Source organism: Thalassospira lucentensis, from assembly GCF_032921865.1.
Taxonomy (GTDB): Bacteria; Pseudomonadota; Alphaproteobacteria; order Rhodospirillales; family Thalassospiraceae; genus Thalassospira; species Thalassospira lucentensis_A.
Window position 1 is genome coordinate 122844 of the sequence record NZ_CP136684.1, and the last position, 57671, is coordinate 180514.

The following is a 57671-nucleotide window of genomic DNA, read 5'->3' on the forward strand; positions in this document are numbered from 1 at the left end:
GCTGCTGGCGATTGCCTATTTCTCCAAGGTATCGGATGAATTTTCCCGCCTTTGGACTGCATATTTTGCGTTGGCGGGTTTGATATCCATTATCACCCTTCGGCTATGCAGCTTTGGGATTTTACGTGCCCTTGGCAAACAGGATATATTCCGTCCGACGATTGCGATTATCGGGTCACTGCCGACCCCATATATAATCGAAACACTTGAGTCCCGGGTTCTGGCGCACCGCTATCGTATCATCCATCGCTGCCTGATCAGGAAGGATGAAACTACAGCAGCCGAGTTGCAAGGCTGCCTTGCCAAATTGCGCCGAGCCGGGCCGGACATGATCATATTGGCGCTCTCGGAAACGGATAAAGTACGTTTCGCTAACGAGCTTGACGATATTGATGCCATATCCTCCGAAATACTCGAAATCGGAGACTTTTCGAGCCGTCAGCCTGCCGATACAGAGGGAAATGCCACTTTGGATCCCGGAAGCGAATGGATCGTAATGGCTGGCCTTCCCTTCATTCGCCGCGCGATCCGTCCGTTCGGGTTACGGGGATGGTGGATCAAACGGGTCGAGGATATCGTGATCGGATCGATTGCGATCATTATCGCCGCACCAATTATGCTTGTCGTGGCGTTTCTTGTGAAAGTCACCAGCCCCGGTCCGATATTTTACATACAACTCCGCCATGGCTTTAATGGTGAACCAATCCGCGTGCTTAAATTCCGATCAATGTATGTTGACGGATGCTCTGCCAGAGACGCGAGCACAGTGCTACAGGCAACTCGCGATGACGCACGTATAACGCCGTTTGGTGCCTTCATTCGCAAGACCAGTCTTGATGAACTACCACAATTGTTTAATGTGTTACGTGGAGAAATGTCATTGGTTGGCCCTCGGCCACATGCAACGCAGCACAACAAACATTATCGCTCCCGTATAGATGGATACTTTGCTCGGCATCGAGTAAAACCGGGAATCACAGGGTGGGCTCAGGTAAACGGGTGGCGCGGAGAAACTGACACAGATGAAAAAATGCGCCAAAGAATACTCCGGGATATGTTTTACATTTCACATTGGTCGATATGGTTTGATATACGAATACTGGCTTTGACGGTCATAAGAACATCATTTGATAAAAATGCTTTTTAACGAAGAAAATTATGAACTGGATAACAAAACGGGCGATAAAAGCAGCAAGCCTTGGAGGTTCAGGACGCATATTAGGCAATGCTTTGGGCCTACTCATAACCTCGTCATTAGCACACAACGTAACAGATATTGCACTATCAACGTATTTTTTAGCCATTACCTACGCTAGTATAATTAGCATCATTATTCAACTAGGCACTCCAGAAATACTTGCTCGATTTGCTGGAGAAAAAGTAAACAGGGGAAACGAAACTAGTGCTCTTCAAATAGGGGCAACCATCGTTCTAACCAGTGCGGGTTTTATATCTATATTAGCACTTTCCACATATATACTTCTGAGTTTGCTAAATACATTATTCTCCCTCCCTTCTGTAATTTACGTCTACACTGTATTTTGGGGATTAGCACTGGCATCACTTAACAACAACTGTGAATTTTTTAGAACATTCCACTTTCACAAACGATTTGCCATTCATTTATATGTTAGTCAAAATATATTCTTTTTATCACTTATCACAATAATTAGGTTGAATGGAAACACACTCGGGCCAGAGGGAATATTAGCATGTGGAATAAGCAGCACCCTACTAGCTCTTTTATTATCAAGCATTGAAATTGCAACAATAACAAAAAGTTCAGGTTTTAAATTACGCATCCTGAGCAAAAAAGAAATAAATAAATATTTGAAATTCGGCATCCCAAACAGCCTAAACAACTTAACAAATGCAATAATTTCAAACATTGATCTTATTATTATGGGCGCCCTATCATCGCCTAGTCAAACCGCTGCGTATGGGATTGCAACACGACTTGTGAGGTTAGCCGGCATACCGATTGTCATGGCAGCAGTCTCACTGCCGTCAACGATGTCAAATCTATTATTCCGAGATAAGAAGAACTACCTTCAACTCTTAATAAAACAAACATCGTCAATTCTTCTAACTATAAGCTCAAGTTTATTTCTGGGAATAGCTGCTTTCGGAAAACCATTAATATTATTTTTATTTGGAGAGGGTTTCGACCCTGCGTACCTGTACTTCTTAATTCTATTTACCGGAAAAATATTGTCAATTTACATAGGCCCTGCGAGCTATCTTCTTACTATAGCAGGGCTTGGACAAACGATGTTAAAGCTAAATATTATTTTCTCAATCACACTCATTGCCGCTGGTGCAGCAGTAACCAGTTTCGTCGGTGGAGCAGGAATGGCAATAGCAGTTGCTGTTATTGGAACTTGGCAATACTACGCGTTTTATAGGCTAGCACAAAAGAAAATTGGAATATCTACCAATGCATCGTGCTCAATCGCACTTCGCCTTGCCAAAAGATTAATAAATATCCGTGCAGGTAAATCCTATAAGTGCTCATAATACTCATAGAATCATACTTAGATAAAATTAGGCTTCTCTACAGAAAATATAATTCCATCGTCGGCTTGATTATTACGATACATTTCCCCAAGAACAGTGGAAAACGCCTCTCTTTCGCAAAAAGTCGATGTCGAAGGAATAAAAAGGAACATAAACCTATGTTCTAATAGTAAAAGAAGCTCCTCAACCGAAACACCCGACACATATTTCAAATGATGGGGTACAAACTCAACAACCAGATAACTTGCTTGAGATATAATCCTTTGCATTCCTTTTAATGCAAAGTACTCCGACCCTTCGATATCCATAAAGATGAAATCAAAGTAAAGTGAGGGAAATACGTCATCAAGCTTCTTCAATGGGACCTTAATTACCTCACCACCATCATCATAATAAAATTTCATTTTATTTACAGGCTCTCTCTTTGATCCTCCCGAATTTTTTATATTTTTTATAAAATTAATTTCTCCATCTGACTCACCAGCAGCAAAATTGTATAAAGATACATTATTAATACAGTTAAGCCTCACGTTAGCCTGAAGAAAACAAAATGTATCAGGGTTAGCTTCTATAAGGGATGAATGCTTTGCCCAGAAGCTTACCGGCAAGGCAATAGCTCCTATATGAGTACCAACAAATAAACATTCCATATCATTAGTAATTACTTTCTTGATTAAATTCAGTTCTTCTGTGCCGTATTTTCCTCGCCATCTCAAGTGACGCCCAACCGCCATATCAAATGGACTAACAAGAAAATTCATACCGTTAGCATGTGTCATCAAAGCATTTACGTAAGGACCATTAAATTTATTAGCCATATAAAAAATAATACCGCCAATTAATTTCTTTATTTTTTTATATATTCCCATTTACCATCACACCAATATTTTATTTTCATATTAAAAGGAAAATGTACTTGAATGATGTAGGCAAGACTAAAAAAGTCCGAACTCGCTAATTCGAGCAAAAACGCGCTCTGGCGTGATTTCTGTCATAGCAAATTTTGCCGATTTACATTTTTCAAAGCCAAACTGGATCGTTTTATCCTGCTCCATGCCACCATCAAGGTGCTTTGTATGCATTCCGATGCTTCCCCATCTTTTAGATGAAGTAGGACCATATAAACCTACTACTTTTGCTCCACACATTGAAGCCAGATGAAGAGTTCCGGTATCAACAGAGACGAGGGCATGAGAAAGCAACGTGAGATTGACATACTCATTCAATGAAAGTCGACCACATAAGTTCCTGACTCCAAATTTTTCATCCTTACTAAGAAAATTAAACAGCATGTTACAAACAAGAACATCATTAGAGCCACCCAATATAACCACTTGGACATTTTTTTGTCGAAGAAGTCGAGTCAATTCGACCCAGTTCATTATCGGCCAAGCCTTTTCTCTTGCTCGACTTCCTCCAGCGCAAGGATGAAACGCAACAGTAGGCGATATTTTCGAAATATCTGCAATTCTTAAGACATCAGGCTTACGTATTCCGATTTCAAAGTACCCCAGTTCATCACCAAAGAAACCTTTGTAAATACGCTTCAAGTTTTCAGCCTCGTGTTCTTGAAGACTGTGCGGGATTACCAAATCAAATGAATAATGTTTAAACTGCTTCTGTGCGTTAAACCCAATGGTATACTTTGATAAAGATAACGCAGAAATAATAGCCGTAACCCTTGCCCAAGGGGTCAAATCAATTAATATATCAATCTGATCAGCTCGCATAGCACGTAAAGTAGATATAATATTTTTGAAGTTAACAACTCTTGTTTCAACACGATCGCAAAAGAAGGACGCGGCTTGATAGTTAGTCTCTCCGACATACAAAATAACTTTAGGTGAAATCCCGGTTTCTTTATAAATCCTCCGTGAAAAACTTTTAATCAAGCCACTCGCCATAACAAGGTCTCCTATAGCTGTAGGCTGTACGAAACCAATATTTCTTATAATTTTTGGTCTTTTATTTTTTTTATGTAAAAGACCAATTGCAGCTATAAATATACTTCCTAGATATCGATCAACAAACCGATCTAATCGATTAGACCTTTTCATGAGAGTTCAACTTTCAGGAGATTTTCAACCTTCTCAATAAGTATCGAAGGAGAAATACTTTTCATACAAATATTATCGTTGGGGCAATTATCTTCCAACATGCATTTACTGCATTCCGCTTCACCTTGTAGAATATGAGCCTTCGCCCCTTGTGGATACCATTTACCAGGCACGTCACGGGCACTGAACAGCCCAACCAGAGGCTTATGCAGATAATTCGCGATATGCATAGGGCCCGAATCAACCCCTATGAACAGTTCACAAAGTGAAATCAGGGCAGCGGATTGCTCCAATGACAACTGCCCACAAAAGTTCAAATACCCATCAGGCAAAGCCTGAACCACTTGTTCAACAAAATCAGCATCTGACATCGCCCCCACAAAACATATATGTCGCTCATGTCTCCTCGAAATTTCCAGAAGCACTTTCTGCCACGCCTGCAGAGACCAATTTTTGGTTGTCATTTTGGAGTTGACCGAAACAACAACCAATTTGTCGGAGTTGAAGTTTGAGCGCCGGATGATATTCAGAACGTATTCCAAATCCGAAACCTCAAACAACGGTGTTTGCCCCAAATCTTGCGGCATGTCAGTTAAAAAAACGGCACGATAAAGGCGGTTTCCCTCAAACTCAACCAAACCGTTTCCTATATCCTGACAGTGCAAATCTCGATCTGTAAGGGGCAATCCAATTATTTCTCTAATCCCACAGGCTCTTAGGAAAACAGCGTCCCGAACGACGTCCCTCTTTCTCTTTCTTGGCATCAAATAAAAACATTTATGAATTCTCTCTTTCCTGATTTCCTTTATCACATTAAATAAATCAGAAATATTTCTAACACCTTCTCGGTATTTAATAACCTTTTTGATCAGGTTTGCTCTAACTAAAATCTTTTCTGTTGGAATAATTTCCGGGTTGTTCCGGTATGCGGTTAATAGCACCAAGTCTTTATCTGGATATCGACGCTTTATCTCCTCAAAAACGGGCAAGGAAACAACAGTATCGCCTAAACTGCCTTGACGAAATATAACAATACTATTTTTCATTTAAAAAATTTCCAATATAACTGGAAATTAAATTTATATCGTCTGTAAAATTGTTTTCACCACCTTGAAGCAATACACTGACATTTCTAGCATTGTTATAACCAAAATCTTCACTTGCCGTGACTCTATAAAGACCAATCGTAGGCCTCCCCAAAGCAACTGCGAGATGCAACGTTCCGCTATCAGGTCCAATGAACAAAGCAGAGGTTATCAGCATCTGCTCAAGCTGAGACCAGCTCGTCAAACCACAGAAGTTGGATAAACTTGCTCCGGAAGAGACTAAATACTCTGCATAAGATCGATCAAATTCATCGCCAACTGCAATGAATTCGACTTCCTGACTTGAAAAGCGTTCAATCAAATTTAAAAATATATCTGAAGGAATTATTTTTCCACTTTTGATCTCCCCAAAATTCCGCCCTCCTCCGGGGCAAAACAGTATTTTTTTTGAGCTATCGGAGTGAGTAGATATGCTCAAGCCGCTCTTATAAATGTTTGGGATACATGAATCTCTCGCTATATCACCTTTATCTTCCCCTCCCAAAGCAGCCGCCAAAAAAAGTCCGATTTTGCGATTACATCCTTTAAATAAATCGGTTTCAGATATTTTGTTACATTGAAATATGGCGCGCCACCCCTGCATAAATGAATAGATATTTTTATTTACAAAAAAAATCGGAACAATAATACTTAACCTAGCATCTAGACATACTATTAAATCATACGATCTAAATCGTGAAATTCCATATAAAAACTTTCGAAATATGCTTGCTTTTTTTCGCCAATACTTAGGAAGTGAGTATATCTTGGAAATTCTGTTATCTCCGGAGAGAACCTCAGAACATTCTGCGTCAACAGCAAAATCAAGCTGACAGTTGAAGCCATATTTTTTTTTCAAAGCGCATAATACCGTTGTCGCCATTAATAAGTCTCCGCGAGCTCCGCGCCTGAAAATGAGTATCCTCATTCTTCAGTTTCCCGATAAACTGTCTCAATTCTCCGCGCTAAAATTGATACCTGAAATCGATTATTCCATGTTTGCTGACCGGCAGTTTTAATTTTTTTAAGAGCACTTTTGTCTATTAAAAGGTGAATCAAAATTTCATATAATCGATTAAAGTCTCGATTAATTATAAACCCATTTACCCCATCATCTATTATTTCAAAAGCTCCATCATTCGCTTCAGAAATAACTGCAACACCTGCACTCATGGCCTCAGCAACCACGCGACCAAACGTCTCTGTCCGTGAAAAAAATAAAGCAATATCTACTGAATCAAATAACTCACTCGTAGTTAACTCACCGACAACAAAGGAAAGTATGTGATCTAATCCATATTTTTTTGATTTTTCTTGTATCATAGACAAGTATTCGACGTCTTCGCTTCTCCCCCGGATGGTAAACTCTATTGCTTTTTCCCCAGCATACCTCTCTGCAAAAAATTTTACGAAATCTACTGCGTCCTCCTGCCGTTTCAATGGTTTGATTGCGGCTGGGATTGCAACTCTGACAATATCCTCATTAGAAACATTGCCATCACCAACGATAGCTGCGTTTACTGCATTAGGAATATGATATAACCTCGCAGATAAATTTAGATTTCTGGCTACGTTAAACTCTTTTTTAGAAATCAAAACAATCGAATCAACAAAACACATTATAAATTTTATTCTTCTTATGCTTGTCGGCGATCGATGATGATATACAACTTTTTGCTTTGAGCCATTAAATATCAAATAAGGAACGGCGCAAAAAAGAGATAGAATAGTATGAAAGTGCAATACATCAGATTTTATTGATTTTATAATACTGCTGAGCCTCCAAGCCGAATTAATTATATCAAGAAATTTCCCTAAAGCATTCCATTTTTTCTCGAAACTCAATGAGGAAATTTTAGAAAAAGCAGGACAAGAACGAAAAGATATACCGTTTCTCTCCAGAAGACTTTCGATTTCTCCATCTGAACAAACGACACTAACCATAAGTCCTGATTTTTGCTGCTCTAAAGCAAGCTCAATCATACTTTTCTCGCCGCCGCCCGCCATATTGCTTTTATGCGTAAGATGTAGAATGGTTAACATTTTTGTTATTATTCCGAATGTTTGCCCATTTAAGCGCTGACAGCACATATATTAGCGCGATTGAAAAGACAGCTGGGTATGAGAATATATCTCCAAACATCCCGCAAACACAAATCGCAAACCAAACCAAACCTGTGTCCCGACTTTCAATATTAGAAATCAATCGCCAAAAAATTGTCACTATCAATCCCGTGACGATAGACCATCCAATCAATCCATTTTCTACAAGAACAGACAGATATTGATTATCTGCAGACTGCATTGCGATATTGAAGAGGTCTCCTCTTCCTAAAGAGTTTATTCCTTCTCCAAACAAGATTGTGAACATATCTTGATTCAGAAAACGTTGGAGAGTAGCCTCCCAGGAGAGCCCCCTTCGAGTGAAGGTATCAAGTTGTCCCCCCTCAAAGAAATATCGCCCTAACTCAAGCCAATAACGTTCGTAAAAGTAATCAAGCAACTTTGGAAAAGTAAGTGTCACCAAAGCAGCTATGCCAAATAGAATTAAAGTTATTCGCACATAGAATGAGCGTTTCGGTGAAACAAGCATCGCTGCAAACAGAAACATAACAAGCACAAATATGCCAGTTCTTGAAGCAGACAGGCCAATACCTATCGCCCCGGCGAGGACTCCGAAAATCGACCACGCTTGATCTTCTCCCTTCCCCAACTCAACCAGCGAAATAGCTAGCAGCAAAACAGCCATGGCTCCATATGGTCCAGAGTTTTCGAAGACTCCACCAGCTCGAAACATAAGTCCAAACCCAGGATACCAATATGATTGAGTAGCAACCAATCCCTCTATCTGAAGGCCAAATCCTAGCGCTCCAATCCCAATCGCGACACCTCCGAACGCCACTACAGTCCGAAATAAGTGTTTTTCCGTTAAAAGCTCCACATCACGAGCAGTTAGAACAATATAGGCGACACTAAATACGGCTACATACCTTAAAAAGCGCCGCAAATTGTCCCCTTCGGGGTTCAAACCGTCTACGTAGGTCAAAGAGATGAAACACAGCAGCAAGAAAGCAGTAATCATCCAAATAATGCTTACGTCAGCAGGTTTTATTTTCCTCGGAATCAGGAAAATTAGAAGAATTATTGCGCAAAAATCACTCGGGAAAAATGGGATATCAAAAAAATATCGAGGAAAAATCAAAGACACGCTACATAAGAAAATCGCTATTTTTATTAACATTTATTATCCCTTCTATGCCCCATATTGGAAACGGACACAGCCCAAACCAATCCGATCAAATACAAGGAACTCACAGAAACTGAATACATCTTTAAGCTAAAATCAATTAAAGAATGCAACGACAACAAAAGCAATATTGCCACACCTAAGATACTATAGACGCTACTCTTTGATCTAATTAACGCCCCTTTTACCAAATCAAAAAACACGAAAGCCACTACTAACAATGACATCAAACCAAACACAAAACCAATTGAAACAAATAAATCTAAGAATAAATTATGTGAAGATTGCCAAGTATATCTGCTCAGCTCAGGAGAATCTTTAAATGCATGAAACACTGTTTTAAAAGTACCTGCCCCATATCCTTCAAGCCAAGCTCCCGAGATTGCTTCTACCACTCGGCCATATAAAGATTTGCGAAGGTCCCAAGCATCCTGATAACCAATAATGCGCTGCAGGAGTTTTTCGCCACTCAGTAAAAAATTAAATGCAACCACAGTCAACATAGCAAAGGACGCCCCCAATAAGACTCTCTGGGTTCTTCCGACCTTGATTAAAAAAAGACCGAAAATTATGAATATCGCCATTCCAGTGGCTGCAACTCCTCCACGTGAATGAGTCAAAATCAATGCAGAAGAATTCAACAAAACTCCGAGAAATGGAGCGAGGTTTTTATCAATTATCTGCGCGAAATTTTGTATTGCTCTCGCTCGCCCTCCTTTGTTTCTTTGAGAATACCGTTTATGTTGATCAAGCAATAACAAAAGTGATGAAACAAGTCCGATTCCAGCATAAGTTGCGTAATGATTGTGATTAATAAACGTGCTGGTCAAGTCCCCTATATATGCACTCTTGTCATACCAAAGGATTTTCTCCCACCCGCCGAAAAACACGGCGAGGCCGTAAATCGCATAAACAGTCGAAACAATAACGAAAAACTTCAACATGATTGCCGCATTCGCGCGGTCCCGCCCGTGCCGCGCGGCAAGCCAGAATACACCGGCATAGGCAAGCAGCACCATCAAGGCATCACGCGTACGTTCCGGATCAATCGAAACATATGCGGCCATATCCCGGCCAAGCTGTGCTGCCGCCTCGCCCCACATCGGATGGGCTGCGGCGGGTAAAATATCCGGGGAGGCCTGGATCACAATCCAGATGACAACGGAAATAAAAAGAACTGCCGGAATGGCAATACGTTTCATAAACCGGCTTTCGCCGCGAACCGGGTCGGCAAATGCCGCAATGGCATCCAGCAAAACAAGAATGCCGACCCACAGGGAAAGAATGGACCATGCCCACGGCCGGTTCGAACCAAACGGCAGAGGCGCAATCGCAATCAGGGCAAGCAACCCGTAAAACACAAACCGGCGTACAAAATTCACGTCCCTGTTCCTTTCCCCATCCCTATACTCTTGTCGTATATCCATGCTCTCCCCATCTGATCAAGCCGGAATAAAGCGAGCCAGCCTGCAACCGTACAAATTCCGATCAAAATTCGATCAAATCGCGGTTGTGAATGGTTGCCGCCAGTCAACAAATTCCGTATAGCTTTCGCATTCGTGCCGCATCATATACAAGCGGTTACGTTGGGGTCGAAATATGGGGGCCGTTTTGAACAGCACGACCAAGGTCAGTTCCGTGATGGATAACAGCGCGCGTGAACATAACAAATCACGCCTGAAAAGCCTGACCGATCGCATTTCTCAGCAAGGCAACAGTGACGAAATCGATCTGCAGGAACTGTTGCGCACATTGTGGCGGCGTAAATCTGTTATTTTTTCCGTCGTCGCCATCCTGACGGCACTTACAACCCTGATCGTGTTTCAGGTCGCACCGCGTTATACCGCAACCACCAACGTTATTATCGATGGACGTAAATCCAACGTTGTCGATATCGAAAGCGTAATGACGGGCATGTCCGCCGAAATGGGCGCACTGCTAAGCGAGGTAGAGGTTATCCATTCGTCCTCGTTGATCCGGCGCGTGGTCGAAAAGCTGAAACTGGAACAGGACCCGGAATTCAACGTCGAGATTGCCAAAAAATCGTGGATGGCATCGCTGCTTGATCCCGAAAGTTATGTTCCGCGCGATGTTCTGGTATCACTTGGCCTTACGGAAAACGAGATTCTGCTAAGCGAGGACGAACTCACCGAACAAACGACCAACCGTGTCGTCAAAGCCGTTCAGGAACAGCTCGAAGTCGGCATCGTCGGCCGGTCCCAAGTCATCGCAATCAACTTCACCTCCACCAATGCGCGCAAGGCTTCGCTGATCGCGAACACCATCGCCGACCAGTATATCGTCGATCAGCTTGAAGCAAAGTTCGAGGCAACCCGCCGGGCAACATCATGGCTGAATGATCGCCTCGGTGATTTGCGCGAGCGCGTCGAAACAACCGAACGCGCTGTCGAGGATTACCGCGAGACAATTGCGGCAAGCTCCGGCCAAAGCAGTTCGATGACGCAACAACAGATATCGGAACTGAACTCGCAACTGATTCTTGCCCAGGCCGACCGGGCAGAAGCCCAAGCGCGCCTGAATCAGGTGCAGCGCCTGCTCAGCAGCAGTTCGGATCTGGCATCGGCAGCCGAAGTGCTGAATTCGCAACTGATCCAGCGCCTGCGTGATCAGGAAGCCGAGGTACTGCGCAAGGTATCCGAACTTGAATCGCGTTATGGTGACAGACATCCGCAAATGATCAAGGCGCGCGCAGAACTCACCGACCTGCGTGCCTCAATCGAGCGCGAGGTCCGTAAAATCGCACAAAGCCTGCGAAACGAAATGGGTGTTGCCGATGCGCGCGTCGCCACCCTGCGCCAAAGCCTTGGACAGCTCGAAACCAAAAACAGCTCCCAGAATCAGGCCGAAGTCCGGCTGCGCGAACTCGAACGCGAAGCAAATGCCAACCGCCTGCTTTATGAAAACTTCCTGAACCGGTTCAAGGAAACGAACAACCAGGAAGATCTCCAGCAAGCAGATGCCCGCATCATTGCCCGCGCAGAAGTCCCGGTTGATCCATCTGCGCCAAAGAAAAAACTGATCATTGCGGTTGCGCTTGTCGGTTCAATGTTCCTTGGCGTTGTTCTGGTCTTTGTTCTCGAGCAGCTTGACAACACCTTCCGCGGTGCCGAGCAGATCGAACAGATGACCGGTATTCCCGCAATTGGCATGGTCCCGCTTTTAACCGGGACGCTTTTGGGGCGGACCGATGTCGGACGATATCCGACACAAAAACCCGGATCTGCAACAACGGAATCCGTTCGCAGCCTGAGAACTTCATTAATGCTGTCAAATGTCGATGCACCGCCCAAGGTGGTTGGAATTACCTCAACGGTCCCGTCCGAAGGAAAATCAACCCTCGCCGCATGGCTCGCACAGGTTGCCGCAACTTCCGGACAACGTGTCCTGCTCGTCGATTGCGACTTGCGCCGCCCTACCGTGCATCGCACCTTTGGCGTCAGCAATGAAAACAGTATCGTCGAGCTTCTGGCAAATGAGTGCTCGCTGGACCAGGCAATCAAGAAAGATCCGGAAAGCGGCATTTATGTACTTCCGGCCAAGAACACTCAGGCAAATGCCCTTGATCTTCTGTCTTCAAGCCACATGGCAGAAAACCTCAAGGCCCTTCGCGCGCATTTCGATTTCATCGTACTTGACGCCCCACCTATTCTTGCCGTTTCTGACGCAAAGGTCATCGGCCTGATGGCTGACAAGATGCTTTACGTTGTAAAATGGGACGGCACACCTCGTGCACTGGTACAATCCGGGTTAAAGGAAACGGTTGAAGCGGGTATCGACCTTGCCGGAACGGTTCTTAGCCAGGTGAATGTGAAAAAACATTCCAAATATGGCTATGGCGATTACGGATATTATTATGGTCGTTACAAAGACTATTATTCGAGCAAATAATCGATGAAACGCTCCATTTTGCGCCGACTGCCTGCCTGTATCGGGCTGGTCGGCGCGGCTTTTCTCATCTGGCTTGCCGTTCCGCGTACTTTTGCCTCCATCATGCTCGCGGTTTCGAAACCGGCATACGAGCAGATCAATAATCCCGCCCTTCCATTGGCCGATATCGTGCAACTGAAAGACCGGTTGCTCCGCGTGATTGACTGGGTCGACGAACGTGAAGTGCAAACGCGTCTCGGTTATGTCGAACTCGCCCTTGCCGCGCGGGCAGAAAATGAAGCCGAACGGCAGAACCATCTTGCTCTGGCCGAAACCGCCTTTGAAGATGCCATCGCCCATTCGCCGATGGATCCGTTTTCATGGGTACGGCTTTGCTACATCAGATTGCAAACCGGTGGTGCTGAGGACGGAACAGCAATGCAGGCGCTATCAACATCGCTTGTCACCGGCCCGTACGAAAGATCCCTTGCAATTTCACAGATCGAATATGCTGCAATCCTGTGGGATCAACTTTCCGAAGACGATCAGAAAACCATCGAGGAAAAAGTGCGCTGGATCGAAACACTTGAACGCCGCGATCTGATTGCGCTCGCAAAGCAAAATCCCAAAACGATGACACTCGTCATACGTGCCATGGCGGATGGCGATATTGACCGCTTCACCCGTTTTATTGTCCAGCTGAATAAGTAATCTGCCACATAGCTGCTCGGACAAAGGCGCATACAGGCGAAAGCTGTAACCCGGCTAAACCTCTGTCCGCATCACCTCGCGCTTTTGCAACTTTCCAAAATCAAAATCCAACCCTGAAGCGCCAAATACCAACAAACCAGCAACCATTTGACATGATTGAAGACTGAAAAAAACGCCACACATGTGGCATAAATAACACATATACGCCTGTTTCCATCAGATTTTCGCCATAAACCGTAAAGAATGCTTTGCCGGTTATTTGGGAACCAGATAGTATTTAACCAAGTAGATAGGGTCGGTTCCTGTGTCGGGAACTGAATAAGGTTTTCGAAGGGAGATATGCTATGCGGCGCTTACAGAAACTGGCCGTTGCGACTGCGTTGGCTGGTAGTGTTTTCTTCGGCATGCAGACAATTGCTTATGCACAGACAAGTGCAGCACTAACTGCCGAGATGGGTTCTCAGATTGACGGTGCTGCTGCCACCCCGGAAGCACTGAGCGCTATGGTTGCCAATCTGGTTCAGACCAACCCGACGCTTGCCGCTGCGATTGCCAAGCGCGCGACGCAAAGCAACCCGGCTGCTGCCGCACAGATTGCCCAGGCTATGGCACAGGCAGCCCCGCAGCAGGCAGCGGTTGCTGCTGCGGCTATCACTGAAATTGCACCGCAGGCAGCTTCACAGGTTACCGCTGCCGCTGCATCGGCTGCTCCGCAACAAGCCGCAACAATCGCCGTTGCGGTCGCGGCCCGGGCACCGGCAGCGGCGCCACAAATCGCCGCTGCGGCAACTCGCGCGGCACCGCAATCGGCCTTGCAGGTCGCAGCTGCCGTTTCGCGTGCAAACCCGCAAGCCGCCAGCCAGATCGCGGCCCAGGTTTCTGTCGCAGCGGCCCAGTCCGGCTCAACAGCTAACTCGGGCACAATCGCGGCAACCGTCGCGTCGGCATCCCGTACCAGTGCAGCTGCGATTATTACTTCTGTCGCCGCAGCAACCGGAACCTCGGTCGCAGCCATCGCATCACAGGCTGCCCAGGGTGCCGCAACAGCGGCCCAGGTCGTCGCTTCAACCGATGTCACAGTTCAAAACGGTTTGAACGCCACGGCGCAGGCAAGTACCCAGACGGCGACCAGCACACAACAACAACAACAAACAGTGACAACAAGCACACCTGTTGTGGAGCAACCCGTTGTCCAGGAAAATCCGGCCCAGACCGGCAGCCCGACCTGATTTGACCGAAAAAACACGTTTCAGATATTGATTTGAAGGGGAATACAAAGTGAAGGTTCTCAAAGGGGGATTACTCGCAACCGTTGCCGCTGGTGCTTTGGTTGCGGCGCTGACATCTTCTGTCAGCGCGCAGGAAGCCGTCAATCCGGATCAGGGCGTTGCTCAGCGCACCGCCGAAGGCTACGAACCGGTAGGCGCAACCGTTGGTTCATTCCGTCTCTTGCCGAAGCTGGAAGTTGTCGAAGAATTCAACGACAACATCTTCAAGGAAGAAAATGACGAAACCGACGATATGATCACCAAGGTTCAGCCGACCCTTAACCTGCGTTCTGACTGGAACAACCATGCACTGAACCTTGGTGCTGGTGCCGATTTCGGGTTCTATGCAGATTCAAATGACGATGATTACGAAGATTACAATGCCAAGGTCGATGGCCGTTTTGACGCCAGCCAGGCGCTGACTTTCAATGGCCTGGGCAGCTTTGAACATCTCCATGAAGACCGTGGTGGCGACGATGTCGATGCCGATGCCGCCGATCCGGTTGAATATGACCGCCTGAAAGCTGAATTCGGTGGCCGGTTCAAGCCGAACCGTATCAGCCTTGGCGCAACCGGTCGCGTTACCGATCTCGACTATGATGACAACGCAGAACTTGATGGTGGCACCACCAACAACGATGACCGTGATCGTCAGGTCCTTGAAGGCGAACTTCGCGCAGGTTACGAAATCCAGACCGGTTATGAAGCATTCGTCAAAGGCGTTCTCAACGACCGCGACTATGATTCCGACGTCGACGATAATGGCTTCAACCGTGATTCAGATGGTTATAATATTCAGACCGGTATCGCCATTGACCTGGACCAGCTGATCCGTGCCGACCTTGGCGTTGGCTGGATGGAACAGGACTATACCGATCCGTCACTTCGCGATGCGGACGGTTATTCGGCGGATGCGACCGTTCGCTGGAACCTGACCGAACTGACCACGGTTCGCGGCACCTTCGCCCGTGCGATCAACGAAACCACAACTGATGACGCATCTGCAATCGTTGCCACCAGCTACGGCCTCGGTGTTGATCACGAATTCCTGCGTAATCTTGTTGCGACAGCCGATGCCAACTATCAGAACTCTGATTATGAAGGCATTTCGCGTGAAGACGATCTCATGAGCTTCCGTCTCGGCCTTGATTACAAACTGAACCGTAATTTCTTTGCCGGTGTCAGCTACAAGTTCGAAGACCGTGACTCAAACGTCACGGATCAGAGCTACGACAACAATATTTTCGCCATCAAGCTTGGCGCACAGTTCTGATCTGTACCTGAGTAACATATCCTGAAAATCCCCCGACCATCCTCGGGGGATTTTTTAATACAGCAATATGTCTCGCCCCTGCCCTCACAAGGGATCAGGTTCCATTCGCTGTTACTTCTTTAGATTTTTAGCTTCCGGTAAAACACTTCAAACTTTACGCCAGACCTGCCAGACGACCTTGCAGGGTTCAGGGGAAATCAGATGAAAACTTTATCGAAATTCATGGCAGTTGTTCTGCTTTCAGGCAGTCTGCTTGGCACCCATACTGCTTCGGCATGGGCACAGGCCGCTTCCGGAGCAGGCTCTTCCTCCGGAACAGGCTCTTTTGGTGGCGCTGGCGCTGCCGCAGGTGCTGGCGCAGCTGGTGCATCAGCGGTCGGCGGAATAACCGCCGGGGCACTCGCCGTAGGTGTTGCTGCCGCGGCTGCCATCGGTGTTGCGGTCGCTGTCGCCAGCACTACCACCTCGCAAAGTAATCTTACTCAGGCCGAACAAAATCTGATTGACAATGCAACGGATGCTGCATCGCTGGCAAATGCCATTCAGCAAGTCACACAGGGTCGGATGGACGGCGCGAGCAGTACGCAGAGCACGCGTGACAGCGCAATTGCCGAGGCCGTATCACGCGCCATCAAACGCAATCCGGCAGCAGCTGCAACAATTACGACCGTCGCCATCGGCGTTGCAAACGGTTCAAATGTAAGCATCGATGAACAGGGCAACATTGTTGTGACAGTTGTTGCCGCAGCAACGGCTTCCGCACCGGATCAGGCAGGTGCAGTCACGACCGCAGCGGCCTCGGTATCGCCTGCACTGGCTGCGGCCATTGCACAATCCGCTGCAACCGCGGCTCCGGATCGCGCAGCTGATATCACAACCGCCGCAATCCGGGTTAACCCGGGCCAGGCCGCAGCAATTGCAAAAGGTGCCGCAACGGGTGCCCCGACACAGGCAGCAGCCATCACCACGGCCGCAGTTGTCGCGGCACCAACGCAGTCGACCGCCATCACCAGCCAGGTTTCAAGCGTAAGTGGCGTTAATGCAGCGGCTGTCCAGCAGGCCGCAACAACCGTCCAACCCACTCAGACCGCTTCGAACAACACCAATGACGGTCAGGATCAGGATATCGGCAACACGATCACCGTTGTGACCGAAGAAAACCCAGGTCAGGATGCCAGCGCAAACTAACCCGGATTTGTCTGAGGCAATGCTGGCTCCCGCTCTATATAATGCTATAATCCCTTCGGGTTCCGCCCGGAGGGATTTACGTTCTAAAGGTTTTAAGATGTTGCGTTCTGTCGGTTTTCTTCTGTTGGCTCTATTCGCCCTGCTGGTATCGCAGGATGTCTATGCGCAACAGCCAGTCTATACTCTTGGTTCCGGCGATAAACTTCGGGTAACCGTATTTGGCGAAGAAGACCTGTCGGGGGAATTTGAGGTCAGCGGCAATGGCCAGATATCCTTACCGCTGATCGGAGAAGTGGACGCAGGCGGCAAAAACCTGCGTGCGCTTGCCGATGTGATCGAAGATAGGCTTCAGGAAGGCTACCTCAAGGACCCGAAAGTCAGCATTGATGTCCTGAACTATCGCCCCTTCTATATTCTGGGCGAGGTGAAGGAACCAGGCAGCTATCCCTATGTCAGCGGCATGAGCGTGCTTAACGCGGTCGCTCTGGGGGGCGGCTTCACTTACCGTGCGGACAAGGAAGACATCCTGATTATCCGGGGGGGTGATGAAAGCCGTAAACCGGAAAAAGCCACACCTGAAACCGTGGTTCTGCCGGGCGATATAGTTCGCGTTGAAGAACGGTTCTTCTGATAAAGCGCCCTGATTTCCCAAAAAGCCCGGTCGATACCGGGCTTTTTACATGATTGAATATTGTCTTCCCTGCAGCCGAAGGCATGTCAGCCGGCCACTATAATAGGCTCCCGTATCAATCCCTATGCGGTTTGGCCGAAATTCAGGTTCATCCGTGATCGTATGACCATGCACGATAACCTTTTCGAAACCGCCGGTATGCGTCAGGAACGGCTCCCGTATCCATCGCAGGTCTTCGGGTATCTGTTTCTCCAAAGAACGATCCGGATTTATGCCCGCATGAACAAAGCAATAATCACCAATTGTCACGGCATCCTCAAGCTGCTGCAAAAATACCAGATGCCCGCTCTCTTCCATCCGGGATCGAAGATCCTCGGCGACTTTTGCAAGCTTCCCGGCTGAAAGCACGCCCGCAGGCATACCAACCCCATAACTCAGCAGCGTCTCTGCCCCCCCATAGGAAAGCCAGGACGTACCTTCTTCCGGATTATCAAGAAAACGCAGCAGAAACTCTTCGTGATTGCCGATGATTTTTGTCTGTCTGACACCGGCATTGTCCATCTCCCGAATCATATCAATCACTTTGCGGCTTTCGGGACCACGGTCAATATAATCGCCCAGATAAACAATTCTTTTCGCAATACCGCTATCGACCGGGTCGCGCTGAATTGCAACAAGATAATTCTCGAGAAGATCCGCCCGTCCATGAATATCGCCGATCGCGTACACGACAATATCATCCGGTATCGATGTTTCTCCCAGAAAGACCGATTGCGACCTTTCGTCGCCCTTTTTCTTTCTGGCAAACCAGGAAAGCACTATTTCCTCCCAAAGATTTTGATATCGCCCGACCGGATAAATCAGGCGTCCATATCATGCCACGAACGCCTGAAAATAAAGCCTATCTGCTTTCAACAAGGGTCATGGCGATCCAGACACTGTAAATCTTACCATTCGGCCCTGTGTAAGAAAACTGTCCCCACCCGTCCTGCTCCTCAAGAAGCTTCAACGGCGTTGCGGACGGCATCTGAAACGCAATCTTGTAATCTGTACCCGGCCCGATACGGGCGTTAACAGTATCAGAAGTACTGTGCCAGATTTTCACCTCGTCATCGGGAAGGGGAACCGTATTTTCGCCTGCCACGCTTGCGACTTCTGTCACGACGTCTGTATCATTTACATTCTCGGACACCGTTTCAGATTCTTGCGGGTCAGTGGATATTTCGGATGCACCGACCTGATCATCGGCAGAAAATCCGGCGGCAACCTGTTCAACGGTTTCAACAGCCTCTCCCTCTGCCGTTTCGCGTTCGTTCAGGCCTTGCGCATCCCCCGAAATTCGCTCGATCATACGCCCGTTAATGAGCAACTCATCAAGTCGCCAGCAATAACTCTGCGGATTATCTTCACAAACATAGGTAACCCGCCCGTAAAATGGTGGCGATACATTTTCCTTGCCCAGCGTACCGCGAAAATCCCACTCGAATTCGCCAAGCCGGTTGCCGGGTACCAGCATCGTCAAACCATATCCATGCATATCGAGGGTCGGCTTCACGGCTTCGATAATACCGGCATAAATATCAGCAGGACTTGGAGAAAACCGGCCTTCCTGCTGTTTTTCCAATTCCAGTCGATGCTGATAATAGCCCCATCCCCCTGCCCCCGCGATGGCCAGAAGGATTAAAATGAATATCAGTTTTTTCATAAACTTGAACTCAACCCGCGTGCGCAATTAGAACGTCAGTAACATCAAAAGCTTCGTCGAAGCATGCGATGCTACTTCGAAAGCTCCTGCTTGTGCGTTTCATATTTCGGGTGATCCGGGTTCAAAAACGCGACATCATTTTTGATGTCATCAACACTGATGTTTCTGTCCTCGGCAATACGCAAAACCCAGTGAATTACCCTCCCGCGGCCTGTCCAGGTTTCTTCCGCGTTCTCGGGGTTACGATATTTCGGTACAACCTGCTGCTTTTCTGCAACTTGACGTTCCCCTTCTTTGGCAACGCGGCTTTTCGATAATTCGGGATAAAGGTCATAAATAGAAAGGCCTGCATCAAAAAGCTTCTGATCAATCTCTCCGCGCAGATCGGAAATAAACTGGGATTTACGATTTTCTACTTCTCGTTCCGCGTCTTCCATCAAACGCTTTAATTCGGCATATCCAAGCTTGGAAATATCAATCCCGCTGATCATAAAATTTCTCACCCGTCAGGTTTTATTGGTCAAAGCAAAATACTCCGACCGTTCAATTTACAATTTATATCGAAATTCAGATAAAACTACAAACAGCTGACTTATGAAATCCGCGCTAAATCAAAAATATTTCGGGAATCGAACTCTGGGCCGATTATTCATTCCAAACCGAATTGAATAATCCGGCAGCAGCCTGTTAAAGCCACCACCGGATCATTTTAATCATCAGTCAATTCTGAAAGAAATCACTTCATCGTCGGCATGACGAATTCGGCGCCCTTGCGAATACCCGTCGGCCAGCGCGAGGTGATGGTTTTAAGGCGGGTATAGAACCGCACCCCTTCCATCCCATGCATGTGATGATCGCCAAACAAGGATGCCTTCCAGCCGCCAAATGAATGGAACGCCATCGGAACCGGGATCGGCACATTGATGCCGACCATGCCGGTCTGGGTGCGGTTGGCAAATTCACGCGCCGTATCGCCATCACGGGTAAAGATCGCGGTACCATTGCCATATTCGTGGCTATCAACAAGATCGGCTGCGGCTTCAAAATCATCGGTCCGCACGATTGACAGGACCGGGCCGAAAATCTCTTCCTTATAGATCGTCATGTCGGGTGTGACATTGTCAAACAGGGTCCCGCCAACGAAATAGCCGTCTTCATAGCCCTGCAAACGAATGTCGCGGCCATCAACAACCAGCTTCGCCCCTTCTTCAACGCCCTTGTTGATATAACCGACAACCTTGTCGCGGTGCTGTGCCGTCACAAGCGGCCCCATTTCGGCGGCCGGATCGGTCCCCGGTGCAACGCGAAGTTCGTTAATGCGCGGGACAAGCTTTTCGACCAGCGCATCCGCCGTTGCCTTGCCCACCGGTACTGCAACCGAAATCGCCATGCAGCGTTCGCCAGCCGATCCATATGCCGCCCCCATCAGGGCATCGACCGCCTGATCCATATCGGCATCGGGCATCACGATCATGTGGTTTTTCGCGCCCCCCAACGCCTGGCAACGTTTGCCCTGCGCAGTCGCGGTTTCATAGATGTATTTTGCAATCGGGGTCGACCCGACAAAGCTGATTGCGCTGACATCCGGATCAAACAGAAGCGCATCAACCGCTTCCTTGTCGCCCTGCACAACGTTGAAAACGCCGTCCGGCAAACCGGCTTCGCTCAGCCATTCCGCCAGCAGAAGCGACGCAGACGGATCACGTTCGGATGGTTTCAGGATGAAACAGTTGCCGCAGGCAAGCGCAACCGGGAACATCCACATCGGCACCATGGCCGGGAAGTTGAACGGCGTAATACCGGCGACAATACCAAGCGGCTGACGCACCGAATGGCTATCAACCTTGGTACCGACATTCTCGGTGAATTCGCCCTTCAAAAGCTGCGGCGCGCCGGTGGCAAATTCAACAACCTCGATCCCGCGGGTGACTTCACCCAGTGCATCCGAAAGCACCTTGCCATGCTCGGCGGTAATGGCCGCCGCCAGTTCTTCCGAACGGCTTTCAAGGATGCCCAGGAATTTATTGAGGATACGGGCACGACGCAGCGGCGTGGTATTGGCCCATTCCGCGGCCACCGACCGTGCACTTTCGACAGCATTTCGAACCTCGGCCTTCGATGCAAGATCAACGGTCGCACTCTGCTGACCGGTGGCCGGGTTGAACACGGCCGCTGTCCGGCCGGAAGTCCCGGCGACACGTTTGCCGTTGATGTAATGGGTGATCTGGCTGGACATTCGGCTTCTCCCGATAATCGTGGTGATCTTTTGTCGCGGATCATAAAAACCGTCCGCAAAGCAGGTCGATTATGGATATGCATATGGATGCACATCAATTACCATTATTGAAAATTCGATGTGCAATTTTTAAAGTCGATAGATCATGGATTGGGACCGCATTCGCATCTTTCTGGCCGTCGCACGACAGGGCCAAATCCTTTCGGCCGCCCGTCAGCTTGGCCTGAACCACGCCACGGTCGGTCGGCAACTGACCGCGCTTGAACAGGAACTCGGCACCAAACTTGTCGAACGACGCACCACCGGATCGGAACTGACCGAGGCCGGCAAAGCCCTGATGGGTGCTGCCGAGGCCGCTGAATCAGCCTTCCTTAAAGTCGGCACCGCCTTCCCCAGCCGGGCAGAAGGCATCGCCGGAACCGTGCGTGTTGGCGTGCCCGATGGACTTGGCAATTACTTCCTTGCACGTGAACTCGCGGGCTTTGCCGCCGGGCATCCCGATCTGGTGATCCAGTTGGTGCCGCTGCCGCGGACCTTTTCCCTGTCCCAACGCGAAGCCGACATCGCCATCACCCTTGATCGCCCCAAACAGGGGCGGCTGGTGATCAAAAAACTGACCGACTACACGCTGAGCGTCTATGCATCCCAAAGCTACATCAAAAACTATGGCGCGATCCGGTCCGAACGCGATCTGACCGACCGGCTGTTTGTCACCCATATCGAAGACCTGATTTACAGCCGCGCCCTTGATTACGCGGCACGTCTGGGCAAACTGATGAAACGGCGTTTCGAATGCGGCAGTGTCGTGGCCCAGATGGAAGCGGTGCGCAACGGGCATGGCATTGGCATCCTGCATGATTACGCCACCCATGATGTCCCCGACCTGATCCGCCTGCTGCCCGATATCCGCTTTACCCGAAATTACTGGATGCTGCTGCATCCCGATACCAAGGACACCCGCGGGGTCGCCGCGGTCGCCGATCATATCAGCCGGGTGGTACGTACTGCACGCGACCTGTTCATTGCGAACTAGAATCTGCTTCTTGGCGGCTCAAACCCGCGCCAGCGCGCCAGAAAACCCATCCATGGTTTCAATCGCGATCAATGTGGCGCGTGCCTGTGCCAACGGGTCGGTTTCGCCCGTCGCCTTGAAGGCCGCCTCGTAATCGCACCAGCCCTGATAAAAATCCCGGCCATTCGCATCCCCGTCAAACAGCCAGCGTGACAGGGCGTCGATATCACGGCTCGGGTCGCGATATTCGATATCGATGCCGATCATGGCATCCGGGTCTTTGGCAATCGCCACCGCCACCAGGTCGCGGCTGTGGCTGATGCTCGCACAATGGATCACACCATCGATGATCAGGCCGGGCTGGCCGGAACTTTGCCGCACGGTTTCAAATGCCGCATCCCCCGCAATATCGGGCCACATATACCGACCAAGATCGCCCAGCATCTGCCACCCGCACATCGAACTTTGGCGGCGCTTTTCCGCGCGATCCCCCTTCAGATCATCGATCCGCTGCCAGCACCATAAAACGCTGCCCTCAAACGCGGTATTGACATCGATGATTGCGTTTTTTTTCATATATCTGGCAAGTTTTGGTTGTGTTGTTGGCGACGGGTTCTTTAAATCAGGGGCGTCTGCCCGGCTCGGGCAATAAAAAACGCGATAATTGATCCAATGCACCGGATCAATCGGATAATATCAACAAAAGGCAGGTTGGATATGCGCAGTTTGAAATTTGCAGTCGTCGGTTTGCTGGCACTTGTTGTTGCCGCATGCCGCACCGCCCCGGTCCAGAATGTCAGCAGTCAGCCCTTCCCGGCTGATGCGGCAAAACTCAGCATGGCACAGATCGAAGAATGCATCATCAAGGCCGCAGGCGACCGTGAATGGATCGTTCAGCGCAAGGCCGAAGGTGAACTGATCGCGACCTATTCCCCGCGCGACCATCTTGCCAAGGTCGAAATCGACTTTGATCAGTCCGAATTTTCGATTTCCTACGTCGACAGCACCAATCTGAATTATGATGGCACTTCGATCCATTATAATTACAATCGCTGGGTCAATAATCTGAGACAGGATATCCTGCGTGAGGTATCGGCAAAGGCTGCCCTTGCCCAATAAGGTTTGATATGACGCTGCTGCAGGCCAGAATTTCGCACTGGGCGTTCTGGGAAGACCGCGATGATCATGCGGTCCTGAAATCCGGAACGTCCGGGCACATCGCAGTCCCGATTGACGACATGAATAATGCCAATCTGGCGCGCAGCCTCAAACCTGCCTGGCGGCGGCGGCTGGATCTGTATGGCCGCGCCGCCGCCGAGGTGCTCGGCCATACCATCGGCGATGGTGACAACCCGCATATCGTTTTTGCATCACGCCACGGCAATATTGATCGCACGCTAAAACTCCTCCATCAGGTCGCGACAAACGAAACCCTCTCCCCCGCCGATTTCAGCATGTCGGTGCATAATGCGCTGGTCGGGGTTGCCTCGATCAACTGGTCGATCACCCAAAGCCACACCGCAATTTCGGCCGGGAATGACAGCCTGATCGCAGCACTTACCGAAACATTATGCCAGCTCACCAGCGAGGATGGCCCTGTCATCCTGTGCTATGTCGATCTGCCGCTGCCCGACATCTATCAGGATCAGGACCCGGACGATATTTCCGGCACTGCCCTTGCCATCCGCTTTGATCAGCCAACGGCGACAGATGGCAAAATGTTCTGGTTCGATCCAATCCCCGACCATGATCCCGCCCCGATGCCCCACCGGCAGGCACGTGCGATTGCCGCCTGTCTGGGTGCATCATCCAAAACCGGGTTACACCTGCCAGGAAAGACCGGCGGCTGGATAATGCAATCGAATGGCTGAAAGACAAGGCACGCCGACACGGCCGACAAAAGGCTTTAACTGGTACTGGCGGTTGCTGGCGACCGGCTTTGCCTTTTCGGCCTTTGGTCTGGGCGGGCTTTTGATGGCCATCACCATCTTTCCCGCCATGATGATCATCCTGCAGGACCGCGCCAAACGCCGCCGCTATGCGCAGTTTGTCATCTGCCGCGGTTTTCGCCTTTTCACATGGATGCTTGATGTCACCGGTGTGGCGGTTGCCGAAACCGAAAATATCGAACGCCTGCGATCCGCACGTGGGGCGCTGATCATCGCCAATCACCCGACATTGCTTGATGTCGTGATGATCCTGGCCCAGATGGATCGCTGCCAGTGTGTCGTCAAACACGAACTGTTTCGCAATCCGTTCATGGCCGGTGTGGTACGTGCGGCTGGTTTCATTCGCAATAATGATGACCCGGAAAACCTGATATCGCAGGCGCGCGATCATCTGGCAAACGGTGCCTGCATCCTGATTTTCCCCGAAGGAACCCGTACACCCAGCCGCCGCAAACTGGGTCAATTGCAACGCGGGGTAGCGAATATCGCGATAGAAACACAAGTCGACTTGATTCCTGTGGTTGTGCACTGTAATCACGATACCCTGAAAAAGGGGGTACCGTGGTATCGCATTCCGCCGTCGAAAATCCGTTTTCGGCTGGTGGTCGATGCACCGCTATCATTTGGGGACATTGCTGATCCGACATTAAGCCGCGCCAGACAGGCCCGTTTGCTGACCCGGATCATCAAGGATTATTATCTGGACAGACTGACGCATGACTTCGCTGGAAACAGAACTTAAAGCCTTCATTATCGAGACGCTTAATCTCGAAGACATAAGTGTCGAGGATATCGACAGCGAAGAAGCCCTGTTTGTCGATGGTCTGGGACTTGATTCCATCGATGCCCTTGAACTTGGCGTTGCGATCCAGAAAAAATACGATGTCCGGATTGATGCGAAAAACGAAGATGTCAAAACCCATTTTGCCTCCGTGCGCAATCTGGCGAAATTCATTCAGGCATCGGGCAAGGAGGGGTGATCATGCAAAGTCGCCAGGACGTTTATCAGCAGCTTCACGATTACCTTGTCGAACTTTTCGAAGTCCCGTCCGAGGATATCACCCCGGACGCCCGCCTGTTCGAAGACCTTGACCTCGACAGCATCGATGCCGTCGACCTGATCGTCAAATTCCAGGAAATCACCGGCAAGAAAATCCCGGCCATGGAATTCCGGTCTGTCCGCACCGTCGATGACGTCGTCGAGAAGATCCATGACCTGGTCTGTTCCTAAACGGATCGCGACCATCCTGCTTGCCATACTGGGTATCATCTATCCGGTTCTGGTCTATTTCGGACTGACGGTCTTTTCCCCGCAGATCATCCTGATCGGGCTTCTGATCCTCGTTCTGTTGCGTGCCGCTTCATTTGCGCTGCAAAAACGTTATGGGCCTGCCGGTCTTGCGGTTCTGGTCGCCGTCATTGTCGCCGCAGGCGGCATCGCAAGCGAACTGGTCGCCATCCGCTTTTATCCGGTGATTGTCAGCCTGACCATGGGCATGGTTTTTACCGTCACGCTGTTTACCGAACGCCCGATGGTCGAACGCCTGGCACGGCTTAAAATGCCTGATCTTGATGCCTATTCGGTTGCCTACACGCGCAAACTGACCAAGGTCTGGATCGGATTTTTCGCGCTCAACGCGATGATTGCCACATGGACGGCACTTTATGCGAGCATGGAAATCTGGACGCTTTATAATGGGCTTCTGTCCTATGGCCTGATCGGCATCCTGTTCATTGGCGAATGGCCGGTCCGCCGTTTCTTGCGTGCCCGCCATGATCGCAAAACCGGAAACAATATCGAAACCCCATGACCGGCTTTATCGCAAACCTGCATGATCCGAAAAACGCCGCCACCGCCCTTTGCGTCGAAGGCGGCCGGGTCTTCTGTGCGGGTGATATCCTGGCCGATATCGACCGGCTTTGCCCGATCTTGCGCCAATCTTCGCGCATCGCCATCCATTGCCAGTCGGCCCGTCTGTTCCTGATCGCGATCACCGCCGCATGGCGGGCGGGGGCCACCGTGATTTTCCCGGCAACCGACCGCCCCGCCTATCTTGATGGCATCAGCAGCCAGTTCGATCTGTATCTGGATGACGCCGCCATCCGCGAAAGACTTGCCTCGGCCACTGCGACCAATATCGACAGCCACATGACATTGCCCGCCGCAACCGATTGCCGCGCGGTATTCTTTACATCTGGCTCGACTGGGGATGCCAAACCCATCCCTAAAACACTGGCCCTGATCGAAGCCGAAATCACCATACAGGAACCGCTTTGGCAGCCGCACATCCCCAAAGGCGCACGCATTGTCGGGCTGGTATCGCATCAGCATATCTATGGCCTGATTTTCCGCATCGTCTGGCCGGTGATGACCAAGCGCGTTTTCACCGCCGATCCCGCCCCCTATTGGGAAATGATGCAGGGCGATATCAATAATGGCGATGTCCTGATCACAAGCCCCGCACATCTTAAAAACCTGCATCCCGATCTGGCAGATGTGCCGCGCCCGTCCCTGATCTTTTCATCGGGGGGGCCGCTCGATCTTGCCGCCGCACGTGAAACCACCGCCATGCTCGGCACCTGCCCGACCGAAATTTACGGCAGCACCGAAACCGGTGGCATCGCCCACCGTCAGCAGACCGGCGACAACTGCCCATGGCATCCTCTGCCGGGGGTCGAGGTCGCCCTAAATGACGCCGGGTGCCTGCGCGTGCGTGCCGCCCATATCGCGGGCGATGACTGGTATCAAACCGAAGACATCGCAAAGATCAATGACGCAACCGGCACCTTCACCCTGCATGGCCGGGCCGACCGGGTGGTCAAGGTCGAAGGCAAACGCATTTCGCTGGGTGCGGTTGAACGCCATCTGCGCCAAAGCCATCTGGTCGAAGACGCCATTGCGCTTATCCCCGATGATGATGACCGCCGCCTTGGCGTAGTGGCCGTACTGTCGCCTGCGGGCCGCGATATGCTGGCCGAAATCGGGCGATTTCGCATGGGCCGGCAATTGCGGCGTGAAATCGCCAAATTCGAAGATGATGCTGCCCTGCCGCAACGCTGGCGCTTTGTCGATCAGCTGCCATCCGACAGTCAGGGCAAACGCCCGCTTCATTTGCTGCGCGCTCTTTTTGCCGAAATGGAACCTTTAACGCCTGAAATCGTTATACAAAATCGCGATGATGACCGCGTCAACCTGTCGCTGCACCTGCCAACGGATCTGCTTTATTTCCGTGGCCATTTTCCCGGCATGCCGATCCTGCCGGGGGTGGTGCAACTGCACTGGGCCGTGGATCAGGCCGCAGCGCTTTTTGACGTACCGGTCACCATCGGCGAAGTGACACAACTTAAATACCGAAAGCCGATCACACCCGGATCGACCGTGATGCTGGAACTTGATTGCGACCGCGACAAAGCAAAAATCAAATTCCGTTATCATTCCGACGCCGAAGGCGATCACAGCTCCGGTATTCTGAAATGGCGCGAGGCTGCCTCATGAAAATCTGTGCCGTCATCCCCACCCATAACCATCATGATGTCCTGGCTGATGTCGTGGCGCGCATCCGCGAATATGATCTGCCGGTGATCATCATTGATGACGGCTCGAACGTGCAAACGCATGATGTTGTGGCAGCCCTGCACGATCCCGAAAACGGGGTTACCTGTCAGCATCTCGATGAAAATGGCGGCAAGGGTGTGGCGGTGATGGCGGGCCTTGCCATGGCTGAACGCGCCGGTTTCACCCACGCCATTCAGGTCGATGCCGACGGGCAGCACAATCTTGACCGGATCGAAGAAATGATCCGCATCGCCCGCGAAGACCCGGCTGCCCTCATCACCGGCCTTCCGGTCTATGACGACAGCATCCCGGAAAAACGCCGCATCGGGCGCTGGATTTCCCATGTCTGGGTCTGGATCGAAACATTATCGACCCATATCCGCGACAGCATGTGCGGCTTTCGCGTGTATCCGGTATCCGAAAGCCTCGCGGTCTGGCGCGAAGAAGGCTGCGGCCATAAAATGGATTTCGACACCGAACTGATGGTGCGCCTTTACTGGCGCGGTGTCCCGATCCATCACGTTCCGACCGAAGTCACATATCCCAAAAACAACACATCGAACTTCCGCATGTGGAAGGACAATGTCCTGATCAGTTGGATGCACACCCGGCTGTTCTTTGGCATGCTGATCCGCCTGCCGGGCTTTATCGCGCGTGGCGGTCACTTCGGGCAGAAACACCGCACCGGTATTGATCCCGAAAAACATCCTGAAACCGGGGGAAAATCCGCCCGGCACTGGTCGGAAATTGATGAACGCGGCATGTATTGGGGCATCCGGTTCCTTGGCATGGTTTACCGTTATGGCGGGCGGCGACTTTGCATGGTGGTGATGTTTCCGATCATTGCCTATTTCTTTGCCACCGGGCGGATTGCAAGGCGGGCTTCGCAGGATTTCCTGACCCGGATTGCCGCCATCACCGGCCACCCCAAACCGGGCCTGCGTGACAGTTTCCGCCATTTCATGAATTTCGGCGAAAGCGCGCTGGATAAGATCGCCGCATGGTCAGGCGAAATGAAGATCGATGATCTTGACCTGCCCGATCACGCCGAAAGCCTGTTTGACTATATACCGCGTGATCAGGCCGTCATCCTGTTCGTATCCCATTTCGGCAATATCGAACTGGTCAGGGCGATTGCCAGCCGCGACCGCGATTTTCGTGTCAATGTGCTATTGCATCAAAAAAACGCTGCCCGCTTTGGCCGTGTCCTGCAAAAATTCGCCCCCGAAAGCCAGGTTGATCTGATCGAGGTCACCGAAATCGGCCCCGATACCGCGATGCTGCTGCGTGAAAAGGTCGAACGCGGCGAATGGATCGTGATTGCGGCTGACCGCGTTGCCATTGGTGCGCGTGATAAATCGGTAAGTGTCCCGTTTCTGGGCGATCCGGCTCCGTTCCCGCAGGGGCCGTTTGTTCTGGCCCATCTGCTGCAATGCCCGGTTTACATGGCCGCCGCATGGCGCAACGGAAACCGGTTTGAAATCGCGTGGGAAAAACTGGCCGATAAAATAACCCTGCCGCGTGCCAACCGGGTCGGTAAAATCACCGAATATGCCGAACAATATGCAGGCTGGCTTGAAAAGCTTGTTGTGACGCGGCCGCTGCAATGGTTCAATTTCTATGACTTCTGGGCGAATAAAAAGGACAACAATGAATAACAGCCGCACCACTGTCCTGTTTGGCGAGGAAAACCTGCGCATCGAAGATATCGTTGCCCTTGCCGAACAACGCGCCCTGCCCGTCCTCTCATCCGACCCGGAGTTCACCAGCCGCATTCAGGCCGGGGCCGATTTCCTTGATCGGGAATTGCGCGATCACGGCCATATCTATGGTGTGACCACCGGCTATGGTGATTCCGTTTCGCGCCGTGTGCCACCCGAACTGGTCGCCGAACTGCCGCTGCATCTCAGCCGGTTTCACGGCTGCGGCCTTGGCGATATCCTCACGCCCGATCAGGCGCGCGCCGTCCTTGCCGTCCGGCTTGCATCACTTTGCACCGGCTATTCCGGTGTCAGCCTTGATCTTCTGCGCCAGCTTGCCGGTCTTCTGGAACATGACATCACGCCCCTGATCCCCGAAGAAGGATCGGTCGGCGCCAGCGGCGATCTGACCCCGCTTTCCTATGTGGCTGCCGCCCTGATCGGTGAACGCGATGTGCTTTATCGCGGCCAGAAAATGACCGCCCTTGATGCGCTTGCTACGTCCGGGTTAACGCCGTTAACGCTGCGCCCCAAGGAAGCCCTCGCCATCATGAACGGCACATCGGTCATGACCGCCATGATGTGTCAGGCTTTCGTGCGTGCCGATTACCTGTGCCGCCTGACCGCACGCATTACAGCACTTGCCTCTATCGGGTTGCTCGGCAATCCGGCCCATTTTGACAAACGCCTGTTTGCTGCAAAACCCCATCCGGGGCAGGCCCGCATTGCGTCCTTTATCGAAACCGACCTTGCCGATCTGGGCGCGGATTATGCCCCCGCCCGGTTGCAGGATCGTTATTCGCTGCGCTGTGCGCCGCATGTCATCGGCGTTCTGGCCGACATGATGCCGACCTTCCGCGCAACCCTTGAAACCGAACTGAACAGTGCCAATGACAACCCGCTGATCGATGTCGAAGGCGAAACCATCCTGCATGGCGGTCATTTCTATGGCGGGCATGTTGCCTTCGTCGCCGATGGCATGAAAACCCTGATCGCCAATCTGGCTGATCTGATGGACCGGCAGATGGCGCTTCTGGTCGATACCAAATTCAATCATGGCCTGCCATCGAACCTGTCGGGATCGGATGCGGATCGCGCTTCGATCAATCATGGGCTCAAGGCCGTGCAGATCGGCGTTTCCGCCTGGACGGCAGAGGCATTGAAAAACACCATGCCCGCCAGCGTCTTTTCCCGTTCGACCGAATGCCATAACCAGGACAAGGTCAGCATGGGAACGATTGCCGCCCGTGATTGCCTGCGCATCCTGCAACTGACCGAACAGGTCGCGGCTGCCAACCTGATTGCCGTCAAACAGGCGATCACGCTGCGCCTCAAAAACGGGGACATCAAACCCGAACAACTTGGCAGTGATATCACCGCCTTCCTGGATGCGCTTGGCACCGACATCCCATTCATCGCCGAAGACCAGCCGCTCGAAGCAACCCTCCGCCTTCTGATCGACCGCATTCAATCGCGCCACTGGGCGCTTTATGGCGGGGATCTGGCATCATGATCAGTGCGTCGGTCACCGAAACGGTGCAGTTCTATCACCTTGATCCGATGAATGTCGTTTGGCACGGAAATTACGTGCAATTCTTTGAAAATGCCCGCTGCGCGCTGCTGGATCAGATCGACTACAACTATCCGCAAATGGATGCGTCGGGCTATGTCTGGCCGGTGGTGGATATGCGGGTCAAATATGTCCGCCCCTGCACCTTCGGGCAGAATATCACGATCACCGCGACGCTCCGCGAATATGAAAACCGGCTTAAAATCGACTATCTGGTCAGCGACAGCAAAACCGGTGAAAAACTGACCAAGGGCTTCACCATTCAGGTCGCGGTCGAAAAATCCAGCGGCGAAATGCTCTATCGCAGCCCCAATTTCTTCATCGAAAAGATGGAGGCCCTTGTTTGACCCCGATCCGCCGCCTGATCGCATCCGTCGCAACCGCCGCCCTGCTGGCTGCAGGCATGGCCGGCACCGCACGGGCGGATGATATCCCATCCCCGGCGACAATCGGCACAGAACAATACCTCGGCGGCAGTTTCACCATGGACCGCCACCTTGACGGCTTTGACAAACCGCTCACCTCGAACGGCGATTTCGTCCTGTCCCCGGCACGCGGGCTGGTCTGGCGCACCCTTGCCCCGTTTCCCGGCACCACGATCCTTGATGATCACGGCATCACCCGCATCGATGATCAGGGCAACCGCGACGAGTTGGCGCGTGGCGATCAGTTCCGCCAGTTTGTCGAACTGATTTCTGCCGTCCTTGCCGGAAACTGGCAACCGCTGGAGCAGCGCTTTGACATCGCCAAGGACACAACCGAACAAGGCGCGTGGCAGGTCATCCTGACGCCAAAGGATGGCAGCACCATCCAAAACCAGATCAGCAAAATCACCGCCACGGGTACTGATTTTGTTGAAAATGTCCGCCTCGAAAAACCGACCGGCGATCATGATGCCATCACCCTTTCCGATCAGTCATTGCAAAGCCTGCCGCTGCCGCCCGAATTTGCCGCCCTTCTGACCGGCACAGGTCAGTAATGGCATTGCGCGCAACCCTCTGGGCCCTGTGCCTGATCGCGATGGCGGTTTTTACCGCGTGGCAATTACGCGGCGGTCATACCGGGATCGATGCCGATATCCTGTCCCTGATCGGGCAGGAAAATGCCGCCCCAAACGCCCAGCAAAGCGACATCGCCACCGTCCGCCATCTGCTGGCAAATGATGGTCAGCAGGCGATCTTCATGCTCTCGCATTCAGACCGCGACGCACTTGAAACCGCCGCCACTGATTTCACGGGCCGGATCGCGGCCCTTGATGGCACGCAGGGCATCACCCTTCCCGGTCACAACAATGATCGCTTTGCCGATCTGATGGCGCTGTATGGCCCGCACGCCAACAGCCTGCTGTCTCCGGCTGATCGCGAAAAACTGGCAAATGGCAAAGCCGAAACCCTTTATCGCCGTGCACTTCAGAACCTCTATTCCCCGGCCACAACGCTCAGCAGCCAGTCGCTAAAACAGGACCCGTTCGCGCTTCTGCCCGCCTTCCTGTCCGACCTTGGCACCAAGCTCGGCACCGGTAACGATATCATCACCCACGGCGGGCAATTTTACCTGCCGGTGATGGCAAGCCTGTCACCTGATCTGCGCAGCTCCGGCAACGATCAACGGTGGGTCTCTGCGGCCAATGCCGCCCTGCAATCCATCACCGATGCCACCCCCGGTCTGAGTACCGCCAAAACCGGCCAGATTTTCTTTGCCGTGGCAGAAGCCACCCGCGCGCAATCCGATGTGCAACGCATCGCGATCATCGCAACCATCGGCATCCTTGTGATGATTGGGCTGGTATTCTACTCCGCCCTCCCGCTTCTGGGGGCGCTTCTGGTCGTCGGCAGCGGCCTTTTGGCAGGGCTCGCCGCCGTGGTCGCGATCTTCCCGGCGATCCATGCGATTGCGCTGGTGTTTGGCGCGACCATGATCGGCATTTCAGTCGATTATGCCCTGCATTATCTTGTGCTACCCTCCAACGCCGGGTCGCCTGTTGATCGGCTGCGTAAAATCAGACCGGGGCTAAGCCTTGGCCTTCTGACATCCGTGATCGGCTTTGGCGCGCTGTCACTCAGCCCCACCCAATTGCTATCCCAGATCGCGGTTTATTCCGTCGCCGGTCTGGTGGCGGCCTATTGTTCGGTGCTGTTCCTGCTGCCCCTGATCCCGGCCCGCGATGTCCGGCCATCCTCGCCGATCCGCAAACTCCATGACGGATTGCAAGTCGCCCTTGGCAAAACATTTGCCCCGATCCGCGTTCGACTGATCGCAAGTGGCGCGATCATCATCACCCTTGCCCTTGCGGCCTTCCTGATCCCCGGCAATAACGATATCCGCCAGTTCGGCCACGGCAATGACTCCCTGATATCAGACGCCGGTAAAATCGCCGATATCCTTGGCCTTGGCGGCAGCCCCGTATTCATCCGCATTGACGGCACCGATCCCCAAACCCGCCTTGAAACCGGCGAAGCAATCCGCGATGCCCTGGCACCGCTGATCATGGATAACCGGCTTGGCGGCATGATCGGCCTGTCCGATCTGATCCCGTCCATCGCCCGGCAAACCGAAAACCGCGATCTGGTCACAAATGGCCTTTATGATCGCTTTGGCGCGGCCCTGTCCGATCAGTTGCCGGTCAGGATCACCGCGCCGGATAAGGATGCCGATTATCTTGTCCCCGATGACAACACGGCAAGGACATTACCCGAAATCACCCGCCTGCATTCCGGCGGTTCGGACATCATCCGCCTTCGCAACGCCACCGATATTGACGCCATTCGTAACGCCCTTACCGATATCCAAAACGTCACCCTGATCAATCCGTCCACCGCGATCAGCAACCAGTTTGCCGCCTACCGCCTGTGGGCATGGATTGCCCTGGGCGGTGCGCTTTGTGTTGCCGCGATCCTTGCCGTTTTGCGTTACGGGCTTCAAACCGGCATCTGCGTTTTTGCCGCTCCCGCCGGGGCCATCCTGTTTGCCGTGCTGGGCGGTTATGCCTTTGACATCGCCCAAAGCTTCTTTACCACCATGGCGCTGTTTCTGGTCTTTGCCATTGGCGCGGATTACGTGCTGTTTCTGGCCGAAAGCCGTAACGAAACCCATGATGACGACACCCGACTTGCGGTATTGCTGTCGCTGATCAGCAGCGTCTTGGCCTTTGGCCTGCTTGCCACATCATCCGTACCACTGGTGCGCGATATCGGATCGGTGATTGCCATCGGCCTGATCGGGGCATGGTTCCTGGCCTTCTGGATGACGGCACCGACAAAACACGAGCAAACCCAAAATCAGCGGGGACAGGAATAGTGAAACCCGATTGCGATATCGCCATCATCGGTGCCGGGCCGGCCGGATCGGTCATTGCCAAATTCCTGCATGATGCCGGCATGGCCGTCACCGTGCTCGAAGCCGAAACATTCCCGCGCTTCGTGATCGGCGAAAGTCTGCTGCCCAACTGCATGAATGTACTTGAACGTGCCGGGCTTCTGGGTGCCGTGACCGATGCCGGGTTCCAGTTTAAAAACGGTGCCGTCTTCGAATGCGGCCCCCAATATATGTCGATTGATTTCCGCCAGAATTTCGAACCATCCGCTTGCTGGGGCACCACGTTTCAGGTTAAGCGCGCCCGCTTTGATCAGATTCTGGCAGGTGAAACCGCGCGCGCCGGGGTCGATATCCGCTTTGGCCACCGCGTCACATCCGCACAACTTGCCGATGGCGATTGCCGTCTTGGCTTCACCGATGCCAATGGCAATCCGGGTGAACTCCGTGCCAGGTTCGTGGTCGATGCCAGTGGCTATGGCCGCGTCCTTCCCCGGATGCTCGGCCTTGCCCGCCCCGGCAAGTCGATTGAGCGCCGCGCGTTATTCACGCATATGCGCGATCACATCACCGATCCCGGTTATGACCGCGAAAAAATCCTGATCACGGTGCATCCGACCCGTCATGAAATCTGGTACTGGCTGATCCCGTTTTCCGATGGCACCGCGTCCATCGGCGCGATCTATCCCGATAATGATCCGGCCTTTGACGGCATGTCCGATCAGGACATTTTCAATCAGCTGATCAACGATACACGTCTCGGAAGCCTTCTGGCCAATGCCGAACCAATCCGCGATCTCAATTCCATCGCCGGATATAGCGCGCAATCGGAAAAACTTTTTGGCGATGGCTATGTGCTGCTTGGCAATTCGGCGGGCTTCCTTGATCCGGTCTTTTCATCGGGTGTGACCATCGCCATGCATTCCGCCGAACTGGCCGCCAAGGCCTTGATCGCGCGTCATAATGGCAATGCTGTCGACTGGAACATGGATTTTGCCGAACCACTGTCAAAGGGGGTCGATACGTTCCGGGCTTACGTCGATGCATGGTATGACGGACGGTTACAGACGATTATTTTCAATCAGCCCGATGACGATTCACAACTGAAACGTATGGTCGTTTCGATCCTTGCAGGTTATGCATGGAATATGGAAAACCCGCTGGTCGCCAAAACCGAACGCTATCTTGAGATGTTGCACGATCTATGCGCTCCGTCGTCGTAAAAACCCTTGTCGCTGGCATGCTTGCCACGGGCCTGAGCGCCTGTGAAACAATGAACATGCCCGATCTGACAATGCCCGACTTTTCCATGCCGGACGTCTTCACATCAACACCGGCGCAAACCGTGATGCTTGACGAGGGTTACGCATTCACCCTGCCTGAACAGCCATGGGCCGATGATGACACCATCGACGTCACCCAGCAGGTCACCGCAAGCTGGAAAAACATCAGCAGCACCGAAACCGAAACCGGCACCTTTCAGGCCCGCCTGTCCCTTGAACACGATCACGTCCGCATCGTCATGATCGATGATCTGGGCCGTCGCGCGATTGATATCGACTGGACGACCGATGCCCTGTCGGTCCAAACCGCCGACTGGCTGCCCGCAACACTTGATGCCAGGCGCATGCTTGCCGATATCGTCATGGTCTATTGGCCGCTGGATGTCGTGCGCGATGCCCTGCCGGGCAATATGTCGATCCGTGAAACCATGGGTGAACGCATGCTTCGCATGGATGACAGCGGCCGCGCCTACGCCCGGATCGAACGCCCGATCCGCGATGTCTGGCAGGGTGTGGCAAACCTTCGCAATGAACGGTTCGGCTATGCCATCACGATCCGTTCACAACGGACCGGATCGTCATCATGACGCCGGGTTCGCTCTATCTTTCCGCCCTTGGCATCGTATCGGCCCTTGGCAGCGGGATCGATGAAAGCCGCACGACCCTGTTTGGGGATCGCCCGGCGGATATGATCGCGCGCGATGGCTTCCTTCCCGACCGCACGACGATCCTTGGGACAGTTACGCATGATCCCGAACCGCTACCCGAAAACCTTGCCCGCCACGATACCCGCAACAACCGTCTGCTTTGGGCCGCAACCCGGCAGATCGAAACCGATATCACCAATCTGATCGCCGATATCGGCCGCGACCGCATCGGTGTCATCATGGGCACCAGCACATCGGGCATCGAAGAGGGCACAAGCGATTACGAAGCCGCCCTTGATGGCGGTGCCTTCCCCGAAACCTTCGTCTATAGCCATCAGGAAATCGGATCGCCTGCGGATTTCCTGCGCGATGCCTTTGATCTTGGCGGACCGTCCTATGCGATTTCAACCGCCTGCTCGTCGAGTGCCAAGGCTTTCGCCGCCGGGGCGCGCCTGATCAATACCGGGCTATGCGATGCGGTTCTGGTTGGCGGCGTCGATAGCCTCTGCCGTCTGACCGTGCGCGGCTTTGATGCCCTGCAATCGGTATCAAACGGCATTTGTAATCCCATGAGCATCAATCGCGACGGCATCAATATCGGCGAAGGAGCCGCGATCTTCATCCTGCGCCGTAATGCCCATCCCGATGCGGGCGACATCGAATTGCTCGGTGTCGGTGAAAGTTCCGACGCCCATCACCCCAATGCGCCGCATCCCGATGGCCGGGGGGCCGCCTTGGCAATGCAAAACGCGCTGGCGAATGCCAAACTCAAACCATCCGACATCGCCTATATCAATCTCCACGGCACCGCGACCCCGCTTAATGACGGGATGGAAGCCCGTGCGGTCTGCGATGTTCTGGGTGCCAACGTCCCGGCAAGCTCCACCAAGCCCATGACCGGTCATACGCTGGGTGCTGCGGGCGCCATCGAAGCCGCCATGCTGTGGCTATCGCTTTGCAATGCCGCCCAAGGTGCCCCCCTGCCACGTCATATCTGGGATGGTGCGACTGATCCCGAAATTCCCGACATCAATCTGGTGACCAGACCGGGCACGAAATTGCCGCCCGCGGATCGGCTGGCGATGATGAGCAACTCGTTTGCCTTTGGCGGCAGCAACGTCTCGGTCATTCTGGGCCGGGGCTGGAACCGGGGGGACCGCGCATGAATGCGTCAGTAAAACCCGCCTTCCCACCCGTCGAAACACTGGTGCCGCACGCGGCCCCGATGCTCCTGATCGACCGCGTTCTCGCCGCCGATGCCGAAAGCCTGACGGCCGAAGTCCGCATCACCAAAAACAGCCTGTTCTTCACCCCTACGCACGGCGTCCCCGCCTATGTCGGGATTGAATATATCGCCCAGTCGGTCGCGGCCTATAGCGGCTGGCGCGCCCAGTCTGCCGCCCCCGGCACAGCCCCGAAAATCGGTTATCTGCTCGGCACGCGCAAAATGACCATGGCATGCGATGGCTTTGCCGATGGCGATGTGCTTGTCATCCATGTGAAAAACATTTTCGAAGACGGCGAAATGGGTGTGTTTGACGGCGAAGTCCGCAAAGGTGATGAAACCCTTGTGAGTGCGCGCATCAATGTCTATCAGCCAAATGACGCCGCATCCGAAACCCCAACCAGCAACCAAGAAACGACAAAGCCATGACAGAAACCATTCTGGTAACAGGTGCAAGCAAGGGGATCGGTGCCGCCACCGCGCGCCGACTTGCAAGGGACGGTTTTGATATCGTCGTCCATTATCATTCCGATCAAACCGGGGCCGAAGCCGTCCGTGATGATATCATCGCCCTTGGCCGCACGGCCCGTCTGATCCAGTTCGATATCGCCGACCGTGACGCGACACGTACCGCAATCGAGGCCGACATTGCCGATCATGGCGCGCCCTATGGTGTGATCCTCAATGCCGGGCTGACCCGCGATGGACCTTTCCCGGCGCTCGAAGACGACGATTGGGACCGGGTTCTGCACACCAATCTCGATGGCTTTTACAATGTGATCAAACCGCTGATCATGCCGATCATTCAACGGCGCAAGGGCGGGCGGATCGTGGCGCTCACCTCCATCGCCGGGATTGCCGGCAATCGCGGGCAGGTCAATTACGCGGCGTCAAAGGCCGGGATCATCGGGGCGGTCAAATCGCTTGCCCTTGAACTCGCCAAACGCAAAATCACCGTCAATGCCGTGGCCCCCGGCGTGATCGAAACCCAGATGACCGACGACCTGCCCGCGGACGAGGTCAAGGCGATGATCCCGATGCGCCGTTACGGCACGGCTGATGAGGTCGCGGGCACCATCGCGTTTCTGTGCAGCCCCGATGCGTCCTATATCACCCGTCAGGTCATCAGTGTGAATGGGGGCATGTTATGAGCCACCTCAACACCACCTCCACCCGCCGCGTTGTCGTCACCGGCATGGCCGGCATCACCGCCCTTGGTGATAACTGGGAAACCATTTCATCGCGCATGGCCGCGGGCGAAACCGGCATCCGGCGCATGGATGACTGGGATGGCAAATATGATCTGCGTACACGCCTTGCCGCCCCGGTGCAGGACTTCACGCTCAAGGGTAAATTCAGCCGCAAACAGCTTCGCAGCATGGGCCGTGTTGCCCAGATGTCGGTCGATGCCACCGACAAGGCACTTGAAATGGCGGGGCTTCGTGATGATACCGCCATCCTGCAGGGCGGGCGTCTTGGCATTGCCTATGGCTCGTCCTTCGGAAGCACCCCGCCCGTTCTCGGCTTCACCCGCCTGATGGAACATGGCGACAGCAATGCCATCACCGCCACCAGCTACATCCAGATGATGAGCCACACGGCAGCCGTCAATATCGGCGTGCTCTATGGCATTTCCGGGCGCATCATCCCGACCTCGACCGCCTGCACATCGGGCAGCATGGGGATCGGATATGCGTATGAGGCCATAAAATTCGGCATGCAGGATCTGATGATCGCGGGCGGGGCGGAGGAACTCTGCCCCACCATGGTCGCCGTGTTCGATACCCTGTTTGCCACCAGCACAAGCAACGACGCCCCGGAACTCTCCCCGCGTCCCTATGATGCAAGGCGCGATGGTCTGGTGATCGGCGAAGGGGCCGGAACGCTGATCCTCGAAGAATACGAACATGCCAAGGCCCGCGGCGCCACCATCTATGGCGAAATCGTCGGCTTCGCCAGCAATTCGGACGGCGCACACATCACGCAGCCCGCGGCGGACAAAATGGAAGTCGCCCTTCGTAAATCGCTCGAAACTGCCGGGCTGTCATCATCGGATATCGATATCGTCAATGGCCACGGCACCGCGACGGATCACGGCGACCTTGCCGAAAGCAAGGCGACCCGTGCGGTGTTTGACCGCGCCATTCCGATGCACACGCTCAAGGGCCATTTCGGCCACAGCCTTGGCGCATGTGGTGCCATCGAGGCATGGCTGGGCCTTGAAATGATGCGCGAAGGCAAATTTGTCGCCACCGCCAATCTTGAACAGGTCGACCCGGAATGCGCCGAACTTGATTACATCTTTGGCGACGCCAGAAGCCTTTCGGCCGAACATATGATGAGCAACAATTTCGCCTTTGGCGGCATCAACACGTCCCTGATCTTCCGGCAAATCTGAATTTACCGACCCAACAAAAACCCCGGCATCTGCCGGGGTTTTGCGTTTCAGGCCGCGTTTCTATCCGCCGGGATCGATGCCGTCGCCTCGATCTCGATCAGGGCTTCGTCTTCGACAAGGGCACTTACCACAACCATCGTCATCGCCGGGAAATTCTTGCCAAGCACGCGGCGATACGCCTCGCCGACCTCGCGCTGTTTCGCAAGATATTCCTTCTTGTCGACCACATACCATGTCAGCCGTGTCAGGTGCTCCGGCCCGCCACCGGCGGCCTCCAGCACATCGACGATATTGCGCAACGCCTGTTCCATCTGACCGACGAAATCCTTGGCGACAAAGACCTGATCAGCGTTCCAGCCGATCTGCCCGCCGATATAAAGCGGCACCCCGTCGGCCAGCACGCCATTTGCGTAACCCTTGGGCGGTTTCCATCCGTCTGGCTGAATGATTTTATGCATCTTTTTCTACCATTTCATTGATTTCGTTGTCGATTTTGGCACGCAAATCATCGGGCCACGGCACCGATTTACCGGCACCCCTTCTGGTAAACACCAGCGTTGCTGTCATCGAAACGCGTTGCTCGTCGCCACAGACAGCCGTGATTTCAAGATCAAGGCTCGACCGCCCCAACCGTTTCGGCACCAACCGAAATTCAAGCATCTCGCCAAGGCGGCTGGGCGCGGTAAAGCTGATCTGAAGCCCCGCGGTCGGCACCGCCACCTCGTCAACCCCATGCATCTGCGCAAAGCTGAAGCCGATACGGGCCTCGAACCATTCTTCGACCGTGGCATTGATCATTTCGAAATAGCGCGGATAAAAAACGATCCCCGCCGGGTCGCAATGCTGAAACAGGACTTTCTGGGCATAGGTGAACATCGTCATCTCACACCCCCAGATACCGGTCGGCAAGGTCGTCGGTCAAATCACCGACCGCCCCCGTCCATGCGGTAACGCCCTTTTCGACCACCACATAACGGTCCGCCACGCCGGATAATTCTTTAAGCGACTTGTCGACGACAAGGATCGAAAGGCCGGATTGCTTCAACCGGTTGATCGCGGCCCAGATTTCCTGCCGCACCACCGGCGCAAGCCCCTCGGTCGCTTCATCAAGGATCAGAAGCCGTGGGTTGGTCATCAATGCCCGCCCGATGGCAAGCATCTGCTGCTCCCCACCCGAAAGCGTCATCGCCTTCTGATCGCGCCGCTCGGCAAGCCTTGGGAACAGGTCCGCCACCCGGTCAAAATCCCATTCACCGGCTCGTGCCGCCGCCATCAGGTTTTCCATCACGCTTAACCGGGCAAAGCACCGCCGCCCTTCGGGGACAAGCCCGATGCCAAGCCGTGCGGCCTTGTGCGATGGCAGTTTCGCAAGATCGGTATCAGCAAAGCGGACCTCGCCATCCCGGTGGCTCATCATCCGGCAGATGGTCTTGATCGTCGTGGTCTTGCCCATGCCGTTGCGCCCCATAAGCGCAACCGCCTCGCCCTCATTCACGATCAGATCGACACCAAACAATGCCTGCGACGCACCATAAAATGCGGTGATGCCTGATACTTCCAGAAGTGCGCTCATGATCAGGCTTCCTCCCCCAAGTACGCCCGCTTGACGTCTTCATTGCCACGAATATCGTCAACCGTGCCGGTCGCAATCACCCGTCCATAAACCAGAACCGAAATCCGGTCCGCCAGCGCAAAAACCGCGTCCATATCATGTTCTACCAGAAGGATCGGCGCCTCTGCCCGCAATCCGTCAAGGAAGCCGGTCAGACGTTTCGATCCTTCCGGCCCCATGCCTGCCATCGGCTCGTCGAGCAAAAAGGCACGCGGCTTAAGCGCAAGCGCCACCGCCATTTCAAGCTGCCTGCGTTCGCCGTGCGAAATATCGGCCGCCCGCATCTGGGCCCGGTCGGCAAGGCCAACCCGCTCCAGTTGCGCCATCGCCGGTTCAAGAAGCGACGCATCGCTCAGAACCGGTTTAAAAAACCGGAAGATTTTCCCGCTGACCGATTGCTGCGCCAAAACGACGTTTTGCAGGACGGAGAATTCCGGCATCAGGGACGACACCTGAAATGTCCGCGCCAATCCCATGCGGGATCGTTCCACCGCATCCAGATCGCCGATATCGCGTCCGGCAAAGCGGATGTTGCCGCTATCAGATTTGATCTCGCCCGCGATCTGCTTGATCAGGGTGGATTTCCCCGCCCCGTTCGGCCCGATCAGGGCATGGATTTCACCGGGCATAAGGTCCAGCGACACATTGTCACTGGCCAGTAACGCGCCGAACTGCTTGGTGACATTGGATAGTGAAAGAATGGCTTCAGGCATGTTTGCGCTCCCCCGCCAGAAGGCCGATCAGGCCACCGCGTGCAAACAGCACCACCACCAGCAACAGAATACCCAACGGCAATTGCCAATATTCAAACATGCCGCCCAGAAGATGTTCCAGAATGATGTAAAGTGCCGCCCCCGCGACCGGACCAAACAGACGCCCGACCCCGCCAAGAATAACAAACACCATGATTTCACCCGACATATGCCATGACAGCATCGACGGGCTGACAAACCGGTTCAGATCGGCATAAAGCGCACCGGCCCATGCGGTAATCATCGCCGAAATCACAAACGCCACCAGCCGCACGCGGAATGGCGCAATGCCAATCGCCATCATGCGCTGGCTGTTTTGCCGCGCCCCATGCAGGGCAAGGCCAAACCGCGACCGGATCAGCACCGCCGAAAACGCAATCGCAACGCCGAGCATCGCGGCACACAGCGCAAAGAAGCTGATCGGATCAAGCGTGTTCAGACCCGGGAAGCTATTGCGTACATAAATCGAAAGCCCGTCTTCCCCGCCATAGGCCGGCCAGGAAATCGCGAAGTAATAGATCATCTGCGCAAAGGCCAACGTGATCATGATGAAATAGACACCACTGGTCCGAAGCGTGATCGCCCCGATCAGAAGCGCCACCAAAGCCGATGCGATCAATGCCACGATCCAGATGACAATCATCTGTGTCGTACCGTTGATCTCAAACGGGGCGGTCATGATCGGCTCGTAATTCAGTGCGTGGCTGGCAAGGATACCGGCGGCATAGCCCCCGATCCCGAAAAACGCCGCATGGCCAAACGACACAAGCCCGCCATAGCCAAGTGCGATGTTAAGCCCGACCCCCGCCATGCCAAGGATCGCAACCTTGGTCGCAAGCGTGATGATAAAAGGCTCGCCCATGATCTGTGCGATCACCGGCACCGCAATCAGCAACGCCGCCAGAACGATATTAAGGATGGTTTCGCGGTTCATGCTCATATCAGGCTTCCGTCCCGAACAAACCGCTTGGCCGCAGGAAAAGCACCAGCGCCATAACGATATAAATCAGCATCGATGCAAGTGCGGACCCAATCGCCGTCGCACTTGCCGGATCGAAAAATGCCTCGAACCCGATGGGCAGCAAAAACCGCCCCATCGTGTCGGTAAAGCCCACCAGAAGCGATCCGATAAGTGCGCCCTTGATCGACCCGATCCCGCCAATCACGATAACAACGAATGCCAAAATCAGAACCGGCTCGCCCATGCCGACCTGAACCGATTGCGTCGTGCCGACAAACGCACCGGCCAACCCGGCCAAGGCCGCACCAAGGGCAAAAACAACCGTATAAAGCCGGTCGATATTGATCCCCAGTGCGGCAATCATTTCGCGGTCGGCTTCACCGGCGCGAATGCGCGTGCCAAGCCGCGTCTTGCCAATCAGGGCAAAAAGACCCGCCGCCACGATCAGCCCGGCGACAATAATCGCCAGCCGGAAAATCGGATATTCCGATCCACCGGGCATCGTCACCGTGCCAGAAAGGGCTTCGGGGACATTTAAAAACAGCGGGAAGGACCCGAAAATCCACCGGGTGCCTTCGGAAAAAATAAGAATAAGCGCAAATGTCGCCAGCACCTGATCAAGGTGATCACGTTTATAAAGCCTGCGGATCACCAGCATCTCAACCAGCGCCCCCGCAAGGGCGGCCGCCATCAAACTCGCGACAAGGCCAAGCCAGAATGAACCGGTCCATGCCGCAACGGCCGCGCACGCAAACGCGCCCACCATGTAAAGCGACCCGTGCGCCAGATTGATCAGCCCCATGACACCAAAAACAAGCGTCAGACCCGATGCCATCAGAAACAGCATGACCCCCGACTGAAGGCCGTTTAGAAGCTGCTCCAGAAATAAAGAAAACATAAAGGAAAACTCCGTCGCAAGATGGCGGGCATCAGCCCCGGAAACCGGGCACGAATGCCCGCCGAACTTGCCAGTCTATGAAACAGACTTCGTCGTTACATCGCACATTCCGATGCATAGGCATCGGCATGATCGATAAGGGCTGTGCCAATGATCTTGTTGGTCAGAACGTCGCCTTCCTTCACCACTTCACGGACATAGATGTCCTGGATCGGATGCTGGTTCGGGCCAAAGATGAATTTGCCACGGACGGAATTGAAGTCCGCCGCACGCAGCGCATCACGGAATGCGTCGGCATCCTTGACGTCGGCCTTGCCCATTGCCGACAGCAACAGATTGGCGGTGTCAAAGCCATATGACGCATAGATCGACGGCAGGCGGCCATATTCCGCCTGGAAGGTTTCGACAAATGCCTTGTTGGTGTCGTTGTCGATGTCCTTGGACCAGTTGGCGGTGTTTTTGATGCCAATCGCCGCATCACCAATCGCGCCAAGGATCCCCTGATCCAGCGAGAATGCCGGACCGATCAGCGGAATGTCCACACCCGACTGGGCATACTGTTTCATGAACGCAATGCCCATGCCGCCCGGCAGGAAGAAGAACACGCTGTCCGCACCCGATGCACGGATCTGTGCGATTTCGGCGGCATAGTCGGTCTGACCAAGCTTGGTGTAGACCTCGCCCGATACATCCCCCAGATAGAAACGTTTGAAACCGGCGATGGAATCTTTGCCCGCCGGATAGTTCGGCGCCATCACAAAGGTTTTCTCGTAACCGGCACTGGTCGCATAACCGCCTGCGGCTTCATGCAGGTTGTCGTTCTGGTACGAAACGCTGAAGTAATTCTTGTTGCAGCCCTTGCCCGCCAATTGCGACGGCGCGGCATTGACCGAAAGATAGAACTTGTCCTGTGCCACTGCCGACGGCACAACCGCCATCGCCAGGTTCGACCAGATAATACCGGTCAGCACATCGACCTTCTCGCTCTGGATCATTTTATCGGCCAACTGAACCGCGATATCGGGTTTCTGCTGATCGTCTTCGATCACAACCGTCAGGTCCGGGTTATTGGCCTGCTTGACCGCCAGCATGAAACCATCGCGCGCGTCGATGCCAAGCCCCGCACCGCCACCCGAAAGGGTCGTGATCATGCCAACCTTGACCGGCTCGGCCTGTGCCGCCCCCGCCATCAAAAGCGCAGCCAAAGCTGCGATTGTCGTCTTAGTGCCCTTCATTAAAGCCTCCGTGTTTATGTTTTTATCTACTCAGCAACATCGGCATTCCGTGACTTTGTTGTTTTTTGTCACGGACTTATCGACCTGATGCCTGCCCCTGATTTTGCAGTGTTCCATCAGGCCCGTCCATCCTCAAAGCGTGGTTCGCACCCGCCAGAGTTCCGGAAACAGTTCAACTTCCAGCATTTTTTTAAGGTAACTCACCCCGCCGGTCCCCCCGGTCCCGCGTTTGAAGCCAATGACGCGCTCCACCGTGGTCACATGGTTGAACCGCCAACGCCGGAAATAATCCTCAAAATCCACAAGCTTCTCGGCCAGCTCATAAAGCGGCCAATGCTTTTCAGGCGCGCTGTAAACCCGATGCCACGCCGCAATCACCTCGTCATGTGCTTCATATGGCGCACTGACATCGCGCGATAAAACCGCATCTGGCACCGTAATCCCCTCGCGCGCCAAAAGGGCCAGCGCCTCGTCATAAAGGCTGGGCGTTGCCAGTTCGGCGTTGAGCATCTCGGTAATGTCGTTGCGGTGCGCATGCGGGCGCAACATCGCATGGTTCCGATTGCCTAACATAAACTCGATCTGGCGATACTGATAGGACTGGAAGCCCGACGACGGACCCAGCGCATCGCGAAATGTCGTATAATCGCTTGGCGTCATGGTCCGCAAAACGTCCCACGCATTGTTCAATTGCTCGAATATGCGCGATACCCGCGCCAGCATCTTGAATGCCGGTTGCAGACGACCTTCACGGATGGCATCGCGTGCCGCCGTAATTTCCCGGATCGCAAGCTTCATCCACAATTCGGATGTCTGATGCTGAATGATAAACAGCAACTCATCCTGCGCATCGGTCAATGGATGCTGGGCACTCAGAACCGCATCCAGCGCCAGATAATCACCATACGACATCTGATCGGAAAAATCGGTGCGCGCGCCCTCGGTGCTGGGGTCATAGGGCTGGTTCATCGGGCAGCCGGTATTCTTGGCTTTATCGCTCATGTCACGGCATTCCTTTTGTGGAATTCCGGCTTGTCCCATGCACGGGTTTTCATGATATCGGCCAAAATCTTCACCGCCCCATCGACATCGTTGTTGTCGATATAAAGCGGGGTAAAGCCGAACCGGATGATATCAGGTGCCCTGAAATCACCAATCACGCCGCGCGAAATCAAGGCCTGCATCACCGCATAACCGTCTGCGAATTTGAACGATACCTGCGATCCGCGCTTGTTCGCATCACGCGGGCTTGCCAGTTCCAGCATCGGACAACTTGCCTCGACCCCGGCAATGAACTGATCGCAAAGCTCAATGCTGCGTTTGCGGATATCGGCCATCTCGACCCCGTCCCACGCCTTCATCGCCTCTTCCAGAACCGTCATCTGAATGACCGGCGGGGTTCCAACCCGCATCCGCGAAACATCGGGTGCCGGGCTGTATTCAAGGTCAAAGGCAAACGGGGCCGCATGGCCAAGCCATCCCGACAATGCCGGGCGCACGGTCTTCGCATGATCGGGCCTGACATAAATGAATGCCGGGGCACCCGGACCACCATTCAGATACTTGTAAGTGCAACCCACCGCAAAATCGGCCTCGCATCCCGCAAGATCGACCGGAACCGCCCCCGCCGAATGCGCCAGATCCCAGATCACGATTGCGCCTGCATCATGGGCCAGTTTGGTGATCCGTTTCATGTCATACATCCGCCCGGTGCGGTAATCGACATGGGTCAGCATCAGAACCGCAAGGTCTTCATTGATCAGGCTTTCGACATCTTCCGGGTTTGGCGTCTTAAGCACATGGCCCTTATCAAGGCTTTTGATCAAGCCATCGGCGATATAAAGGTCGGTCGGGAAATTGCCATTGTCCGACACCACCACCTTGCGATCCGGCTTCATTTCAAGCGCACTGGCAAGCGCCTGATAAACCTTGATCGACAAAGTATCGCCCATCACCACCGTACCCGGTGCCGCCCCGATCAGACGCGCGACCAGATCGCCAACGCGTTTGGGCTGCTCCATCCACCGGGCGTCGTTCCAGCCGCGAATAAGCATCTCGCCCCATTCGTCACTGATCATGGATTTGGCACGCGCGGCCGCCGTTTTCGGCATCGCGCCCAATGAATTACCATCAAGGTAAATCACCCCGTCAGGGATATGGAACAAGGCTTTGGTGGCGACAAAGTCAATCATGCAGACATTTCCTGTTTCAGACGGAATCGCTGGATTTTTCCAGTCGCGGTTTTCGGTAACGCGTCGATAAACAGGATCGAACGCGGATATTTATAAGGTGCAATCGTCGCCTTGACATGATCCTGCAAAAGCTTCGCCATTTCGGGTGACGGATTGGCATTCGGGGTCAATACCACATGCGCCTGCACGATATAACCGCGTTCCTCGTCAGCAGCCGCCACCACCGCACATTCCGCCACATCCGGGTGTGCCAGCAATGCTGCCTCGACCTCGGGCCCGGCAATGTTATAGCCCGACGAAACGATCATATCGTCATTACGCGCGGCAAAATGGAAATAGCCGTCACTATCGACAAAAAACGCATCCCCCGTCAGGTTCCAGCCATCGCGCACATAGCCATGCTGCCGATCATCGGCCAGATACCGGCACCCGGTCGGGCCACGCACCGCAAGCTTGCCAATGGTGCCAACCGGAAGCTCGTTCATTTCATCATCAACGATCCTGGCTTCATATCCGCCCACCGGCCGTCCGGTGCAGGCCGGGTGACTGTCGCCAAACCGGTTGGAAATAAAGATATGCAGCATCTCGGTCGCACCAATCCCGTCCAGCATCGGCTTGCCGGTCTTTTCCATCCATGCCTTGTAAACGGGTGCTGGCAATGTCTCGCCCGCTGAAACGGCGGCACGAAGGGACGATAAATCCGCCCCGTCTTCCATCGCCGCCAGCATCGCCCGATACGCCGTCGGCGCGGTAAAGCACACGGTTGCCTTATAGGTTTCGATAATCTCGATCATGTTGGGCGGCGACGCCTTTTCAAGCAATGTCGCCGTCGCCCCGAACCGAAGCGGAAAGACGGCCAACCCGCCAAGCCCAAAGGTAAAGGCAAGCGGCGGCGATCCGACAAACACATCATCGGGCGTCACATTCAGGACTTCCTTGGCATAGCCATCGGCAATGATCAGAAGATCACGATGGAAATGCATGGTTGCCTTGGGCTCCCCCGTCGTTCCCGATGTGAAACCCAGCAACGCCACATCATCGCGCCCGGTCTTGACCGCCTCATATTTCACCGATTTGGTCAGCGCAATGCGATCCAGTTCCGCATCATGATTGGCCGTACCGTCAAAACCGATGACTTTCTTAAGGAACCTGCTGTCCTTCGCACACGCCACCAGTTCGTCCATCAGGCGCGTATCGCAAAGGGCAAATTCGATCTCGGCCTTGTCAACGATCTGCGCCAGTTCACCGGCACGCAGCATCGGCATGGTATTGACCACAACCGCCCCCGCCTTGGTCGCGGCTAACCAGCACGCCACCATCGCCGGATTATTGGCCGACCGGATCAAAACCCGGTTGCCGGGCTTAACGCCATAATCCTCGGCCAGCGCATGGGCAATGCGGTTGGTCCAGTCGGATAATTCCTTGTATGTCCGCTGACGGCCATTGCCGATCAGGGCGGTATTATCGCCAAATCCCTGTTCGACCATCCGGTCGGTCAGCTCGACCCCGGCATTGAGATATTCGGGATACTGAAACTTTTCGAGGTTAAAGACCGGCCAACTTTCGACCGGTGGCAGATTGTCCCTTGCGAACGTATCGCTATGTGCGGTCGGACCCAGAACGTGCGACATGGTTAAGCCCCTGATACAGCTATTTTTGTGCCAGCGTTTGCCGTGCAATGATTATTTTTTGGACGTCTGACGCGCCTTCATAAATCCGAAGGGCGCGAATTTCCCGATACAGCGTTTCAACAATGTGACCAGAACGCACACCATCGCCGCCATGTATTTGTACCGCCTTGTCGATGACGGTTTGGGCATGATCGGTTGAATAAAGTTTTGCCATCGCGGCCTCGCGCGACACCCGCGATGCCCCGCTGTCCTTAAGCCACGCGGCGCGATAAACCAGAAGCGCACTGGCATCGACGTCAAGCGCCATGTCGGCCACATGCCCCTGCACCATCTGCAAATCAAAAAGCGGCGCACCAAACAATTCACGCGACTGAACGCGTGCAATGGTTTCCTCAAGCGCACGACGGGCAAAGCCCAAGGCAGCCGCGGCAACGGTGGACCGGAACACGTCCAGAACCGACATCGCGATCTTGAACCCTTCACCCGGAAGGCCAATCAGGGCCGTCGCCGGTATACGGCAATCGCTGAATTTCAACCGCGCCAACGGATGCGGCGCAATGGTTTCCAGCCGCTCGGCAATCGAAAGGCCCGGTGTGCTGGCAGGTACCAGAAAGGCCGAAAGCCCCTTGGCCCCCGGTGCCTCGCCGGTGCGGGCAAAGACGCAATAAAAATCGGCAATCCCGCCATTGGAAATCCAGGTTTTCTCGCCATTCAGGACAAAATCGCTGCCATCCGCACGGGCTTCCAGCGCGATATTGGCAACATCCGATCCTGATTGCGGTTCGGTCAGGGCAAAGGCCGCAATCGCCTTGCCGGACCGGACTTTCGGCAGGATCTCTGCGCGCTGTGCCCTGGTGCCAAACAGCGAAATCGCCCCGCTGCCAAGCCCCTGCATGGCAAAGGCAAAATCAGCCAGCCCGTCATAACGCGCCAGCGTCTCCCGGATCAGGCAAAGCGACCGGACATCAAGTTTTGCGCCGTCCTGATCGGGGTCACAATCCGGGTCAATCGCGGCATGCTTCAGCCATCCGCCATCATTAAGCCGCGCCACCAAATCGCGGCACGCCCCATCGACATCATGATGATCGATACCGTCAAGATTGGCCGCCGCCCACGCATCAAGCCGTGCGGCAAGGTCGCGGTGCCGGTCTTCGAAAAACGGCCAGTCAAGATAGGACGTATCAGCCATCAGTTCCCCTCGAACACCGGTTTTTCCTTGGCGACAAATGCCTTGTAGGCACGGTTGAAATCCTCGGTCTGCATGCAGATCGCCTGCGCCTGCGCTTCGGCCTCAATCGCCTGTTCGATCCCCATATTCCATTCCTGCGCCAGCATGGTTTTGGTCATCATGTGACCGAAATTCGGGCCTTCGGAAATCCGGGTCGCCAATGCAATCGCCTCGGCCTCCAGAACATCACCCTCGACCAGCCGGTTATAGAAGCCCCACCGCTCGCCCTCATCGGCACTCATGGATCGTCCGGTATAAAGAAGTTCGGCGGCCCGGCCCTGCCCGATGATGCGCGGCAGGATCGCACATGCCCCCATGTCACAGCCCGCAAGCCCGACACGGGTAAACAGGAACGCCGTTTTCGATACCGGGGTCGCGATGCGCAAATCTGACGCCATCGCAATGATCGCCCCCGCACCAACGCAAATGCCGTCGACGGCCGCAATCACCGGCTTGCCACAGCCAATGATCGCCTTGACCAGATCGCCGGTCATGCGGGTAAATTCCAGAAGCCCCTTCATGTCCTTGTCGATCAGCGGGCCGATAATGTCGTGCACATCCCCGCCCGAACAGAAATTGCCACCGTTCGATCCGAACACCACCGCCTTGATATCATCGGCATAAACCAGATCGCGAAACGTATCGCGAAGCTCGGCATAACTCTCGAAAGTCAGCGGGTTTTTGCGTTCCGGCCGATCCAGCGAAATGACCGCAACATCGCCTTCCATGCGCCAGTTGAAATGCTTTGGCGTGATGTTTGCCATCTTAGTCATGGTGCGCCTCGTTATGATGATAAACAGTCCGAAGGATACGGATCAGGGCATCGGCATCACTGGCCGACAGATCGGAAAACAGCTCGGACACCCAGCCTTCATGCACAAGGGCCCGCTCGGCAAAATCCTTTTCGCCCGCTTCCGTCAGGCGCACGATCGATGCCCGGCGATCATTTTCAACCGGCACCCGGACCAGCATCCCCTCGGTCACAAGCCGGTCAACAATCCCGGTAACATTGCCGTTTGAAACCATCAACGCACTTGAAAGCTCGCTCATGCGCATCCCGTCGCGGGACCGGTAAAGTGCGGCCATCACGTCAAAGCGCGGCAGGGTGGAGCCGAATTCAAGGCGCATTTTCTCGCGAAGCTCACCCTCGATCTTGCGCGACACGCGCAATACCTGAAGCCACGCCCGCAAACGCGCCTTTGAAATATCCGATGTTTCATTGTGCGGCATATCGGGGTCGCGGACTGTTTTATCCATATTCATATCTCTCCTCCCGATACCGAAATCGCCTGCCCGGTGATCGATGCGGCATGGCTGCTTGCCAGCCACATCACGGTCTGGGCAACTTCTTCGGGCTGGATCAACCGGTTCTGCGGATTGATCTTCGCAAGGCTTGCGCGTGCGTCTTCCGCACTCATGCCGGTTTTCGCAACGATATTGGCAACCGATTGTTCAAGCATCGGTGTTTCCATGAAACCGGGGCACACCGCATTAACCGTGATCGGCGTCGCGGCCAACTCGGTCGCAAGGCTTTTGACAAGCCCGACCACCGCATGCTTTGCCGCGCAATAGGCGGTGACATAGGCATAACCCTTAAGCCCCGCCGTCGATGCAATCGAAATCAATCGCCCCGGCCTGGCGCGGTCCATCACGTTCAACCCCTCGCGGAACGTCAAAAACGTGCCGGTCAGATTGACGTCCATCGTGCGCTTCCAAAGGTCGATGGATGTTTTGCCAAATGGCGCGCTTTCGGCCATACCGGCATTGGCAATCACCAGATCGGGCGCGCCGATCACATCGCAGAATGTGCCAAACATCGCGCGCACCGATGCCTCATCCGTCACATCGGCGGGAATGGCGGTGATATTGGGATGTTTTGCCACCTCGGCCAGCATTTCGGCACGGCGGCCTGATACCGCGACCTTGACCCCGGCATCGGCCAGCATGCGGGCCATCACGGCCCCCACGCCGGTTCCACCGCCGGTAATCAATGCTGTGCTGATGGCAAGGTTTCCCATGGGTTACACCTTCCCGGTCATGACGTCGGACCGTTCCGCCAGACGCCACATCTGATCACGCCCGGCATAATATGGTTCCGGCCAGTTTTCCGTTCGGTTGCCAAGCCCTGCCGCGGCATGCAGCGTCCAGTACGGATCGGCCAGATGCGGTCGCGCAAGGCAGACAAGGTCCGCCCTTCCCGCCATAAGGATCGAATTGACATGATCGGGTTCGTAAATATTGCCAACCGCCATGGTCGCCATATGTGCTTCGTTCCGGATCCGGTCGGAAAACGGCGTCTGGAACATGCGGCCATAGACGGGCCGTGCGGCCTTCGTCGTCTGACCGGCGGATACGTCACAGATATCAACATCATGGGCCTGCAACATCCGGGCGATCTCGACCGCTTCTTCCGGTGTCACGCCCTCATCCCCGACCCAGTCATTGGCCGAAATACGCACCGATAACGGCTTGTGCGTCGGCCATGCGGCACGCACCGCATCAATCACTTCCAACGGATAACGCATCCGGTTTTCAAGCGACCCGCCATATTCATCATCGCGCGTATTGCTGACCGGGCTGATAAAGGATGACAGAAGATAACCGTGTGCTGCATGAACCTCGATCATGTCAAAGCCCGCCCGATCCGCCATTTCGGCGGCTGCGACGAACTGATCGCGCACCATATCCATATCATCGCGCGTCATCGGTTTTGGCGTCTGGTTGCGATCCGACCACGCAATGTCGGATGCCGACAATAACGGCCAGTTGCCGGATTTCAGCGGCGCGTCCATTTCCTCCCAGCCAAGCTGGGTCGAACCCTTGCGCCCGGAATGGCCGATCTGCGCACAGATTTTGGCATCCGTTTCGGAATGCACAAAATCAACAATCCGTTTCCATGCCGCTTCGTGCGATGGCGCGTAAAAGCCGGGGCAGCCCGGCGTAATGCGGCCGGTATCGGACACGCAGGTCATCTCGGTATAAACCAGCCCCGCACCACCCTTGGCACGCTCCGCATAATGCACCAGATGCCAGTCGGTCGGGCAGCCATCCACCGCCTTGTACTGCGCCATCGGCGACACCACGATGCGGTTCTTAAGCTTCATGTCACGCAATGTAAACGGCACGAACATCGGGTGACGGACTTCGTCATTCGCCGGATCATTTGCAACTATGCCCGCCTTGCGCTGGAACCATCCTTCGGCATCCTTAAGCCACTTGGCATCACGCAGTCGAAGGTTCTCATGGCTGATGCGCTGCGATCGGGTCAGAAGCGAATAGGTGAACTGCACCGGATCGAAATGGAAATACCGTTCGATCTCCTCGAACCATTCCATCGAATTGCGTGCCGCTGATTGCAGGCGCAAAACCTCCAACCGGCGTTCGTCTTCATATTTGGCAAAGGCGGATGGCAAATCGGCCTCGGAATGCAGGTAATTGGCAAGCCCGATGGCACTTTCAAGCGCCAACTTGGTACCCGATCCGATGGAAAAATGCGCCGTCGCCGCCGCATCACCCATCAGCACGATATTCTCATGCGACCATGTTTTGCACAAAACCCGGGGGAAGCTTAACCACGCCGAACCGCGCACATGATGCGCATTGCTAATCAGCGCATGACCGCCAAGATGATCCTTGAAGATTTCCTCGCAGGTGGCAATCGACTCTTCCTTGGTCATGTCGCCGAAACCATAGGCTTCCCATGTCGCTTGCGAACATTCGACGATAAAGGTCGCAGTCTTGTCATCAAACTGATAGGCGTGCGCCCAGACCCAGCCCTTGTCGGTTTCCTCGAAAATGAACGTAAAGGCATCATCGAATTTCTGATGCGTGCCCAGCCAGACAAACTTGCATTTGCGGGTATCGATATCGGGCTGGAATTTATCGGCAAACTCGGTGCGGGTTTTGGAATTAAGCCCGTCGGATGCGACGACAAGGTCAAATTCCTTGGCATAATGCGCGGCACTTTCGGCCTCGGTCTCGAACCGAAGCTCAACACCCAGTTCACGTGCGCGCTGCTGCAACAGGATCAAAAGCTGCTTGCGCCCGATGCCACAAAAACCATGCCCGGTCGATACGGTCTTTTCGCCGCGATACAGAACCGCAACATCATCCCAATATGAAAAATGCGCCCGGATCGCCTCGGCACTTTTGGCATCATTCTGCGCCAGATTGGTCAGCGTCTCGTCCGACAGGACAACGCCCCAGCCAAACGTGTCATCGGGCTTGTTACGCTCGATCACCACGACCTCATGGCCGGGATCACGCAATTTCATCGAAATCGCAAAATAAAGCCCCGCAGGACCGCCACCCAAACAAGCTATTCTCACCTGATTTTCCCTTCTTGATATGGGGGTCTTTGCCCCGGTTGTTTTGGGAAACTTCAAAAACGGTACGCCTGCCTGACATTTATTTCAAGCATAAAATATTTGGGTTTGAAATATCTCGATTTTCCCCTAGAATCCCCGAAGCAGGGCCGCAAAACAGGGCGATGTGTAAGTAGGAAAAAACACGGGAAAAGCGTTGCATTCCGCAGCAATATCCGCAGAGTCCCTCGCGATCCCCGTGATAAAACCGCATCATCAAAGATGACGTCAGACAAGGAAGGCATTCACCATGATCACCAACTGGGACGACGCATACGCCAATGGCGACCATATCAGGGGTGCGGCGGAATTTCCCGGCATGTGGGCCAGACTGGCATCGGCCTTCCGCGATGAAATGGCGGCATCGAACCGGGCGGAACTGGATGTTGCCTATGGCAATGCCGCGCGCGAAAGATACGACCTGTTCCTGCCCGAAGGCACGCCAAAGGGCGTGGTTGTTTTCGTGCATGGCGGCTATTGGAAGGCGTTTGATAAATCGACATGGTCGCATCTGGCACGTGGTGCGGTTGCGCGCGGCTGGGCGGTCTGTCTGCCAAGCTATATTTTGGCACCCGATGCCCGCCTGTCGGACATCACCCGCCAGATCGGGGCGGCGATTGATCATGTTGCCAATCGCATTTCTGGCCCCATTCACCTGACCGGCCATTCGGCGGGCGGTCATCTGGTCAGCCGGATGAATTGCGTCTCCTCGCCCCTGTCAGCGGCAACGCAGGCACGCATCAAAAACACCGTATCGATCAGCGGCCTGCACGATCTGCGCCCGCTTCTGAAAACCGCGATGAATGATGTGCTGAAACTCGACGAAGCCGAAGCAATCGCCGAAAGTGCCGCACTGAGCCGCCCGCATCTGCCATGCTCCATCACCTGCTGGGTCGGCGCGGATGAACGGCCGGAATTTGTCCGTCAGAACGATCTTCTTGCCAATATCTGGACCGGGCTTGGTGCATCGACCCGCGCGGTCGAGGCCCCCGACAAACACCATTTTGACGTCATCGCCGATCTGGCCGATCCGGACTCCGATCTGGTCGCCTGCCTGCTGCATCCGATTGAGCCGGAGGACGCATAATGTCCACACTGTCCCCCGTCAGCCTAACCACCGAAAACGACATTGCGATCATCACGATTGATCATCCACCGATCAACGCGACCAGTCATGCCGTCCGTCTGGGAATTTGGGATGCGATCGATCAGGTCAACCGCGATGATACGATCCGTGCCGCGATCCTGATCTGCGCCGGGTCAACCTTTATCGCCGGGGCCGATGTCACCGAATTTGGCAAACCGCCGCTGGACCCGATCCTGCCCGATCTGATCCTCAAACTCGAACAATCAACCAAGCCACTGATCGCCGCCATCCACGGCAATGCGCTTGGCGGCGGGCTTGAAGTAGCGCTGGGTTGTCATTACCGCATCGCCACAGCCACCGCCAAACTTGGCCTGCCCGAAGTTAATCTCGGCCTGATCCCCGGTGCTGGCGGCACCGTGCGCTTGCCCCGCCTGATCGCGGTTGAGAACGCGATTGCCATGATTACCGGCGGCAAGCCGGTCAATGCCGTCACCGCCCGTGATTACGGCCTGATCGACGAAATTGCGGATGGTGATTTGCGGATCGCCGCCCTCGCACTGGCCGAACGGATCAAAACCGATCCCTGCCCGACCGCCCTGATTGACCGCGCCCCAGTCAATGCCCCGGACACCGATGGATGGGATGCCCTGATTGCCGGGATCGGCAAAAAGGCCCGTGGGCAGGATGCCCCGGTGATTGCCTCCCAGACCATTCGGGCCGCCGTGACCGGCGACGCCAGAACCGCCCTTGGTCTTGAACGCGAAAACTTCGTTCGCCTTCGCGACAGCGACCAGTCAAAGGCGCTGCGTCATATTTTCTTTGCCGAACGATCGGTTGCCAAGCTGCCCGAACTGGCCGGGGTCGATCCCCGTCCCCTTCACGAAATCGGCGTCATCGGCGGCGGCATCATGGGAGCCGGTATCGCCACCGCCGCCCTTCTGGCCGGCTATGCCGTGGTGATGATCGAACGCGATGACGATGCCTGTGAACGCGGCATTGCCAATGTCCGCCATCATCTCGGCGGATCGCTCAAACGCGGCATCATCACCCAGTCCCGCCATGATCAGCTTCTGGGCGATCTCGTCAGCAGCACGGATTACGCGGCCCTTGCCAATTGCGATCTGGTGATCGAGGCCGTGTTCGAGGACATGGCCGTCAAACATGACGTGTTTGCCAAACTCTCCGCCCATTGCAAATCCGACGCGGTGCTGGCGTCCAACACCTCCTATCTCGACATCGATGCGATTGCGACT

56 protein-coding genes (2 of these 56 cut by a window edge) are annotated in these 57671 nt (G+C 53.8%); 29 read left to right on the forward strand and 27 right to left on the reverse strand.

Features of this window, described 5'->3' with window-relative positions:
* Both R1T41_RS01385 and R1T41_RS01390 read left to right on the forward strand, forming a co-directional pair.
* Positions 1 to 1147 carry the 3' portion of an exopolysaccharide biosynthesis polyprenyl glycosylphosphotransferase gene (locus R1T41_RS01385; RefSeq protein ID WP_317339426.1) on the forward strand. 227 nt of this gene lie to the left of the window's left edge, so 1147 of the gene's 1374 nt are visible here — the last part of the coding sequence; the start codon falls outside the window, past its left edge; it ends in the stop codon at positions 1145 to 1147.
* Positions 1148 to 1158: 11 nt separating this feature from the next.
* Positions 1159 to 2517, forward strand: coding sequence for a lipopolysaccharide biosynthesis protein (locus tag R1T41_RS01390; protein ID WP_317339428.1), 1359 nt, complete (start codon positions 1159 to 1161; stop codon positions 2515 to 2517).
* Positions 2518 to 2534: 17 nt separating this feature from the next.
* On the opposite strand, the gene R1T41_RS01395 is transcribed toward R1T41_RS01390, so the two are convergent.
* From R1T41_RS01395 to R1T41_RS01425, 7 genes are all read right to left on the reverse strand, one after another.
* On the reverse strand, positions 2535 to 3386 hold the full coding sequence (locus R1T41_RS01395) for an FkbM family methyltransferase (protein WP_317339430.1): 852 nt from the start codon (positions 3384 to 3386) through the stop codon (positions 2535 to 2537).
* A gap of 66 nt (positions 3387 to 3452) precedes the next feature.
* Complete coding sequence (locus R1T41_RS01400; protein ID WP_317339431.1) at positions 3453 to 4574, reverse strand: glycosyltransferase family 9 protein; 1122 nt, start codon at positions 4572 to 4574, stop codon at positions 3453 to 3455.
* Entirely contained in the window at positions 4571 to 5620 is a 1050-nt protein-coding gene (locus tag R1T41_RS01405) for a glycosyltransferase family 9 protein (RefSeq protein WP_317339433.1), read from the reverse strand. The genes R1T41_RS01400 and R1T41_RS01405 overlap by 4 nt, the downstream gene beginning before the upstream one ends.
* On the reverse strand, positions 5610 to 6542 hold the full coding sequence (locus R1T41_RS01410) for a glycosyltransferase family 9 protein (RefSeq protein ID WP_317339434.1): 933 nt from the start codon (positions 6540 to 6542) through the stop codon (positions 5610 to 5612). The genes R1T41_RS01405 and R1T41_RS01410 overlap by 11 nt, the downstream gene beginning before the upstream one ends.
* 41 nt (positions 6543 to 6583) lie before the next feature.
* Positions 6584 to 7702: a glycosyltransferase family 4 protein gene (locus tag R1T41_RS01415; RefSeq protein ID WP_317339436.1), complete on the reverse strand. Its 1119-nt coding sequence runs from the start codon at positions 7700 to 7702 to the stop codon at positions 6584 to 6586.
* Positions 7674 to 8900 carry an O-antigen ligase family protein gene (locus tag R1T41_RS01420; RefSeq protein WP_317339437.1) on the reverse strand — a complete coding sequence of 409 codons (1227 nt, stop codon included), beginning with the start codon at positions 8898 to 8900 and terminating at the stop codon, positions 7674 to 7676. Before R1T41_RS01420 ends, R1T41_RS01415 begins: the two co-directional genes overlap by 29 nt.
* Positions 8894 to 10288, reverse strand: coding sequence for an O-antigen ligase family protein (locus R1T41_RS01425; protein ID WP_317339438.1), 1395 nt, complete (start codon positions 10286 to 10288; stop codon positions 8894 to 8896). Before R1T41_RS01425 ends, R1T41_RS01420 begins: the two co-directional genes overlap by 7 nt.
* A gap of 217 nt (positions 10289 to 10505) precedes the next feature.
* Between R1T41_RS01425 and R1T41_RS01430 the strand changes: the two genes are divergently transcribed.
* The 6 genes from R1T41_RS01430 to R1T41_RS01455 all read left to right on the forward strand — a co-directional run bounded on the left by R1T41_RS01430 (position 10506) and on the right by R1T41_RS01455 (position 17865).
* Positions 10506 to 12815 (forward strand): polysaccharide biosynthesis tyrosine autokinase, encoded by a 2310-nt coding sequence (locus R1T41_RS01430; RefSeq protein ID WP_317339439.1) that lies wholly within the window; start codon positions 10506 to 10508, stop codon positions 12813 to 12815.
* Positions 12816 to 12818: 3 nt separating this feature from the next.
* Positions 12819 to 13505: a hypothetical protein gene (locus tag R1T41_RS01435; protein ID WP_317339440.1), complete on the forward strand. Its 687-nt coding sequence runs from the start codon at positions 12819 to 12821 to the stop codon at positions 13503 to 13505.
* 344 nt (positions 13506 to 13849) lie between these two features.
* The gene (locus tag R1T41_RS01440; RefSeq protein ID WP_317339441.1) at positions 13850 to 14734 is read left to right on the forward strand and encodes a hypothetical protein; all 885 of its coding nucleotides are present in this window, start codon (positions 13850 to 13852) and stop codon (positions 14732 to 14734) included.
* Between the two features lie 49 nt (positions 14735 to 14783).
* On the forward strand, positions 14784 to 16046 hold the full coding sequence (locus R1T41_RS01445; protein ID WP_317339442.1) for an outer membrane beta-barrel protein: 1263 nt from the start codon (positions 14784 to 14786) through the stop codon (positions 16044 to 16046).
* Between the two features lie 201 nt (positions 16047 to 16247).
* Positions 16248 to 17234, forward strand: a complete 987-nt coding sequence (locus tag R1T41_RS01450) for a hypothetical protein (RefSeq protein WP_317339444.1) — start codon at positions 16248 to 16250, stop codon at positions 17232 to 17234.
* A gap of 97 nt (positions 17235 to 17331) precedes the next feature.
* Complete coding sequence (locus R1T41_RS01455) at positions 17332 to 17865, forward strand: polysaccharide biosynthesis/export family protein (RefSeq protein WP_114109929.1); 534 nt, start codon at positions 17332 to 17334, stop codon at positions 17863 to 17865.
* 45 nt (positions 17866 to 17910) lie between these two features.
* Here the strand turns inward: R1T41_RS01455 and R1T41_RS01460 are convergent, their stop codons facing one another.
* The 4 genes from R1T41_RS01460 to R1T41_RS01475 all read right to left on the reverse strand — a co-directional run bounded on the left by R1T41_RS01460 (position 17911) and on the right by R1T41_RS01475 (position 21806).
* Positions 17911 to 18684 carry a metallophosphoesterase family protein gene (locus R1T41_RS01460; RefSeq protein WP_317339447.1) on the reverse strand — a complete coding sequence of 258 codons (774 nt, stop codon included), beginning with the start codon at positions 18682 to 18684 and terminating at the stop codon, positions 17911 to 17913.
* An 82-nt stretch (positions 18685 to 18766) separates the two neighbouring features.
* A complete protein-coding gene (locus tag R1T41_RS01465) occupies positions 18767 to 19570 on the reverse strand; it encodes a hypothetical protein (protein WP_317339449.1) in 804 nt (267 codons plus the stop codon).
* A gap of 71 nt (positions 19571 to 19641) precedes the next feature.
* Positions 19642 to 20061 (reverse strand): H-NS histone family protein, encoded by a 420-nt coding sequence (locus tag R1T41_RS01470; protein WP_317339451.1) that lies wholly within the window; start codon positions 20059 to 20061, stop codon positions 19642 to 19644.
* 245 nt (positions 20062 to 20306) lie between these two features.
* Positions 20307 to 21806: a CoA-acylating methylmalonate-semialdehyde dehydrogenase gene (locus R1T41_RS01475; protein WP_317339453.1), complete on the reverse strand. Its 1500-nt coding sequence runs from the start codon at positions 21804 to 21806 to the stop codon at positions 20307 to 20309.
* A 145-nt stretch (positions 21807 to 21951) separates the two neighbouring features.
* Here R1T41_RS01475 and R1T41_RS01480 point away from each other — a divergent pair, with 145 nt between their 5' ends.
* Positions 21952 to 22839, forward strand: coding sequence for a LysR family transcriptional regulator (locus R1T41_RS01480; RefSeq protein WP_317339455.1), 888 nt, complete (start codon positions 21952 to 21954; stop codon positions 22837 to 22839).
* An 18-nt stretch (positions 22840 to 22857) separates the two neighbouring features.
* Here R1T41_RS01480 and R1T41_RS01485 read toward each other — a convergent pair whose 3' ends face one another.
* Complete coding sequence (locus tag R1T41_RS01485) at positions 22858 to 23394, reverse strand: hypothetical protein (RefSeq protein ID WP_317339458.1); 537 nt, start codon at positions 23392 to 23394, stop codon at positions 22858 to 22860.
* A 141-nt stretch (positions 23395 to 23535) separates the two neighbouring features.
* On the opposite strand from R1T41_RS01485, the gene R1T41_RS01490 reads away from it, so the two are divergent.
* From R1T41_RS01490 to R1T41_RS01575, 18 genes are read left to right on the forward strand one after another with little or no spacing between them, the layout of a single operon-like run.
* Entirely contained in the window at positions 23536 to 23937 is a 402-nt protein-coding gene (locus R1T41_RS01490) for a hypothetical protein (protein WP_317339459.1), read from the forward strand.
* Between the two features lie 8 nt (positions 23938 to 23945).
* Positions 23946 to 24689 (forward strand): beta-ketoacyl synthase chain length factor, encoded by a 744-nt coding sequence (locus R1T41_RS01495; protein WP_317339460.1) that lies wholly within the window; start codon positions 23946 to 23948, stop codon positions 24687 to 24689.
* A complete protein-coding gene (locus R1T41_RS01500) occupies positions 24682 to 25509 on the forward strand; it encodes a lysophospholipid acyltransferase family protein (RefSeq protein WP_317339461.1) in 828 nt (275 codons plus the stop codon). The genes R1T41_RS01495 and R1T41_RS01500 overlap by 8 nt, the downstream gene beginning before the upstream one ends.
* Positions 25484 to 25747 carry a phosphopantetheine-binding protein gene (locus tag R1T41_RS01505; protein ID WP_007090636.1) on the forward strand — a complete coding sequence of 88 codons (264 nt, stop codon included), beginning with the start codon at positions 25484 to 25486 and terminating at the stop codon, positions 25745 to 25747. The genes R1T41_RS01500 and R1T41_RS01505 overlap by 26 nt, the downstream gene beginning before the upstream one ends.
* 2 nt (positions 25748 to 25749) lie before the next feature.
* On the forward strand, positions 25750 to 25998 hold the full coding sequence (locus tag R1T41_RS01510) for an acyl carrier protein (RefSeq protein ID WP_317339464.1): 249 nt from the start codon (positions 25750 to 25752) through the stop codon (positions 25996 to 25998).
* The gene (locus tag R1T41_RS01515; protein ID WP_317339465.1) at positions 25979 to 26578 is read left to right on the forward strand and encodes a hypothetical protein; all 600 of its coding nucleotides are present in this window, start codon (positions 25979 to 25981) and stop codon (positions 26576 to 26578) included. Before R1T41_RS01510 ends, R1T41_RS01515 begins: the two co-directional genes overlap by 20 nt.
* Complete coding sequence (locus tag R1T41_RS01520; protein WP_317339466.1) at positions 26575 to 28263, forward strand: AMP-binding protein; 1689 nt, start codon at positions 26575 to 26577, stop codon at positions 28261 to 28263. The genes R1T41_RS01515 and R1T41_RS01520 overlap by 4 nt, the downstream gene beginning before the upstream one ends.
* Positions 28260 to 29981 carry a glycosyltransferase family 2 protein gene (locus tag R1T41_RS01525; protein WP_317339468.1) on the forward strand — a complete coding sequence of 574 codons (1722 nt, stop codon included), beginning with the start codon at positions 28260 to 28262 and terminating at the stop codon, positions 29979 to 29981. Before R1T41_RS01520 ends, R1T41_RS01525 begins: the two co-directional genes overlap by 4 nt.
* A complete protein-coding gene (locus tag R1T41_RS01530) occupies positions 29974 to 31536 on the forward strand; it encodes an aromatic amino acid ammonia-lyase (protein ID WP_317339469.1) in 1563 nt (520 codons plus the stop codon). The genes R1T41_RS01525 and R1T41_RS01530 overlap by 8 nt, the downstream gene beginning before the upstream one ends.
* Positions 31533 to 31940 (forward strand): thioesterase family protein, encoded by a 408-nt coding sequence (locus R1T41_RS01535; RefSeq protein ID WP_317339470.1) that lies wholly within the window; start codon positions 31533 to 31535, stop codon positions 31938 to 31940. Before R1T41_RS01530 ends, R1T41_RS01535 begins: the two co-directional genes overlap by 4 nt.
* Entirely contained in the window at positions 31937 to 32572 is a 636-nt protein-coding gene (locus R1T41_RS01540; protein WP_317339472.1) for an outer membrane lipoprotein carrier protein LolA, read from the forward strand. The genes R1T41_RS01535 and R1T41_RS01540 overlap by 4 nt, the downstream gene beginning before the upstream one ends.
* Entirely contained in the window at positions 32572 to 34890 is a 2319-nt protein-coding gene (locus R1T41_RS01545; protein WP_317339474.1) for a hypothetical protein, read from the forward strand. The genes R1T41_RS01540 and R1T41_RS01545 overlap by 1 nt, the downstream gene beginning before the upstream one ends.
* On the forward strand, positions 34890 to 36128 hold the full coding sequence (locus R1T41_RS01550) for an NAD(P)/FAD-dependent oxidoreductase (RefSeq protein ID WP_317339476.1): 1239 nt from the start codon (positions 34890 to 34892) through the stop codon (positions 36126 to 36128). Before R1T41_RS01545 ends, R1T41_RS01550 begins: the two co-directional genes overlap by 1 nt.
* Positions 36129 to 36184: 56 nt before the next feature.
* Positions 36185 to 36775: a DUF3261 domain-containing protein gene (locus R1T41_RS01555; protein WP_317339478.1), complete on the forward strand. Its 591-nt coding sequence runs from the start codon at positions 36185 to 36187 to the stop codon at positions 36773 to 36775.
* Positions 36772 to 38001, forward strand: a complete 1230-nt coding sequence (locus R1T41_RS01560) for a beta-ketoacyl-[acyl-carrier-protein] synthase family protein (RefSeq protein ID WP_317339480.1) — start codon at positions 36772 to 36774, stop codon at positions 37999 to 38001. The genes R1T41_RS01555 and R1T41_RS01560 overlap by 4 nt, the downstream gene beginning before the upstream one ends.
* Positions 37998 to 38489, forward strand: a complete 492-nt coding sequence (locus R1T41_RS01565; protein WP_317339482.1) for a hypothetical protein — start codon at positions 37998 to 38000, stop codon at positions 38487 to 38489. Before R1T41_RS01560 ends, R1T41_RS01565 begins: the two co-directional genes overlap by 4 nt.
* Positions 38486 to 39211 (forward strand): 3-oxoacyl-ACP reductase FabG, encoded by a 726-nt coding sequence (fabG, locus tag R1T41_RS01570; RefSeq protein WP_317339483.1) that lies wholly within the window; start codon positions 38486 to 38488, stop codon positions 39209 to 39211. The genes R1T41_RS01565 and fabG overlap by 4 nt, the downstream gene beginning before the upstream one ends.
* Positions 39208 to 40458: a beta-ketoacyl-ACP synthase gene (locus R1T41_RS01575; RefSeq protein ID WP_317339485.1), complete on the forward strand. Its 1251-nt coding sequence runs from the start codon at positions 39208 to 39210 to the stop codon at positions 40456 to 40458. Before fabG ends, R1T41_RS01575 begins: the two co-directional genes overlap by 4 nt.
* Positions 40459 to 40505: 47 nt before the next feature.
* On the opposite strand, the gene R1T41_RS01580 is transcribed toward R1T41_RS01575, so the two are convergent.
* From R1T41_RS01580 to R1T41_RS01650, 15 genes are all read right to left on the reverse strand, one after another.
* Positions 40506 to 40916, reverse strand: coding sequence for a RidA family protein (locus R1T41_RS01580; RefSeq protein WP_037992735.1), 411 nt, complete (start codon positions 40914 to 40916; stop codon positions 40506 to 40508).
* The gene (locus tag R1T41_RS01585) at positions 40909 to 41340 is read right to left on the reverse strand and encodes a thioesterase family protein (protein WP_317339490.1); all 432 of its coding nucleotides are present in this window, start codon (positions 41338 to 41340) and stop codon (positions 40909 to 40911) included. Before R1T41_RS01585 ends, R1T41_RS01580 begins: the two co-directional genes overlap by 8 nt.
* A 1-nt stretch (position 41341) precedes the next feature.
* Complete coding sequence (locus R1T41_RS01590) at positions 41342 to 42031, reverse strand: ABC transporter ATP-binding protein (protein WP_063094840.1); 690 nt, start codon at positions 42029 to 42031, stop codon at positions 41342 to 41344.
* 2 nt (positions 42032 to 42033) lie between these two features.
* Positions 42034 to 42783, reverse strand: coding sequence for an ABC transporter ATP-binding protein (locus R1T41_RS01595; RefSeq protein WP_062953521.1), 750 nt, complete (start codon positions 42781 to 42783; stop codon positions 42034 to 42036).
* The gene (locus tag R1T41_RS01600) at positions 42776 to 43762 is read right to left on the reverse strand and encodes a branched-chain amino acid ABC transporter permease (RefSeq protein WP_062953520.1); all 987 of its coding nucleotides are present in this window, start codon (positions 43760 to 43762) and stop codon (positions 42776 to 42778) included. The genes R1T41_RS01595 and R1T41_RS01600 overlap by 8 nt, the downstream gene beginning before the upstream one ends.
* Before the next feature lies 1 nt (position 43763).
* Positions 43764 to 44681 carry a branched-chain amino acid ABC transporter permease gene (locus tag R1T41_RS01605; protein ID WP_062953519.1) on the reverse strand — a complete coding sequence of 306 codons (918 nt, stop codon included), beginning with the start codon at positions 44679 to 44681 and terminating at the stop codon, positions 43764 to 43766.
* A gap of 95 nt (positions 44682 to 44776) precedes the next feature.
* The gene (locus tag R1T41_RS01610) at positions 44777 to 45916 is read right to left on the reverse strand and encodes an ABC transporter substrate-binding protein (protein WP_062953518.1); all 1140 of its coding nucleotides are present in this window, start codon (positions 45914 to 45916) and stop codon (positions 44777 to 44779) included.
* 132 nt (positions 45917 to 46048) lie between these two features.
* On the reverse strand, positions 46049 to 46918 hold the full coding sequence (kynA, locus tag R1T41_RS01615) for a tryptophan 2,3-dioxygenase (protein ID WP_317339494.1): 870 nt from the start codon (positions 46916 to 46918) through the stop codon (positions 46049 to 46051).
* On the reverse strand, positions 46915 to 48108 hold the full coding sequence (kynU, locus tag R1T41_RS01620) for a kynureninase (protein ID WP_317339496.1): 1194 nt from the start codon (positions 48106 to 48108) through the stop codon (positions 46915 to 46917). The genes kynA and kynU overlap by 4 nt, the downstream gene beginning before the upstream one ends.
* Positions 48105 to 49739 carry an AMP-binding protein gene (locus R1T41_RS01625; RefSeq protein ID WP_114123677.1) on the reverse strand — a complete coding sequence of 545 codons (1635 nt, stop codon included), beginning with the start codon at positions 49737 to 49739 and terminating at the stop codon, positions 48105 to 48107. Before R1T41_RS01625 ends, kynU begins: the two co-directional genes overlap by 4 nt.
* A 19-nt stretch (positions 49740 to 49758) precedes the next feature.
* Positions 49759 to 50928 (reverse strand): acyl-CoA dehydrogenase family protein, encoded by a 1170-nt coding sequence (locus R1T41_RS01630; RefSeq protein ID WP_317339498.1) that lies wholly within the window; start codon positions 50926 to 50928, stop codon positions 49759 to 49761.
* On the reverse strand, positions 50928 to 51740 hold the full coding sequence (locus R1T41_RS01635; RefSeq protein WP_082832698.1) for an enoyl-CoA hydratase family protein: 813 nt from the start codon (positions 51738 to 51740) through the stop codon (positions 50928 to 50930). Before R1T41_RS01635 ends, R1T41_RS01630 begins: the two co-directional genes overlap by 1 nt.
* Entirely contained in the window at positions 51733 to 52224 is a 492-nt protein-coding gene (locus tag R1T41_RS01640) for a MarR family winged helix-turn-helix transcriptional regulator (RefSeq protein WP_249278171.1), read from the reverse strand. Before R1T41_RS01640 ends, R1T41_RS01635 begins: the two co-directional genes overlap by 8 nt.
* A gap of 2 nt (positions 52225 to 52226) precedes the next feature.
* A complete protein-coding gene (locus R1T41_RS01645; RefSeq protein ID WP_297208106.1) occupies positions 52227 to 52985 on the reverse strand; it encodes an SDR family NAD(P)-dependent oxidoreductase in 759 nt (252 codons plus the stop codon).
* Positions 52986 to 52988: 3 nt separating this feature from the next.
* Positions 52989 to 55295 carry a bifunctional salicylyl-CoA 5-hydroxylase/oxidoreductase gene (locus R1T41_RS01650; RefSeq protein ID WP_297208108.1) on the reverse strand — a complete coding sequence of 769 codons (2307 nt, stop codon included), beginning with the start codon at positions 55293 to 55295 and terminating at the stop codon, positions 52989 to 52991.
* Between the two features lie 286 nt (positions 55296 to 55581).
* Here R1T41_RS01650 and R1T41_RS01655 point away from each other — a divergent pair, with 286 nt between their 5' ends.
* Positions 55582 to 56418 carry an alpha/beta hydrolase gene (locus R1T41_RS01655; RefSeq protein WP_297208110.1) on the forward strand — a complete coding sequence of 279 codons (837 nt, stop codon included), beginning with the start codon at positions 55582 to 55584 and terminating at the stop codon, positions 56416 to 56418.
* Positions 56418 to 57671: the 5' portion of a 3-hydroxyacyl-CoA dehydrogenase NAD-binding domain-containing protein gene (locus R1T41_RS01660; protein ID WP_297208112.1), read on the forward strand. Its footprint extends 714 nt past the window's final position; 1254 of the gene's 1968 nt are visible here — the first part of the coding sequence; the start codon lies at positions 56418 to 56420; its stop codon lies off the right edge, out of view. Before R1T41_RS01655 ends, R1T41_RS01660 begins: the two co-directional genes overlap by 1 nt.

Bases quoted from the DNA above. Each gene is read 5' to 3' on its own strand.
- R1T41_RS01390 (WP_317339428.1), top strand. From the start codon at position 1,159: ATGAACTGGATAACAAAACGGGCGATAAAAGCAGCAAGCCTTGGAGGT.
- R1T41_RS01395 (WP_317339430.1), bottom strand. From the start codon at position 3,386: ATGGGAATATATAAAAAAATAAAGAAATTAATTGGCGGTATTATTTTT.
- R1T41_RS01400 (WP_317339431.1), bottom strand. From the start codon at position 4,574: ATGAAAAGGTCTAATCGATTAGATCGGTTTGTTGATCGATATCTAGGA.
- R1T41_RS01405 (WP_317339433.1), bottom strand. From the start codon at position 5,620: ATGAAAAATAGTATTGTTATATTTCGTCAAGGCAGTTTAGGCGATACT.
- R1T41_RS01410 (WP_317339434.1), bottom strand. From the start codon at position 6,542: ATGGCGACAACGGTATTATGCGCTTTGAAAAAAAAATATGGCTTCAAC.
- R1T41_RS01415 (WP_317339436.1), bottom strand. From the start codon at position 7,702: ATGTTAACCATTCTACATCTTACGCATAAAAGCAATATGGCGGGCGGC.
- R1T41_RS01420 (WP_317339437.1), bottom strand. From the start codon at position 8,900: ATGTTAATAAAAATAGCGATTTTCTTATGTAGCGTGTCTTTGATTTTT.
- R1T41_RS01430 (WP_317339439.1), top strand. From the start codon at position 10,506: ATGGGGGCCGTTTTGAACAGCACGACCAAGGTCAGTTCCGTGATGGAT.
- R1T41_RS01435 (WP_317339440.1), top strand. From the start codon at position 12,819: ATGAAACGCTCCATTTTGCGCCGACTGCCTGCCTGTATCGGGCTGGTC.
- R1T41_RS01440 (WP_317339441.1), top strand. From the start codon at position 13,850: ATGCGGCGCTTACAGAAACTGGCCGTTGCGACTGCGTTGGCTGGTAGT.
- R1T41_RS01450 (WP_317339444.1), top strand. From the start codon at position 16,248: ATGAAAACTTTATCGAAATTCATGGCAGTTGTTCTGCTTTCAGGCAGT.
- R1T41_RS01455 (WP_114109929.1), top strand. From the start codon at position 17,332: ATGTTGCGTTCTGTCGGTTTTCTTCTGTTGGCTCTATTCGCCCTGCTG.
- R1T41_RS01465 (WP_317339449.1), bottom strand. From the start codon at position 19,570: ATGAAAAAACTGATATTCATTTTAATCCTTCTGGCCATCGCGGGGGCA.
- R1T41_RS01470 (WP_317339451.1), bottom strand. From the start codon at position 20,061: ATGATCAGCGGGATTGATATTTCCAAGCTTGGATATGCCGAATTAAAG.
- R1T41_RS01475 (WP_317339453.1), bottom strand. From the start codon at position 21,806: ATGTCCAGCCAGATCACCCATTACATCAACGGCAAACGTGTCGCCGGG.
- R1T41_RS01480 (WP_317339455.1), top strand. From the start codon at position 21,952: ATGGATTGGGACCGCATTCGCATCTTTCTGGCCGTCGCACGACAGGGC.
- R1T41_RS01485 (WP_317339458.1), bottom strand. From the start codon at position 23,394: ATGAAAAAAAACGCAATCATCGATGTCAATACCGCGTTTGAGGGCAGC.
- R1T41_RS01490 (WP_317339459.1), top strand. From the start codon at position 23,536: ATGCGCAGTTTGAAATTTGCAGTCGTCGGTTTGCTGGCACTTGTTGTT.
- R1T41_RS01495 (WP_317339460.1), top strand. From the start codon at position 23,946: ATGACGCTGCTGCAGGCCAGAATTTCGCACTGGGCGTTCTGGGAAGAC.
- R1T41_RS01500 (WP_317339461.1), top strand. From the start codon at position 24,682: ATGGCTGAAAGACAAGGCACGCCGACACGGCCGACAAAAGGCTTTAAC.
- R1T41_RS01505 (WP_007090636.1), top strand. From the start codon at position 25,484: ATGACTTCGCTGGAAACAGAACTTAAAGCCTTCATTATCGAGACGCTT.
- R1T41_RS01510 (WP_317339464.1), top strand. From the start codon at position 25,750: ATGCAAAGTCGCCAGGACGTTTATCAGCAGCTTCACGATTACCTTGTC.
- R1T41_RS01515 (WP_317339465.1), top strand. From the start codon at position 25,979: ATGACCTGGTCTGTTCCTAAACGGATCGCGACCATCCTGCTTGCCATA.
- R1T41_RS01520 (WP_317339466.1), top strand. From the start codon at position 26,575: ATGACCGGCTTTATCGCAAACCTGCATGATCCGAAAAACGCCGCCACC.
- R1T41_RS01525 (WP_317339468.1), top strand. From the start codon at position 28,260: ATGAAAATCTGTGCCGTCATCCCCACCCATAACCATCATGATGTCCTG.
- R1T41_RS01530 (WP_317339469.1), top strand. From the start codon at position 29,974: ATGAATAACAGCCGCACCACTGTCCTGTTTGGCGAGGAAAACCTGCGC.
- R1T41_RS01535 (WP_317339470.1), top strand. From the start codon at position 31,533: ATGATCAGTGCGTCGGTCACCGAAACGGTGCAGTTCTATCACCTTGAT.
- R1T41_RS01545 (WP_317339474.1), top strand. From the start codon at position 32,572: ATGGCATTGCGCGCAACCCTCTGGGCCCTGTGCCTGATCGCGATGGCG.
- R1T41_RS01555 (WP_317339478.1), top strand. From the start codon at position 36,185: ATGCCCGATCTGACAATGCCCGACTTTTCCATGCCGGACGTCTTCACA.
- R1T41_RS01560 (WP_317339480.1), top strand. From the start codon at position 36,772: ATGACGCCGGGTTCGCTCTATCTTTCCGCCCTTGGCATCGTATCGGCC.
- R1T41_RS01565 (WP_317339482.1), top strand. From the start codon at position 37,998: ATGAATGCGTCAGTAAAACCCGCCTTCCCACCCGTCGAAACACTGGTG.
- fabG (WP_317339483.1), top strand. From the start codon at position 38,486: ATGACAGAAACCATTCTGGTAACAGGTGCAAGCAAGGGGATCGGTGCC.
- R1T41_RS01575 (WP_317339485.1), top strand. From the start codon at position 39,208: ATGAGCCACCTCAACACCACCTCCACCCGCCGCGTTGTCGTCACCGGC.
- R1T41_RS01580 (WP_037992735.1), bottom strand. From the start codon at position 40,916: ATGCATAAAATCATTCAGCCAGACGGATGGAAACCGCCCAAGGGTTAC.
- R1T41_RS01585 (WP_317339490.1), bottom strand. From the start codon at position 41,340: ATGACGATGTTCACCTATGCCCAGAAAGTCCTGTTTCAGCATTGCGAC.
- R1T41_RS01590 (WP_063094840.1), bottom strand. From the start codon at position 42,031: ATGAGCGCACTTCTGGAAGTATCAGGCATCACCGCATTTTATGGTGCG.
- R1T41_RS01595 (WP_062953521.1), bottom strand. From the start codon at position 42,783: ATGCCTGAAGCCATTCTTTCACTATCCAATGTCACCAAGCAGTTCGGC.
- R1T41_RS01600 (WP_062953520.1), bottom strand. From the start codon at position 43,762: ATGAGCATGAACCGCGAAACCATCCTTAATATCGTTCTGGCGGCGTTG.
- R1T41_RS01605 (WP_062953519.1), bottom strand. From the start codon at position 44,681: ATGTTTTCTTTATTTCTGGAGCAGCTTCTAAACGGCCTTCAGTCGGGG.
- R1T41_RS01610 (WP_062953518.1), bottom strand. From the start codon at position 45,916: ATGAAGGGCACTAAGACGACAATCGCAGCTTTGGCTGCGCTTTTGATG.
- kynA (WP_317339494.1), bottom strand. From the start codon at position 46,918: ATGAGCGATAAAGCCAAGAATACCGGCTGCCCGATGAACCAGCCCTAT.
- kynU (WP_317339496.1), bottom strand. From the start codon at position 48,108: ATGATTGACTTTGTCGCCACCAAAGCCTTGTTCCATATCCCTGACGGG.
- R1T41_RS01625 (WP_114123677.1), bottom strand. From the start codon at position 49,739: ATGTCGCACGTTCTGGGTCCGACCGCACATAGCGATACGTTCGCAAGG.
- R1T41_RS01630 (WP_317339498.1), bottom strand. From the start codon at position 50,928: ATGGCTGATACGTCCTATCTTGACTGGCCGTTTTTCGAAGACCGGCAC.
- R1T41_RS01635 (WP_082832698.1), bottom strand. From the start codon at position 51,740: ATGACTAAGATGGCAAACATCACGCCAAAGCATTTCAACTGGCGCATG.
- R1T41_RS01640 (WP_249278171.1), bottom strand. From the start codon at position 52,224: ATGGATAAAACAGTCCGCGACCCCGATATGCCGCACAATGAAACATCG.
- R1T41_RS01645 (WP_297208106.1), bottom strand. From the start codon at position 52,985: ATGGGAAACCTTGCCATCAGCACAGCATTGATTACCGGCGGTGGAACC.
- R1T41_RS01655 (WP_297208110.1), top strand. From the start codon at position 55,582: ATGATCACCAACTGGGACGACGCATACGCCAATGGCGACCATATCAGG.